This is a genomic window from Rhodococcus sp. O3 (assembly GCF_048897285.1).
Lineage (GTDB): Bacteria > Actinomycetota > Actinomycetes > Mycobacteriales > Mycobacteriaceae > Rhodococcus.
The window spans coordinates 1-57,671 of the sequence record NZ_JBMBTE010000005.1 but is presented as its reverse complement, the minus strand read 5'-3'; the positions used below and the strand labels follow the sequence as shown (position 1 = coordinate 57,671).

The 57,671-nt window shown below is 68.4% G+C and carries 52 protein-coding genes and 1 tRNA gene (1 of these 53 running past the window's edge); 30 read left to right on the top strand and 23 right to left on the bottom strand.

The features are described 5' to 3' along the window. From ACN675_RS03265 to ACN675_RS03255, 3 genes are all read left to right on the top strand, one after another. On the top strand, positions 1-1,293 hold the 3' portion of the coding sequence (locus ACN675_RS03265; protein WP_420749487.1) for an Rv1355c family protein. It extends 837 nt beyond the left edge of the window; 1,293 of the gene's 2,130 nt are visible here — the last part of the coding sequence; its start codon lies off the left edge, out of view; its stop codon occupies positions 1,291-1,293. 102 nt (positions 1,294-1,395) lie between these two features. Then, entirely contained in the window at positions 1,396-3,282 is a 1,887-nt protein-coding gene (locus ACN675_RS03260) for an EAL domain-containing protein (protein ID WP_420749486.1), read from the top strand. Positions 3,283-3,474: 192 nt separating this feature from the next. Next, complete coding sequence (locus ACN675_RS03255; protein ID WP_420749485.1) at positions 3,475-5,013, top strand: sugar transferase; 1,539 nt, start codon at positions 3,475-3,477, stop codon at positions 5,011-5,013. 88 nt (positions 5,014-5,101) lie between these two features. Here ACN675_RS03255 and efeB read toward each other — a convergent pair whose 3' ends face one another. From efeB to efeU, 3 genes are read right to left on the bottom strand one after another with little or no spacing between them, the layout of a single operon-like run. Then, on the bottom strand, positions 5,102-6,376 hold the full coding sequence (efeB, locus tag ACN675_RS03250; protein WP_420749484.1) for an iron uptake transporter deferrochelatase/peroxidase subunit: 1,275 nt from the start codon (positions 6,374-6,376) through the stop codon (positions 5,102-5,104). Continuing rightward, positions 6,373-7,509, bottom strand: a complete 1,137-nt coding sequence (gene efeO / locus ACN675_RS03245; RefSeq protein ID WP_420749483.1) for an iron uptake system protein EfeO — start codon at positions 7,507-7,509, stop codon at positions 6,373-6,375. The genes efeB and efeO overlap by 4 nt, the downstream gene beginning before the upstream one ends. A gap of 44 nt (positions 7,510-7,553) precedes the next feature. After that, complete coding sequence (gene efeU, locus ACN675_RS03240) at positions 7,554-8,438, bottom strand: iron uptake transporter permease EfeU (RefSeq protein ID WP_420749482.1); 885 nt, start codon at positions 8,436-8,438, stop codon at positions 7,554-7,556. A gap of 119 nt (positions 8,439-8,557) precedes the next feature. Here efeU and ACN675_RS03235 point away from each other — a divergent pair, with 119 nt between their 5' ends. The 7 genes from ACN675_RS03235 to ACN675_RS03205 all read left to right on the top strand — a co-directional run bounded on the left by ACN675_RS03235 (position 8,558) and on the right by ACN675_RS03205 (position 13,244). Continuing rightward, on the top strand, positions 8,558-9,358 hold the full coding sequence (locus ACN675_RS03235) for a lytic transglycosylase domain-containing protein (protein ID WP_420749481.1): 801 nt from the start codon (positions 8,558-8,560) through the stop codon (positions 9,356-9,358). Between the two features lie 154 nt (positions 9,359-9,512). Beyond that, positions 9,513-10,799, top strand: a complete 1,287-nt coding sequence (gene eno / locus ACN675_RS03230; protein ID WP_420749480.1) for a phosphopyruvate hydratase — start codon at positions 9,513-9,515, stop codon at positions 10,797-10,799. 10 nt (positions 10,800-10,809) lie between these two features. Next, positions 10,810-11,514 carry an FtsB family cell division protein gene (locus ACN675_RS03225; RefSeq protein WP_420749479.1) on the top strand — a complete coding sequence of 235 codons (705 nt, stop codon included), beginning with the start codon at positions 10,810-10,812 and terminating at the stop codon, positions 11,512-11,514. Continuing rightward, a complete protein-coding gene (locus ACN675_RS03220) occupies positions 11,511-12,038 on the top strand; it encodes a DUF501 domain-containing protein (protein WP_197255424.1) in 528 nt (175 codons plus the stop codon). The genes ACN675_RS03225 and ACN675_RS03220 overlap by 4 nt, the downstream gene beginning before the upstream one ends. After that, positions 12,035-12,982, top strand: coding sequence for an exopolyphosphatase (locus ACN675_RS03215; RefSeq protein WP_420749478.1), 948 nt, complete (start codon positions 12,035-12,037; stop codon positions 12,980-12,982). Before ACN675_RS03220 ends, ACN675_RS03215 begins: the two co-directional genes overlap by 4 nt. 17 nt (positions 12,983-12,999) lie before the next feature. Then, positions 13,000-13,128 (top strand): hypothetical protein, encoded by a 129-nt coding sequence (locus tag ACN675_RS03210; RefSeq protein ID WP_420749477.1) that lies wholly within the window; start codon positions 13,000-13,002, stop codon positions 13,126-13,128. A 42-nt stretch (positions 13,129-13,170) separates the two neighbouring features. Next, positions 13,171-13,244: transfer RNA gene (locus ACN675_RS03205), tRNA-Leu, on the top strand. A 169-nt stretch (positions 13,245-13,413) separates the two neighbouring features. On the opposite strand, the gene ACN675_RS03200 is transcribed toward ACN675_RS03205, so the two are convergent. From ACN675_RS03200 to ACN675_RS03180, 5 genes are all read right to left on the bottom strand, one after another. After that, the gene (locus ACN675_RS03200; protein WP_420749476.1) at positions 13,414-13,773 is read right to left on the bottom strand and encodes a hypothetical protein; all 360 of its coding nucleotides are present in this window, start codon (positions 13,771-13,773) and stop codon (positions 13,414-13,416) included. Positions 13,774-13,784: 11 nt separating this feature from the next. Further along, entirely contained in the window at positions 13,785-14,552 is a 768-nt protein-coding gene (locus tag ACN675_RS03195) for an FHA domain-containing protein (protein WP_420749475.1), read from the bottom strand. Positions 14,553-14,640: 88 nt separating this feature from the next. Next, on the bottom strand, positions 14,641-15,384 hold the full coding sequence (locus ACN675_RS03190; protein ID WP_420749474.1) for an FHA domain-containing protein: 744 nt from the start codon (positions 15,382-15,384) through the stop codon (positions 14,641-14,643). Positions 15,385-15,497: 113 nt separating this feature from the next. Continuing rightward, positions 15,498-15,677: a hypothetical protein gene (locus ACN675_RS03185; RefSeq protein ID WP_420749473.1), complete on the bottom strand. Its 180-nt coding sequence runs from the start codon at positions 15,675-15,677 to the stop codon at positions 15,498-15,500. A 409-nt stretch (positions 15,678-16,086) separates the two neighbouring features. Then, a complete protein-coding gene (locus ACN675_RS03180) occupies positions 16,087-16,224 on the bottom strand; it encodes a hypothetical protein (protein WP_197251635.1) in 138 nt (45 codons plus the stop codon). A gap of 258 nt (positions 16,225-16,482) precedes the next feature. Between ACN675_RS03180 and ACN675_RS03175 the strand changes: the two genes are divergently transcribed. Both ACN675_RS03175 and ACN675_RS03170 read left to right on the top strand, forming a co-directional pair. Then, positions 16,483-17,943: a SulP family inorganic anion transporter gene (locus ACN675_RS03175; RefSeq protein WP_420749472.1), complete on the top strand. Its 1,461-nt coding sequence runs from the start codon at positions 16,483-16,485 to the stop codon at positions 17,941-17,943. A gap of 93 nt (positions 17,944-18,036) precedes the next feature. After that, positions 18,037-19,440: a DUF4389 domain-containing protein gene (locus ACN675_RS03170; RefSeq protein WP_420749471.1), complete on the top strand. Its 1,404-nt coding sequence runs from the start codon at positions 18,037-18,039 to the stop codon at positions 19,438-19,440. Here the strand turns inward: ACN675_RS03170 and ACN675_RS03165 are convergent. From ACN675_RS03165 to ACN675_RS03155, 3 genes are all read right to left on the bottom strand, one after another. Then, complete coding sequence (locus tag ACN675_RS03165) at positions 19,430-19,627, bottom strand: CsbD family protein (RefSeq protein ID WP_197251633.1); 198 nt, start codon at positions 19,625-19,627, stop codon at positions 19,430-19,432. The genes ACN675_RS03170 and ACN675_RS03165 overlap by 11 nt on opposite strands. A 153-nt stretch (positions 19,628-19,780) precedes the next feature. After that, positions 19,781-20,800 (bottom strand): magnesium transporter CorA family protein, encoded by a 1,020-nt coding sequence (locus tag ACN675_RS03160; RefSeq protein ID WP_420749470.1) that lies wholly within the window; start codon positions 20,798-20,800, stop codon positions 19,781-19,783. 32 nt (positions 20,801-20,832) lie between these two features. Further along, positions 20,833-24,465 (bottom strand): protein kinase domain-containing protein, encoded by a 3,633-nt coding sequence (locus ACN675_RS03155; RefSeq protein WP_420749469.1) that lies wholly within the window; start codon positions 24,463-24,465, stop codon positions 20,833-20,835. 141 nt (positions 24,466-24,606) lie between these two features. On the opposite strand from ACN675_RS03155, the gene ACN675_RS03150 reads away from it, so the two are divergent. From ACN675_RS03150 to ACN675_RS03125, 6 genes are all read left to right on the top strand, one after another. Continuing rightward, entirely contained in the window at positions 24,607-24,981 is a 375-nt protein-coding gene (locus ACN675_RS03150) for a hypothetical protein (RefSeq protein WP_420749468.1), read from the top strand. After that, a complete protein-coding gene (locus ACN675_RS03145) occupies positions 24,975-26,108 on the top strand; it encodes a class I SAM-dependent methyltransferase (protein WP_420749467.1) in 1,134 nt (377 codons plus the stop codon). Before ACN675_RS03150 ends, ACN675_RS03145 begins: the two co-directional genes overlap by 7 nt. A gap of 107 nt (positions 26,109-26,215) precedes the next feature. Further along, positions 26,216-27,067: a Bax inhibitor-1/YccA family membrane protein gene (locus ACN675_RS03140; RefSeq protein ID WP_420749466.1), complete on the top strand. Its 852-nt coding sequence runs from the start codon at positions 26,216-26,218 to the stop codon at positions 27,065-27,067. Between the two features lie 150 nt (positions 27,068-27,217). Next, positions 27,218-28,603, top strand: a complete 1,386-nt coding sequence (locus ACN675_RS03135; RefSeq protein ID WP_420749465.1) for a cystathionine beta-synthase — start codon at positions 27,218-27,220, stop codon at positions 28,601-28,603. A gap of 102 nt (positions 28,604-28,705) precedes the next feature. Continuing rightward, on the top strand, positions 28,706-29,857 hold the full coding sequence (locus tag ACN675_RS03130; RefSeq protein WP_420749464.1) for a cystathionine gamma-synthase: 1,152 nt from the start codon (positions 28,706-28,708) through the stop codon (positions 29,855-29,857). 64 nt (positions 29,858-29,921) lie between these two features. Next, positions 29,922-31,808, top strand: a complete 1,887-nt coding sequence (locus ACN675_RS03125; protein WP_420749463.1) for an SEC-C domain-containing protein — start codon at positions 29,922-29,924, stop codon at positions 31,806-31,808. 20 nt (positions 31,809-31,828) lie between these two features. On the opposite strand, the gene ACN675_RS03120 is transcribed toward ACN675_RS03125, so the two are convergent. Genes ACN675_RS03120 through ACN675_RS03110 form a run of 3 tightly spaced genes read right to left on the bottom strand, consistent with a single transcriptional unit; the run spans position 31,829 to position 35,714 of the window. After that, on the bottom strand, positions 31,829-32,431 hold the full coding sequence (locus tag ACN675_RS03120) for a DUF305 domain-containing protein (protein WP_420749462.1): 603 nt from the start codon (positions 32,429-32,431) through the stop codon (positions 31,829-31,831). Further along, entirely contained in the window at positions 32,428-33,960 is a 1,533-nt protein-coding gene (locus ACN675_RS03115; RefSeq protein WP_420749461.1) for an LVIVD repeat-containing protein, read from the bottom strand. The genes ACN675_RS03120 and ACN675_RS03115 overlap by 4 nt, the downstream gene beginning before the upstream one ends. Beyond that, positions 33,957-35,714, bottom strand: a complete 1,758-nt coding sequence (locus ACN675_RS03110) for an alpha/beta fold hydrolase (protein ID WP_420749460.1) — start codon at positions 35,712-35,714, stop codon at positions 33,957-33,959. Before ACN675_RS03110 ends, ACN675_RS03115 begins: the two co-directional genes overlap by 4 nt. A gap of 44 nt (positions 35,715-35,758) precedes the next feature. Between ACN675_RS03110 and ACN675_RS03105 the strand changes: the two genes are divergently transcribed. Further along, a complete protein-coding gene (locus tag ACN675_RS03105; RefSeq protein WP_420749459.1) occupies positions 35,759-36,397 on the top strand; it encodes a TetR/AcrR family transcriptional regulator in 639 nt (212 codons plus the stop codon). Between the two features lie 214 nt (positions 36,398-36,611). Then, positions 36,612-37,970 carry an NlpC/P60 family protein gene (locus tag ACN675_RS03100; RefSeq protein ID WP_420749458.1) on the top strand — a complete coding sequence of 453 codons (1,359 nt, stop codon included), beginning with the start codon at positions 36,612-36,614 and terminating at the stop codon, positions 37,968-37,970. 86 nt (positions 37,971-38,056) lie between these two features. On the opposite strand, the gene greA is transcribed toward ACN675_RS03100, so the two are convergent. Further along, positions 38,057-38,551: a transcription elongation factor GreA gene (greA, locus tag ACN675_RS03095; RefSeq protein ID WP_197257236.1), complete on the bottom strand. Its 495-nt coding sequence runs from the start codon at positions 38,549-38,551 to the stop codon at positions 38,057-38,059. A 220-nt stretch (positions 38,552-38,771) separates the two neighbouring features. Further along, positions 38,772-39,206 carry a DUF4307 domain-containing protein gene (locus ACN675_RS03090; protein ID WP_420749457.1) on the bottom strand — a complete coding sequence of 145 codons (435 nt, stop codon included), beginning with the start codon at positions 39,204-39,206 and terminating at the stop codon, positions 38,772-38,774. Between the two features lie 151 nt (positions 39,207-39,357). On the opposite strand from ACN675_RS03090, the gene mca reads away from it, so the two are divergent. Genes mca through ACN675_RS03075 form a run of 3 tightly spaced genes read left to right on the top strand, consistent with a single transcriptional unit; the run spans position 39,358 to position 42,577 of the window. Then, positions 39,358-40,236 (top strand): mycothiol conjugate amidase Mca, encoded by an 879-nt coding sequence (gene mca / locus ACN675_RS03085; RefSeq protein ID WP_420749456.1) that lies wholly within the window; start codon positions 39,358-39,360, stop codon positions 40,234-40,236. Further along, positions 40,233-40,532, top strand: a complete 300-nt coding sequence (locus ACN675_RS03080; RefSeq protein ID WP_420749455.1) for a hypothetical protein — start codon at positions 40,233-40,235, stop codon at positions 40,530-40,532. The genes mca and ACN675_RS03080 overlap by 4 nt, the downstream gene beginning before the upstream one ends. Positions 40,533-40,582: 50 nt before the next feature. Beyond that, complete coding sequence (locus tag ACN675_RS03075) at positions 40,583-42,577, top strand: thioredoxin domain-containing protein (RefSeq protein WP_420749454.1); 1,995 nt, start codon at positions 40,583-40,585, stop codon at positions 42,575-42,577. Between the two features lie 4 nt (positions 42,578-42,581). Here the strand turns inward: ACN675_RS03075 and ACN675_RS03070 are convergent, their stop codons facing one another. Further along, a complete protein-coding gene (locus tag ACN675_RS03070) occupies positions 42,582-43,244 on the bottom strand; it encodes a TetR/AcrR family transcriptional regulator (RefSeq protein ID WP_420749453.1) in 663 nt (220 codons plus the stop codon). Between the two features lie 189 nt (positions 43,245-43,433). On the opposite strand from ACN675_RS03070, the gene ACN675_RS03065 reads away from it, so the two are divergent. Next, a complete protein-coding gene (locus ACN675_RS03065) occupies positions 43,434-45,518 on the top strand; it encodes an ABC transporter permease (protein WP_420749452.1) in 2,085 nt (694 codons plus the stop codon). Positions 45,519-45,595: 77 nt separating this feature from the next. On the opposite strand, the gene trhA is transcribed toward ACN675_RS03065, so the two are convergent. Next, on the bottom strand, positions 45,596-46,264 hold the full coding sequence (trhA, locus tag ACN675_RS03060; RefSeq protein WP_420749451.1) for a PAQR family membrane homeostasis protein TrhA: 669 nt from the start codon (positions 46,262-46,264) through the stop codon (positions 45,596-45,598). A gap of 159 nt (positions 46,265-46,423) precedes the next feature. On the opposite strand from trhA, the gene ACN675_RS03055 reads away from it, so the two are divergent. Then, the gene (locus tag ACN675_RS03055) at positions 46,424-47,191 is read left to right on the top strand and encodes an isoprenyl transferase (protein WP_420749450.1); all 768 of its coding nucleotides are present in this window, start codon (positions 46,424-46,426) and stop codon (positions 47,189-47,191) included. Positions 47,192-47,267: 76 nt separating this feature from the next. Here the strand turns inward: ACN675_RS03055 and coaA are convergent, their stop codons facing one another. Beyond that, the gene (gene coaA, locus ACN675_RS03050; protein WP_197257217.1) at positions 47,268-48,200 is read right to left on the bottom strand and encodes a type I pantothenate kinase; all 933 of its coding nucleotides are present in this window, start codon (positions 48,198-48,200) and stop codon (positions 47,268-47,270) included. Between the two features lie 175 nt (positions 48,201-48,375). On the opposite strand from coaA, the gene ACN675_RS03045 reads away from it, so the two are divergent. The 3 genes from ACN675_RS03045 to ACN675_RS03035 all read left to right on the top strand — a co-directional run bounded on the left by ACN675_RS03045 (position 48,376) and on the right by ACN675_RS03035 (position 52,568). After that, a complete protein-coding gene (locus ACN675_RS03045; protein WP_420749449.1) occupies positions 48,376-49,566 on the top strand; it encodes a DUF885 domain-containing protein in 1,191 nt (396 codons plus the stop codon). Positions 49,567-49,660: 94 nt separating this feature from the next. Continuing rightward, positions 49,661-50,956, top strand: a complete 1,296-nt coding sequence (gene glyA / locus ACN675_RS03040) for a serine hydroxymethyltransferase (RefSeq protein WP_420749448.1) — start codon at positions 49,661-49,663, stop codon at positions 50,954-50,956. A 247-nt stretch (positions 50,957-51,203) separates the two neighbouring features. Beyond that, on the top strand, positions 51,204-52,568 hold the full coding sequence (locus ACN675_RS03035; RefSeq protein ID WP_420749447.1) for a PhoH family protein: 1,365 nt from the start codon (positions 51,204-51,206) through the stop codon (positions 52,566-52,568). Between the two features lie 75 nt (positions 52,569-52,643). Here ACN675_RS03035 and ACN675_RS03030 read toward each other — a convergent pair whose 3' ends face one another. From ACN675_RS03030 to ACN675_RS03020, 3 genes are read right to left on the bottom strand one after another with little or no spacing between them, the layout of a single operon-like run. Continuing rightward, on the bottom strand, positions 52,644-53,042 hold the full coding sequence (locus ACN675_RS03030) for a carboxymuconolactone decarboxylase family protein (protein ID WP_197257209.1): 399 nt from the start codon (positions 53,040-53,042) through the stop codon (positions 52,644-52,646). Between the two features lie 50 nt (positions 53,043-53,092). Next, positions 53,093-53,521 carry a limonene-1,2-epoxide hydrolase family protein gene (locus ACN675_RS03025; protein ID WP_420749446.1) on the bottom strand — a complete coding sequence of 143 codons (429 nt, stop codon included), beginning with the start codon at positions 53,519-53,521 and terminating at the stop codon, positions 53,093-53,095. Beyond that, positions 53,518-55,122 carry a serine hydrolase gene (locus ACN675_RS03020; RefSeq protein WP_420749445.1) on the bottom strand — a complete coding sequence of 535 codons (1,605 nt, stop codon included), beginning with the start codon at positions 55,120-55,122 and terminating at the stop codon, positions 53,518-53,520. The genes ACN675_RS03025 and ACN675_RS03020 overlap by 4 nt, the downstream gene beginning before the upstream one ends. A gap of 196 nt (positions 55,123-55,318) precedes the next feature. Here ACN675_RS03020 and ACN675_RS03015 point away from each other — a divergent pair, with 196 nt between their 5' ends. Together ACN675_RS03015 and ACN675_RS03010 are read left to right on the top strand one after the other, a co-directional pair. Next, positions 55,319-55,930, top strand: coding sequence for an LGFP repeat-containing protein (locus tag ACN675_RS03015; RefSeq protein ID WP_420749444.1), 612 nt, complete (start codon positions 55,319-55,321; stop codon positions 55,928-55,930). 56 nt (positions 55,931-55,986) lie between these two features. Further along, positions 55,987-56,178 carry a hypothetical protein gene (locus ACN675_RS03010; RefSeq protein WP_420749443.1) on the top strand — a complete coding sequence of 64 codons (192 nt, stop codon included), beginning with the start codon at positions 55,987-55,989 and terminating at the stop codon, positions 56,176-56,178. 24 nt (positions 56,179-56,202) lie between these two features. Here ACN675_RS03010 and ACN675_RS03005 read toward each other — a convergent pair whose 3' ends face one another. Beyond that, on the bottom strand, positions 56,203-57,612 hold the full coding sequence (locus tag ACN675_RS03005; protein WP_420749442.1) for a class II fumarate hydratase: 1,410 nt from the start codon (positions 57,610-57,612) through the stop codon (positions 56,203-56,205). Positions 57,613-57,671: the final 59 nt, after the last annotated feature.

The following is a 57,671-nucleotide window of genomic DNA, read 5'->3' as shown; positions in this document are numbered from 1 at the left end:
TCACGGATGGGTGCCTCGCTCCTCGAGATCGATCGGTCACTGACGACCTGGCCTCAACTGGGCAGTGAGGTGATGCTGGGGGGAGCGGCGGTCGCCGCGGCGGTGCGACGGATCGGTTTGGGTATGTCCCTGAAGTCCGGGCGGTCCGGCGTGGACATCGACGATCTCCTCGACGGGCTCGTTCCTCCGGCCGGCCCGGTGACGGCATCCGATCGGCCCGCCGACCTCGGCGGCCCTCCCGACGACCCGGTCGGTCGGGTGTTGTACGCGGCTTCTCGAGCCCCCTCCGGGGGGAACAGCCAGCCGTGGTCGATCACCGCGGACGACCATTGCCTCACTGTCGCGCTCGCGGCCGATTTCGTTCCCACCGCCATCGACATCCGACGCCGGGGCACGTATGTGGCGCTCGGTGCTGCACTGCAGAACGCCCGCATCGCCGCAGCGGCCCACGGCATTCTCGGACCGGTGCGGTGGGCCGGCGGTGACCCCGGCCGGGTCGGGGAGCCGTTCGCGACGCTGGAATTCGCCGACGGCGCCGACCCCTCGCTGGCCGCCCGGTACGACGCGATGCTCGCCCGTTGCACCAATCGGCGACCGTGTGACGGGACGCCGCTCTCGGAGACCGAAATCGAGGCGTTGCACGCGGCGGCCCGGCAGGAAGGCGGTGACATCCGCGTCGTCGAGGGCGCCGAGGATCTGGCCGCCGTCGCCGAAATCCTCGCCGAATCGGACCGGATCCGGTATCTGACCGAGTCGTTGCGACGCGAGATGGTGGCCGAGCTGCGCTGGCCGGCCTCCGGTGGTCTCGAGAGCGGGATCGATGTCGATGCGCTCGGTCTGGACGACGTCGAGCGCACCATGCTCGAAGTGGCACTGCGAAACGACGTGCTCGATCGGCTGGAGGAGTGGGACCTCGGCCAGGGCCTCGGGCGCATCACCGGTGAGCGCATACTCCACAGTGCTGCGGTGATCGCCGTGACTGCGCCGGGACCGGATCCGGTCGACTACATGCGTGCCGGGATGGTCACCGAAAGCGTGTGGATCTGCGCGCAGGGACTCGGGCTGTCGGTCCAGCCCACGTCGCCGGTCTTCCTCTATGCGGAGGACGATGACGATCTGGTCCGCCTCCGCGCGCCTCGGGTACACGCGATCTACCGGCTGCGTTCGGCGCTCGGCGACGTGCTGGGATCGAAACCGGGGGAGCGCTACGCGATTCTGCTCCGGGTCGGTCACGGAACGCCGGAACCGGTCCGTAGCACTCGACGCTCGGATAGGGTACGAAGATCGTCCTGAATTCTGCGTCGAACGCGGTCGGGGTCGTACGCGGTCGGGCGGGGTCGGGCGCACGAACCCGGTGACGCAGGAATTCGATGACACAGATTTCGGTGGTGGCCGATGGCTGTCGGAAGTGTCGAGAACATCGTTACACGTGTGGCCTCGTTCCTGATGCCGGTGGATGCGGTCACGCACAGGTCCGCGATCGAGCAGGTCTTGCGCACACTCGTCGAGTATTTCGGCGTGGACACCTCGTTCCTCCGGTACAACGACCACGACATCCACGCGACCGTCCTGGTCGCGGAGTGGCCCCCGCGACCGTTCGTCCCGGATCCGGACCCGTTGGGGGTCGTGTATTTCCGCGACGCCGACCCGATCTTCGCGATGACCGAGGACATGAAGGAACCCGCGGTCAGCAGTCCGTCGAAATCCGGCTCGGGTTACGCCGATCGCGTCTTCGCCGGATCCGGGGTGCCCGCGGTCTCCGTCGCCGCGGTCCCGTTGATCTCGGGCACGGTCACGACCGGCACGCTCGGATTCATCAAGGCGGGCGAGCGGGACTGGAGCGAAGAGGAGATCAACACACTCACGATGATCGCGGCGCTGCTCGCGCAGGTTCAGGCGCGGGTGCGGGCCGAACAGGAACTGCGCGACGCGGCGTATCACGACGAACTGACCGGACTGGCCAGTCGTCGGGCACTGCTCGAACATCTCGAGCGGCGACTGCGGCCGGGACAACCGGGACCGGTGGCGGTGCTGTTCCTGGACCTCGATCGGCTCAAACCACTCAACGACTTCCTGGGGCACGCGGCCGTCGATGTGTTCCTCTATCGCACTGCGCAGCGGCTGACCCGGGTGTGCGATCCGGGTGATCTGGTGGCGCGGCTGGGCGGAGACGAGTTCGTCGTCGTTCTCGACGGCCCGGTGTCCCTCGAAGATGCTCAGCAGCGCGCCGACGCACTGCGCTGGGCGGTCGGGATGTCGGTTCAGCTCGGCAGCCAGGTGGTCGGGCGCGGGGGCAGCCTCGGTGTGGCGGTCGGAGAACCGGGCCGCATCACGCCGGTGGCGCTGTTGGGGCGCGTCGACGAGGCGATGCTGATGGCCAAGAGCAAAGGTGGCAACAGTGTCGTCGCATACACCGAGGACATGCGGGGGGCGAGTGAACGCCGCAACCTGATCGAGCTCAGTCTGCGGACGTCCATCGACAGCGAACATCTCACCCTGGAGTACCAGCCGGAAGTCGATCTGGTCGACGGCACGATCGTCGGGGTCGAGGCCTTGGTCCGCTGGAATCATCCGGTGCTCGGGAGACTGCAGCCGACGGAGTTCATCGAGGTGGCGGAGTCGACCAACCTGGCCGGTGAGCTGGGCGCCTGGGTTCTGCACGAGGCGTGCGCACAGCTGGCCCAGTGGAAGAAGGAGATACCCGGACTGAATCTCCGGATGAACGTCAACGTCTCGCCGGTGCAGCTGGTGAGCCTCGATTTCGTCGAGACGGTGGAGAGCACCCTCGAGGAATTCGGTCTCGACAGCTCGTCGTTGGGCATCGAGATCACCGAGTACGTCGTGGTCAGCGACCTGGAACGCTCGCGCATGACGCTGCGTCGGCTCGACCGGCTGGGTGTCCGTTGCGCGATCGACGACTTCGGTACCGGGTACAGCTCGCTTGCTCATCTGAAATCGCTTCCGGTGCAGACACTCAAGATCGACAAGGTGTTCGTGCTGAACCTGCAGCGCAGCAAGAGCGACCGGGTCATCGTCGAATCGATCATGGGCCTGGCGTCGGCGTTCGGTCTGGACGTGGTCGCCGAGGGTCTCGAGTCCGAGGTGGCCGCCGCGGAACTGCTCGCGCTCGGGTGCACTCGCGCGCAGGGTTTTCTGCTGAGCCGGCCCAGGCCTGCCGACGTGATCGGCGAGATGCTCCGACGGGGCCGGATCGATCTGCCGTGGCGGCGTGAGGGGAAGCACGAGTCGATCGGGGCCGAGCGCATCGAGAACCCGCGGTAGCCGCGAGACTTCTGGGCGTGGGGGCGGCTACTCGTACTGGAGTGGCTCGGCGCATCGGTGGGGCGTGGCTCGATTCGAGCGCACGAAGTGGCGTAGGTGAGAACCAGCAGTTCGTTATTGCGCCAAAAACAATCCTCAGGTAGGTTTTGAGGGAACTGGAACCATTCATCCCCGGAATGGGGGTCCTTTTCCATGTACAAGAATGACAGGGGCGCGGGGGCCGGGGTGGGGGAATTTGCATCCCGGATTGCTTTCTCGTTCGAGCCGGTCGGGTCCGCGGTTCGCGGTGTGCTTCCGGGATGCGCTGCCCCGGAACCCGTTTCGCGTCCGCGATGGGAACGCCGATATGCGGTCCTCGCGTGCTGCATCGATCTTCTGTGCGTCCTCGTGGCCGACGCCGTGGTGACGTTCGGCTATCACCACCTGGCGTTCCCGGCCGGCCGTTCGCTCGCTCTCGTCGCGGTCCTGCCGATCGTGGCCATGGTCGCTCTCGCGTCTCAGAGATCTTGGGATGCAAGGGTTCTCGGCTCGGGTGCCGAGGAGTTCCGGCGGGTCGGCCGCGCCTACGCGCTCGCGATCGCGGTACTGGCGGTGGCCGGCTACGCATGGGGTACCGCTGCCGGTCAATCGTGGATCTTCGGCGCCCTGCCGCTGGCCGCGGTCGCGACGGTGTGCGCTCGTCTGGGGCTCCGCCGGTACATCCGGAGCCGGCGCCGGAAGGGGGCGTACGTCTGGTCGGTCCTCGTCGCCGGGGACACAGTGGAAGTCCACGAACTGCTGGCGCGATCGTCCGAGTTCCTGGCTTCGGGATGGGAGATCGACGGCATCTGCCTTCCTGCCGATTCGTTCCGGGGGAAGGCCCCGCTCGCGATCGACGACGTACCCGTCCTGGGTACCGAGGACGACATCGTCGGCATCGTCGCACTCCACGGATTCCAGGCGGTCGCGCTGCTGCCGTCCAGTGATTGGACGCACTCGAAGACCCGGGCGCTGAGCTGGGATCTGGAGCGGACCGGCGCGGACCTCCTCATGGCCCCTGTTCTCATGGACCTGGTCGGTCCACGGCTGCACATGGCGCCCCTCGCCGGCCTTCCCCTCCTGAAGTTCTCCGCACCGCGCTACTCCGGCCCGTCGTGGCTGGTGAAGAATGTCTTCGACCGGGTCTTCGCCCTGCTGATCGTCGCGGTCCTCGCTCCTGTTCTGCTCGCCATCGCCGTCGCGATCCGCGTGACGAGTCCGGGTCCGGCGCTGTTCAAACAGACGCGCGTGGGGCGGGACGGTCGTACCTTCACGATGTACAAGTTCCGCAGCATGGTCGCGGACGCCGAGGATCGCCGGGCCGAGCTCGCCGACCGAGACGTCGGGGCCGGTGTCCTGTTCAAGCTGTACGACGATCCCCGCGTGACGCGGGTGGGCAGGTTCATCCGGAAGTACTCACTGGACGAACTCCCGCAATTGTTCAATGTGGTCACCGGCGACATGTCGCTGGTCGGTCCACGTCCGCCGCTCGAGTCCGAAGTCGCCCGCTACGGCGAGGACGGCATGCGCAGACGCCTGTTCGTCAAGCCGGGGCTCACGGGACTCTGGCAGGTCAGCGGGCGCAGCAACCTGTCGTGGGAGGAATCGGTGCGCGCGGACCTGAGATACGTGGAGACCTGGACGTTCGCGATGGATCTCGCGATCCTGTGGCGCACGATCGGCGCGGTGTTGCGCAGCAACGGCGCCTATTGACCCCTGGTGGGCCGTCCCACCCCTCGGCGGCCCACCTTCCCCGCCTGCGTCGGTGATTCAGGGCGAAATCACCGGCGTAGGCGCATTTTCAGGCCTCGAACAGTTGCTGACCCCAGTACCCGCCTTCGGTGGGGCCGGGTGGACACGCGAAGACAGCGGATCCGACGTGCTGGATGTACTCGTTGAGGGCGTCGGCGCGGGCGAGTGCGAGTTGCATCGGCACGAACTGCTTCTGCGGATCGCGGCAGAACGCGATGAAGAACAGTCCGGCGTCGAGGTGCCCGAGACCGTCGGAACCGTCGGTGAAGTTGTAGCCGCGCCGCAGGATCCGGATTCCGCCGAGGTTCTGTGCCGATGCCAGGCGCACGTGCGAGGTCTCCGGGACGAGCAGCCCGTCGGGCCCCTTCGATTCGAGGTCGAGTTCGTCGAACTCGTTCTTCCGGCCGAGCGGGGCTCCCTCGCGCTTGTCGCGGCCGATCACCGCTTCCTGTTCCTTGAGGATCGCGCGGTCCCATTGCTCGATGAGCATGCGGATGCGCCGGGCGACCAGATAGCTTCCGCCGGCGAGCCAGGCCTGGTCGTCGGCGGCGTCGACCCACACCGACTCCGCGAGTGCGGCCGGATCCTCGGCCTTGAGGTTGTTGGTTCCGTCCTTGAACCCGAACAGGTTCCGCGGCGTCACCTGGGAGGTGGACGTCGAGGATGTGCGGCCGAACCCGAGTTGGGACCACCGCACCGACGCAGTGCCGAACGCGACGCGCGCGAGGTTGCGGATCGCGTGCACGGCCACCTGGGGGTCGTTCGCGCAGGCCTGGATCGCGATGTCGCCGCCGGACCGCGCCGGATCGAGATTGTCGGCGGGGAAGTGCGGAAGGTCCTGCAGTGCGGCCGGCCTGAGATCGGCGAGTCCGAACCGGTCGTCGAACAGCGACGGGCCGAAACCGATCGTGAGGGTCAGTTGCGACGCGTCCAGGTCCAGCGCCTCACCGGTGTCGCTCGGCGGGTGGTACGCGCCGTCACCGGTCGCGCCGTCCTCGGTGGCCTCGAGCCCGGCGGTCATCCGCTCGGCCATCGCGGTCCACGTCTTCAGCAGATCGATCAGCTCGTCGCGGTCGCGGGTGGTGACGTCGAACGTCACGAAGTGCATGCGGTCCTGGGCGGGGGTGACGATGCCCGCCTGGTGCTCGCCGTGGAACGGCACGACACCGCCGGTGTCGGGGCCGGGGTCCGGTGCGGTGGCCCGGCCGACCACCGCACCGGCACCGGCGAGTACCGCTCCGGCACCGACGGCGCCGAACAGCCGTCGCCGGGAGATTCCGGACGAGTGCTGCGGATCGGATTCGGTGGTCGGCCGGTCGGTCATGCGCCCGACGCCTCCGCGACGACACCCTGCACCTTGCTGACCTCGGCGGACAGCGCGTCGATCAGGCGGGACAGTTCCTGGCGCTGCGGCTCGGTGACGGTGTCGTAGGAGACGAACGCATCGCCCTGGCGGTACTGCGCGAGTGCCGCGTCGAGATCCGCGAAGCGGGCGTCGATGGCCTGGCCGAGTTCGGGATCCTGCTCGTCGAGGATCGGGCGCAGCGCGGCGACCGCGGCCTGCGAGCCGTCGACGTTGGCCTGGAAGTCGTACAGGTCGGTGTGGGAGAAGATGTCCTCCTCACCGGTGATCTTGGAGGTGGACACCTCGTCGAGCAGGCCCTGCGCGTCACCGGCGATGCGGGTCGGGTCGACGGTGTAGTCCTCGGCGTTCACCAGATCCGACAGTTCCTGGATGTCCACGACGAGCTGGTCGGCGATGGCGTTGGTGTCGGGCTTCAGGCCGTCGACCCACAGGTCCTTCTCGAGCCGGTGGAAGCCGGTCCACTCCTGGCCCGGTTCCAGGTCGGCTTCGCGCAGGTCGAGGCGCGGGTCGAGATCGCCGAAGCTCTCGGCCTCCGGCTCGATGCGCTCGTAGTAGGTGCGCGAGAGCGGGAACAGGCGTTTGGCCTCGTCGACGTTGCCGGCCTTGACGGCGGCGACGAACTCGCCGACGGTCGTGACCAGTGCCTCGGTCTGGCTGCGGATGTAACGGCGGTAGCCGTCGGCGGCCTCGGCGAGCTTGCCGTTGGCGTCGGCCGCGGCCTTGGACTCGCCGGTGACGGTGAACGCCTGCCGGATGCCCTCGCCGACCATCCCCGGGCGGCAGGACAGTTCGTAGTCGCCCGGCTCGGGGATGTTGACGATGAGCTGGCGGGTCAGGCCGGGACCGATGTTCTCGACCTCGCCGAGGGCACGGTCACCGTTGTCGAACACGTAGAACTCGGTGACCTTGGTTCCGTTGTTGGTCACCGCGAACGTGTTGTGCCCGGTGGTGCCCTCCGTGACGGTGACTTCGCACGTCGAGTCGGTGGCGGTGACCGCGACGGCCTCGCCGTCCGCCGACGACTTCTCGGTGCAGCCCGCGAGCGCGAGGGGCAGAACGGCGGCCGCCAGGGCATAGGTGGTACGACGCATCGGGTCGGTGCCTTTCGGAAGGAGATGGTGCACGAACGGAAGATTCAGACGGTGGCGGTTTCGTCGGCCGCAGGGGCCGGCTGGGGGGAGGCGGTCGGGCGCAGGAACAGGAACAGGACGACCACCAGGTAGACCAGCCAGGCGACGAACTGCAGAACCGTCGGGTCGGGACGCACGTTGAGGATGCCGCCGAGGACGGTGCCGTACCAGCTGCCGGCGTCGTAGTGGGCCGAGACGTCGAAGGCGAGACTGTTGGCGCCGGGCAGCACGCCACCGGTCTGCAGGGCGCGGATCCCGTAGGCGAGGATGCCGGCGGCCACGACGACGAGGAATGCCCCGGTGTACTCGAAGAACTTGGCCATGTCGATGCGGACGGCCCCGAGATACATCAGGACGGTGAGGACGGCGGCCAGGGCGATGCCGAGCAGCAGGCCGACCAGCGGCCACACGCTGCCGGCGGTGTTCTCGGCGTAGCCGACCATCAGCAGTGCGGTCTCCAATCCTTCGCGGCCGACTGCGAAGAAGGCCAGGGTCAGCACCGCGGACGGACCGACGATCAGCGCTTTCTCCATCCCGGCTTTCAGGTCGCCGGAGATCGAGCGGGCCGCCTTGCGCATCCACAGCACCATCGCGGTGACGATGACGACGGCGACGAGGGAGGCGAGGCCGGCGGCGATCTCCGCGGCCAGGCCGTCGAGGGTGGACGTGCCGAAATGGATGATGAGGAAGGTCGCGACGACCATCGCGACCGCGATGCCGACCCCGAGCCACACCCATTTCAATGCGTCGCGCCGCTCGGCCTTGACCAGGAACGCGACGAGGATCATCACGACGATGCCGGCTTCGAGTCCTTCCCGGAGTCCGATGAGGCCGGAGCCGGCGAGCTGCGTGGCGATGGACGGGGCGCCGGCGGCGGCAAGCACGGACATGTGAACTCCAGCGCGTTAGGTGAGGCGAACCTCTATTCTTGGTGCGGAACGAAACATACACCGCCCGAAAATGAATCGGGCAGGGCCTTTCGCCCCTTTACCTGGGCTTTAATGACTGTGTGGAAGATGGGGATGTGCAGCCCACCGCCACGAATTCACCGTTCCCGCGGCCCGTGCGACGTCGTTCGCCGTGGCCGCGACTGTTGTTCGGTGTGCTCGCGGCCGTGGTCGCCCTGGCCGTCGCCGTCTCGATCCTGACGCCGAGCGAACCCCCGATCCCGATCCCGGACGGTGTGCCACCGGGCCCGGGCTCACCGGTGCCGGCCATCGACGTGGACGGGCCGGGCCGAACTGCCGCGCAGTTGCGCGACTGGGCCGAACCGCAGGCCGAGGCGCTGGGCATCCCCGTCGTCGCCCTGGAGGCATACGGCCACGCGGCTGTCGTGCTGGCCCGCAGTCGCCCGGACTGCGGACTCGCGTGGACCACGCTCGCCGGGATCGGCAGCGTCGAGAGCAGGCACGGCCGGCACGGGGGCGCCCGCGCCGACGACAATGCCGCTGTGTCGCCGCCGATCCGCGGGATTCCCCTCGACGGTGGGCCGGGTCTCGCGGAGATCCGCGACACCGACGGCGGCCGGCTCGACGGCGACTCCGTCCTGGACCGGGCGATGGGCCCGATGCAGTTCATTCCCGAGACGTGGGTTCGGTGGGGTACCGACGCGAACGGCGACGGTATCGCGGACCCCGACAATCTCGACGACGCGGCGCTGAGCGCGGGACTGTACCTGTGCGACCGCGGCGGCGACCTCACGACAGCGGAAGGCTGGACGGCCGCGCTGTTCGCCTACAACCGTTCGACCGACTACATGGCTCTGGTTCGCGACCGCGCCGCCGCCTACAGCGTCGGGGTCCGACCGTGACCGGTCCGGTCGATTTGTACCGACCGGAGTCCGGTCGGTCCGGGTTCGGTCGCTGCTCCGGGGCGAGTGGTGCCTCGTGCCCAGGTGAGGACCGTTAGGCTGTCCCCAGCGTGCAGACCCCGCAGCGTGAAGTCCATCGAAGGAGAATCAGCCAGTGGCCATCATTGAGCAGGTAGGAGCCCGCGAAATCCTCGACTCCCGGGGCAACCCCACGGTCGAGGTCGAGGTGCTGCTCGACGACGGAAGTTTCGCTCGCGCTGCGGTGCCGTCCGGTGCGTCCACCGGTGAGCACGAGGCGGTCGAGCTGCGCGACGGCGGCGACCGCTACCTGGGCAAGGGTGTCGAGCAGGCCGTCGAGGCGGTCCTCGGTGAGATCGCGCCGGCCATCATCGGCCTCGACGCCACCGAACAGCGCACCGTCGACCAGGCGCTGCTCGACACCGACGGCACCCCCGACAAGGGCCGGCTCGGCGCGAACGCGCTGCTCGGCGCGTCGCTCGCGGTCGCCAAGGCCGGTGCGGAGTCGTCCGGTCTGGAGCTGTTCCGCTACGTCGGCGGCCCGAACGCCCACATCCTGCCGGTGCCGATGATGAACATCCTCAACGGTGGCGCCCACGCCGACACCGGCGTCGACGTGCAGGAGTTCATGGTCGCGCCGATCGGCGCCCCCACCTTCAAGGAGTCCCTGCGCTGGGGCGCCGAGGTGTACCACTCGCTCAAGTCGGTCCTCAAGAGCAAGGGCCTGGCCACCGGTCTCGGTGACGAGGGTGGCTTCGCCCCGGACGTCGCCGGCACCAAGGAAGCGCTCGACCTCATCAGCGAGGCGATCGCCAAGACCGGCCTGAAGCTCGGTTCGGATGTCGCGCTCGCACTCGACGTCGCTGCCACCGAGTTCTACACCGAGGGCACCGGCTACAAGTTCGAGGGCAAGGTCCGCACCGCCGACGAGCTCGCCGACTTCTACAACGATCTGCTCTCGGCCTACCCGCTCGTCTCCGTGGAGGATCCGCTCAGCGAGGACGACTGGGAGGGCTGGATCGCGCTGACCGACAAGATCGGCAACAAGCTGCAGCTCGTCGGCGACGACCTGTTCGTCACCAACCCGGAGCGTCTCGAGGAGGGCATCGTCAAGGGTGCCGCCAACGCGCTGCTGGTGAAGGTGAACCAGATCGGCACGCTCACCGAGACCCTCGACGCCGTCGATCTCGCGCACCGCAACGGCTACAAGACGATGATGAGCCACCGCTCCGGCGAGACCGAGGACACCACCATCGCCGACCTGGCCGTCGCCGTCGGCAGCGGCCAGATCAAGACCGGTGCCCCGGCCCGCTCCGAGCGCGTCGCGAAGTACAACCAGCTGCTGCGTATCGAGGAGTCCCTCGGCGACGCCGCCCGCTACGCGGGTGAGCTGGCGTTCCCGCGCTTCAACCCCGAGGCGTGACCGGAGCGGTATGAGTCAACGCGGTAGATCCCGGCCCGGCGCCCGGCGCGCCCGTTCCGAGGGTGCGGTGGGTTCGCGGCGGCCCAGCCGATCCCGTCCGTCGGGATCTACCACGTCGCCCGATCCGGTGGCCGAGTCGGCGGGTGCGCGTCCGGCAGGACGCGAAGATCCCGTCACCTCGGCGCCGGGTCGCAGCCGGGGTTCCGCCAACCGGGCCCGGCCCACCCGCGTCGGTGCACCCCGCGAGGTCCGCAAGGCCCGCACCGAACGCACCTTCCTGGGTCTGTCCACCGGCCGCGCCGTCGTGCTCGCGCTCGTCGTGTGCGGCCTGGCCCTGACCCTCGCGATGCCGCTGCGCACGTACGTCGGCCAGCGCGCCGAAGCGGACCGGGTCGAAGCCGAACGCGTCGCGCTCGAGCAGGAGATCGCCGCGCTGCGAGAGCAGAAGGCGCACATCGAGGATCCCGCCTGGATCCGGGCGCAGGCCCGGGAACGGCTGCGATTCGTGATGCCCGGCGACACTCCCTACCAGGTGCAGCTTCCCGGCGACGGCCGCCGGGTCGACGAGGAGAAGATCCAGGAACGACCCTCGACCGGCGCGTGGTACAGCGACCTGTGGCGATCGGTGTCCGAACCGCCGCCCGAACCCGAGCCCGAACCGGTGCCGCGGCAGATGCCCGTGGCACCCCCAGAAGCAGGAGAACCGACCGGGTGACCGATCCCGTCGCACAGTCCGACCTCGACGCCGTCGCCGCCCAGCTCGGGCGCACCCCGCGCGGCGTCCTCGCCATCGCCTACCGCTGCCCGGACGGCGCACCCGGGGTGGTCAAGACCGCACCGAAGCTGCCCGACGGTACGCCCTTTCCCACGCTCTACTACCTCACCGATCCGCGTCTGACCGCGGAGGCGAGCCGGCAGGAGTCGGCCGGGGTGATGCGGGAGATGACCGAGCGTCTCGGCACCGATCCCGAGCTCGCCGCCGCCTACCGTCGCGCCCACGAGGCGTATCTCGCGGAACGCGACGCGATCGAATCGCTCGGCACCGACTTCACCGGCGGCGGCATGCCGGACCGCGTCAAGTGCCTGCACGTGCTCATCGCGCATTCCCTCGCGAAGGGGCCGGGGGTCAACCCGTTCGGGGACGAGGCGGTCGCCCTCGCGGCCGACGCGGGTCTGCGGGGCACCGCGATTCCCGCGGACTGGCCCACCTACGCCGAACTGCGCGGGGAGTCGGAATGAGCCGTGTCGCCGCGATCGACTGCGGGACCAACTCGATCCGCCTGCTGATCGCCGACATCGGACCCGACGGTCGCCTGACCGACGTGACCCGGTTGATGCGGGTCGTGCGGCTCGGCCAGGGCGTCGACGCCACCGGAATGCTCGCTCCCGAAGCCATCGAACGCACCCGCGTCGCGCTCGCCGAGTACGCCGATCTGATCCGGGAAACGGGAGCGACCGCCGTGCGGATGGTCGCCACGTCCGCGACCCGCGACGCCGGCAATCGGGAGGACTTCTTCTCGATGACCCGCGAGGTGCTCGGCGCGGTCATTCCCGGCGCCGAGGCCGAGGTGATCTCCGGTGACGAGGAGGCCCGGCTGTCCTTCACCGGCGCGGTCGGCGAACTCGATTCTGCGCGTGGACCTTTCGTCGTCGTCGATCTCGGTGGCGGCTCCACCGAGATCGTGCTCGGCGACGCCGACGGCGTGCACGCCGCGTACTCCACCGACATCGGGTGCGTGCGGCTCACCGAGCGGTGCCTGCACGACGATCCGCCCACGGCGGAGCAGATCACCGAGGCCCGCGCCGTCGCGCGGGAGAAGATCGGTGAAGCGCTCCTGCACGTACCGGTCGAACAGGCCCACACGTGGGTCGGCGTCGCCGGCACGATGACCACGCTGTCGGCGATCGCGCACGGTCTCGACGAGTACGACCCCGAGAAGGTGCACCTGTCGACCGTCGGATTCGACCGGCTCCGCGAGGTGTGCACCACGCTGCTCGGGCAGACCCACGACGAGCGCGCCGCCTACGGTCCGATGCACCCGGGCCGGGTCGACGTGATCGGTGGGGGAGCGATCGTCACGACGGTCCTCGCCGACGAGTTCGGAGCCCGCGCCGGGATCACCGAGTTGGTCGTCAGCGAGCACGACATCCTCGACGGGATCGCAATGTCGGTGGTGCGATAGCGGAGCGCGAACGGGCGGTGCCGGTCCGCGACATTCGTGGACGCCCACGATTCTCCGGCGAGATCGTCGCCCTCGACCGGATCGGACATCCCGAGGCCGTCGCCGAATCGGTACGCGCGCTCGAAGTCGCCGAGCTCGCCGGTTAGGGTGTGAGGCGGTGCCGCGACCGGCCGACCGGTCGCGGAAGCGCCCCCATAGCCCAATTGGCAGAGGCAGCGGACTTAAAATCCGCCGAGTGTCGGTTCGAGTCCGACTGGGGGCACCGCGCCTGTTCGGTTCGGTGGCTCTCGGCGAGTTCCCGAGGACTCGTTCTGCGTCAGAATCGTCGACACGTTTTCGTGAGGGAATCGGTGTGCGGGGCTTGATCGTTGGTCGGTGCGCACGTGGTACCCCCGCAGCGACATTTTCGGTCGTCGCCGAAGGACTCCTGCTCAGAGTCCGAGGACCCGCAGAACGGGAGATCCCAGCGCGCCCAGCCATCGGGCGAGTGCGACCAGCGGGCCGTGAACGGCGGAACCCGCCGCTGCGACCGCGGTGACCGTCTGCGCGATTCGCGTCAGCCGGGCGGCGATACGCTCACGGTTCGGCGTGTGCTGCTTCAGTTCCCGCTCGACGTTGTCGGCTTCGCGTGCGGTCTCCGTGAGTCCCAGTTCGCGCAGGGCGCGGGCCAGCTCGCCGGCAGACGCGAGCGCCTCCGCGGTGGTGAACGAAACATGTTGCCCACCATGGATCGTCTGATCTCCCGCGACGTTGTTGATCGCTCCCTGCTGTGAGCCGATGTTGAAAACCATGATGTGTCCCTTCATCTCGATGCGGATGCGTTCCACGGATAGCGGGGGTCGGTGTCGACTCGCCGTACACGAGCGGCTGCGACGATCCACAGGATCAACCCGACGACGAGCACGAATTGACCGATGAACGCGATCATGAAGAAGATCAGCCCGGCCGGGCCGAAACCGGTGTCCGGACCGAAGATCGGGAAACTCTCCGGTTCGATGCCCGTCTCGAACGCGGTGCTCAGGCTTCCGAGGGCGTCGACGAGGAAGTAGGCGTATCCCAGCGCCCCGACGAGCACCATCGTGAGCCCGATCCAGAACACGTACCGCGCCCGCGTCCTCGACGCAGCGACCTCGCGCAGGAAGCTCTCGCGCTGCTGGACGTAGCTGTTGTATTGGTTGTGGCCGACGTTGTTGATGTGGCCGGCCTGCTGGCTCCCCACGTCGAACCTCACCGGCGGTGGGTGCCGAGTATCGATCCCGGGGAGCAGCGCCGTCACGTCCGCCGGAGCGAGTCGTGCCTCGACACAACCGAATGTGACCGACTCGCCCCTGTGCAGCTCGCGGATCCCGCGAATCCGCTCGCCGTCGATCCAGGTACCGTTCGACGAGCCGACGTCCTCGACGAACACTCGACCGCCGAGACAGTCGATCACGGCGTGCCGTGCGCTGAGATGCCGATCGTCGATCTGCAGATCGGCGTGCGCGCTGCGCCCGAGGACCTGCTTCCCCGGCCGGAGGCGCAGGACGGTCCCGGCGAGAGGGGGCGGTCCGAGGATGGTCATCGAAAGCATGTCCGTGTCCATGACAGAAGCCTTGCAACGGCACGTCCGGAGCACACGAGTACACGGCTACCCGAATTTTCGGGTAGCGCATCGTCTCTCATCGCGCGGCGTGCGAATTCCAGGGATAACGCGGGTCGGTGTCCACCCGCCGCACGTGCGCGGCCGCGATGATCCACAGGAACGCCCCGAGAATCAGCACGAAGTGGCCGACGAACCCGATCATGAAGAAGATCGTTCCGACCGGCCCCAGACCGGTGTGCGGTCCGAACGCGGGGAATTCGTCCGTCGCGGCGGCTGCCATCGACGAGGCGGCCGGCTCGTCCGTTCCGTTGGCGAGGAACCAGGTGCACCCGGATGCTCCGACGAGCACCATCACGAACCCGACCCAGAATACGAACCGGGCCCACGCCCTCGCCGTTCTGACCTCGTGCAGGAAGCTCTCCCGCTGCTGGAGGTAACCGTCGTCCGGGTTCCCGTCGTCGTCGGAACCGCCCGGTGGTGGCCGTGGATTCGCGCGGATCGGGGGGAGTGCGTCGTCGATCTGCTCGAGCCGGACCTCGACACGGCCGAACGTGACGATTTCGCCGTCGTGCACTTCGCGAGCCCCGCGGAGACGTTCGCCGCCGACCCAGGTGCCGTGGGAGGACCCCAGATCCTCGACGACGACCCGGCCGCCGAAGCGGTCGATCGCGGCATGACGTGCGCTGACCCGATGATCGTCGATCTTCAGATCGGCACACGCGTCGCACCCGAGGACCTGGCGTCCCGGTCCTATCTGCAGGACGGTCCCGGACAGCGCCGGCGGTCCGACGATGGTCATCGACAAGGGTTCCGTGTCCATGCCGGAAGCCTGGCAGCGGTGGGACCGGAAAACACGAGTAGGCGACTACCCGAATCCGCGTGCCCGCCGGCGGCCCCGGCGGGTATCGACCCGAGGATCGGTCAAGGCCGGTGTCAGGTCGGCTCGGAGCCGCCGAGCTGCTGCCACCGACCGTCCACCTGCTCCTCGAGAGACCACGGTCCCAGCTCGGACCGGGGATGGGTGGACGCCCACGCGTGAGCCTCGTCGGCCGTGCGGAACGGCTGTTCGTCGATGACCCCGCCGTGTTCGTCGACGATTCGGAAGTGCTTCATGTGAACCCCCGCGTTCGAGACGTTGTGGTTCGACGCTACTCGCCCTGCTCGTCGACGGTGCCGGTGATGGCGCGCGTCGGCACTCACCGGGCGAGGCAGGCCTGTCTCCGGACGACAGCTCCGGTTGGGGGCGTGTCGATTTGGCGCGCTCGGTGACCGTGGCGGGCGAGCATGACGAGTGCGTCCTCGGTCGGGCGCAGTGACACGCCGAGGATCACCCCGGTCCGGGCCGCTCCGCGGGGGACGGAACCTTCGGAACGGCCTTCGCCCTCATCGTGATCGCCGGACAGCACGCAACATCACGGCAACATGGGAACCGGTGATGCAATCGACCGGTAACAACGTGGAACCGGTGCTGTGGGAGAACATTTCGCCCGCACCGGTACGCGGCGGAGGTCCTGAACAGGCCTCAGGGGCGCGAAGAGAACAACCCGTCATAGTTCGGGGCGCTCTGCGGCTGCGGCTGCGTGATCTCGGGCAGCTGTTCGTCGTCCGGGTTGCTCGGCTGCAGGAACAGCGGACCGGTGAATTCGGTGTCGTTGCTCATAGCGTCCTTCTTTCGGGTACGGCTCGGTACAACAGGCGATCACGGGGTGGAGAAAGGTCCGTGACCGGGGTGGAGACGTGCCAGGTGGTTCTTCGGATGGTCGCGTGCTGCTCGGCTGGTGATTGTGGACCATGGGAGCGCCGCCGACCTCGAACACTCGATGCGAGCTGTCCGATGTGTCCACACTACACGTTGCGGCGATTCACGCCAGACCGACACGAGACGGGCAGGTCGAGCTGCCGCGCCTAGACTTCCCCGGTGCAAACTGTGCTCGAAACCCTCCGCTCGCCCCGGCGCCTCACCACGGAGATCCTCGCCGGTCTCGTGACCTCCCTTGCCCTGATCCCTGAGGTCGTGTCGTTCGCGGTGATCGCCGGTGTCGATCCGAAGGTCGCGCTGTACACCTCGTGCATCATGGCGATGACGATCGCGTTCGTCGGTGGCCGGCCTGCGATGGTGTCGGCCGCGGCCGGTGCTACCGCCCTGGTGATCGCCCCGCTCGTCGCCTCGCACGGACTCGACTACCTCATCGCCGCGGTGTGGCTCGCCGGTGCGGTACAGATCCTGCTGGCCGTCGCCGGTGTCGCGAAACTCATGCGGTTCATTCCGCGGTCGGTGATGATCGGCTTCGTCAACGCCCTGGCGATTCTCATCTTCACCGCGCAGCTCCGGCACCTGTTCGACGTTCCGTGGGCGGTGTATCCGCTGGTCGCGGCCGGCATCGCGATGATCGTGTTCATCCCCAAGCTCACCACCGCCGTGCCCGCAGCGCTGATCGCGATCGTCGTGCTCACCGGCGTCGTGGTGCTGTTCGGCCTGGACGTGCCCGACGTCGCCGATCAGGGCGACCTGCCCAGCGGCTTCCCGACGTGGATGATCCCCGATGTGCCGCTGACCATGGAGACGTTGCGGATCATCGCGCCCTACGCGGTCGGGCTCGCGCTCGTCGGACTCATGGAATCGTTGATGACCGCCAAACTCGTCGACGACCTGACCGACAGCCACTCCGACAAGACCCGCGAGGCGTGGGGGCAGGGCGTCGCGAACTGGGCCGGTGCACTGTTCGGCGGTATGGGTGGCTGCGCGATGATCGGCCAGACGATGATCAACGTCAAGGAAGGTCGCGCACGGACGCGCATCTCGACGTTCCTCGCCGGGCTGTTCCTGCTGGTGCTGTGCGTCACCATCGGTGAGATCGTCGGCGCCATTCCGATGGCCGCGCTCGTCGCGGTGATGCTGGTGATCGCCGTGACAACCCTCGACTGGCACAGCATCTCGCCGCGCACCCTGAAACTGATGCCGCGCAGCGAGACCCTCGTCATGGTGGTGACCGTCGTGGTGACGCTGCTCACCGACAATCTCGCGATCGGGGTGGTCTCGGGTGTGCTGACGGCAATGGTCGCGTTCGCGCGACGCGTCGCGCACATGACCCGGATCCACACGACCGACGCGGACGGTGTCCGCACCTATCGCGTCACCGGCGAGCTGTTCTGGGCGTCGAGCAACGACCTCGTCTATCAATTCGACTACGCGAACGACCCCGATCGCGTCGTGATCGACCTCGCCGACGCGGAGGTGTGGGATGCCTCGACGGTCGCGACCTTCGATTCGGTGCTGCACAAGTACGCGGAGAGGGGCAAGAGCGCCGAGATCGTGGGGTTGGACGGCGCGAGTCTGCATCGCCTCGAACAACTGTCGGGCAAGCTCGACGTGTCCTGACGGGCCGGCGAGGCGCCGTCGCACTCTTGTTCGGCACATTCGCCGAGCGCTAGGGTTGACGGGCCTGCGAGTCCGTCGAACCGGAGGTCGATCATGAAGGTCGGCAGAGTGATCATGCTCGTGGTGGGCGTCCTGATGTCGATGCTCGGCCTGGCGTTGCTCACCGCCACCGCGTTCCTCGGCTGGGCGTACGCATTCCAGCGCGACAACGGGTACTTCACGACGCCGACGGAGCAGTACAGTACCGACACCGCGGCCCTGGTCTCCGAGGACATCGATCTGGTCGTCGACGAGAACATGCCTGCGGGGTTCGGGCCGGAGGATCTCGGCCGGATCATGCTGCGCGGCACTGCGGCCGAGCCGGACCGGGAGGTGTTCCTCGGCATCGCGCGGCGGGACGACGTCGACGGCTACCTGGCCGGCGTCGCACACACCGAACTCGACGACCTCGACTTCTTCCCGTTCCAACCGGGATACCGGCAGATCCCCGGCGCCGGACAGCCCGCCCCGCCGGGGGAGCAGACGTTCTGGTCCGCGTCGGCCTCGGGACCCGGCACACAGGAACTGCAGTGGGAGTTCCAGGAAGGAAACTGGACGATCGTCGTGATGAACGCGGACGCCTCTCCCGGCGTCCGTGTGGATCTCACTGCAGGAGTGAACCTTCCGATTCTGGGGCCGCTGACACTGTGGTGCATGATCGGCGCACTCGTGCTGCTGGTCATCGGTGTGCCCCTGCTCGTGCTGGGCGCCGTCGGCATCGGGAGACACCTGCCGCCGCCGGTACATGCGCCGCATCCCGCGGTGGCTGTCGTGGGTCCGTATCCGGTGACGGTGCGCGGCGACCTCGACGCGCCGTCGCGGTGGCTGTGGCTCGTGAAGTGGCTGTTGGCGATCCCGCACTTCGTCGTGTTGTTCTTCCTCTCGATCGCGCACTTCGTCATCACGGTGATCGCGGGCTTCGCGATCCTGTTCACCGCCCGGTACCCGCGCCCCCTGTTCGACTTCAACGTCGGTGTGATGCGCTGGTGGTGGCGCGTGTCGTTCTACACCTATTCCGCCCTGGGCACCGATCGGTATCCGCCGTTCACCTTGCACCGCACGGACTATCCGGCCGACTTCGACGTCGACTACCCCGAGCGGCTCTCACGCGGCCTCGTGCTGGTCAAGTGGTGGCTGCTCGCCATCCCGCACTACCTGATCCTCACCGTGCTGGTCACGGGCTCGTCGACATGGGTGGTGAGCGGCGATCTGGACAGCCCGGCCCTGTATTACGCCGGGTCGCTGCTGGGGATCCTGGTGCTGATCGCCGCGATCGCGCTGTTGTTCACCGGCCGCTACCCGGAAGGCCTGTTCGATCTCGTGGTGGGGATCAACCGGTGGGCGTATCGAGTGTGGGCATACGCGGCTCTGATGCGCGACGAATACCCGCCGTTCCGGCTCGACCAGGGGCCGCGCGATCGCGCGGCCCCCGAGCCGGAACGTCCGGTTACTTCTTGAACGAGTCCTTCACGTCCTCGACGGCGTCGGTCACCTTGTCGCCGGCCTTCTTCAGCCCGCTCGCCGCCTGGTCGTTCTTGCCTTCGTCTTCGAGACGGCGATCACCGGTCGCCTTGCCGGTGTGTTCCTTCGCCTTGCCCCCGAGCTCCTCCGCCTTGTGCTTCGCCTTGTCGATGAAGTCGGCCACGAGTCCTCCTCGGATTGTGTGATCACGGGATTGTGATCGCTCGGGTAGGAGTTACCCCGGTCGTCGGGAGTGAAACGTCGGGGCGCTCCGCGCCCCGTGTGCCCTTCTGGCGGCGGAAACCGCCACAAAGGCACACGGGCGCCGACAGCGCGCTTACAGCCACCCGCGGCGCTTGAACACCACGTACAGGAGCCCGGCGGATACGACGATCACGGTTGCGCTGGTCGCGACCCCGCTCGAGCCGCCGAACCCGGGAAACGGGATGTTCTGGCCGTACCAACCGGTGACCGCGGTCGGGACCGCGATGATCGCCGCCCATCCGGTGAGCTTCTTCATCACCGTGTTCAGCCGGGCATCCTGTAGAGACAGATTCGTCTCGAACACCGTCGTCACCATGTCGCGCAGCGATTCCGTCCACTCCGTCGCCCGCACCACGTGGTCGTAGAGATCCGTGTACCAGCTGTCGAGCTCGACCGAATTACCGTGCTCGGCACGGTGTCTCATGATCAGCGCGACGACCTCGCGCATCGGCAGCGCCACGCGGCGCAGTTCGACCAGTTCCTTGCGGACCCGGTAGGTACGACGCTGGATCGTCTTGGTTTGCGCGTGATCGCCGAACAGTCCGTCCTCGAGGCCCTCGATCGCGTCGTCGAGCAGCTCGATGGTCTCGAACTGACCGTCGACGATCAGGTCCAGCAGTCCGTGCAGCAGCGCCGCGGTGCCGTGGACCATCAGATCCATGTTGTCGTCCCAGCGGCGCAACAGCTCCTCGAGGTCGAAGGCGTCGCCGCGCCACACCGTGACGATGCCGCGTGGCAACACGAACGCCGAGACGCGGCTCGTCCGCAGCCGCGAGGCCAGGTCGTCGCCCGTGTCGGTGCTGCCGGTGTCGAGCCTGGTCGCGTAGACCGTGAGGAACGTGTGCGTCGCATACCGGGTAGCCTTGGTGCGTTCACCGTGCGCGAGGGAATCCTCGACGGCGTGGGGGTCGAGGCCGAGTTCCTCGGCGAGTGCGAGCAGCCGCTCGTGGTCGGGTTCCCACAGGTCGACCCACACCAGCGCAGAGTCGTCCGCGAGGTGGTCGGAGACATCGGCCAGCGGAAAATTCTCGTCGACGAGCTGTCCGCCGCGCCACAACCGCGTGCGGACCCCGTCGGTGTCTGCGGAGCTCACAGCTCGCAGTGTGCCCGAACCGGAAGCCGAACTCACGACGCCGCGTCGGGACCGTTCGCGACGTCCGCGTCGGTGCTCTTCGCGACGCCCGCGTCGGTGCTCTTCGCGACGCCCGCGTCGGTGCTCTTCGCGACGCCCGCGTCGGTGGACTCGATACCCGCGAGACGCACCACCTCGTCGACGAATGCCTCGTCGACGGTGGGCCAGTCGGACGGCCACCGATTCTCGTGCAGCCGCTTGTGCAGAAGCTCCAGCACGGCGATCGTGTTCGTGCCTCCGTCGAGGAGATAGCGCAGCATGCCGCGTTCACCGCAGATGTGGACCACCTCGGCGAGCCACTTCTCCGCCTCCTCGGTGCGTCCCGCGGCGTGGTGACAGCATGCGACCAGACGGGTGGTGATCAGTTCCGCGCGGGGCCGGTTCTGCGCGTGCACCCGCCGGTGCCACCGATGCGCCCACTCGCAGGCGCGTTCCAGCGACTCGGGATCGCCGCGGTCCCAGAGCAATCGGATGGCGGTGGAGTCCTCGATCTGGGCGGTCGTCTCCACGACGCCGTTGGGAAAGACGGTGTCGTCGTACAGCATCGGGCGATCGGGTGGAGCGGATATCGGCAGTCCCATGCGCACCCGTTCGTTCTCGATCCGCGCGCGTAGCCGCGGCAGATCGGGATCGGTTGCGGCACGTGCGCCTTCGTCGAGCAAAGCGATCGCCGCGGCCCGATCCCCGCGCACGTCCTTGAGCCGGGCTGCGGTGACGAACCGCGCGGTCATGAACTCGGGGGTGCCGCCCTCGACCCCCAGGTGCCGGCTCTCGTCGAGCAGTTCCTCCGCCTCCGCGATCCTGTTCTGTTCGTACAGCAACTCCCCGAGCATCGAGGCAATCAGCCGAGCCGAGTGGGAGTGCAGTCCGCTGTCGCGTCGCGCGGTGCGCAACGCCGCACGGAATATGCTTTCGGCCGCGGCGAGATCGAGTTGCTCGCTCGCGGCGATACCGGCCAGGCACCGTCCGTAGACCGCGGCGAATGTGCCCTTCGTCAGCTTGTGGTAGCGTTCGGCCTCTTCCTGCCGCCGCCGGGCCCCAGCGAAATCGAACCGGAACAGGTCGCTGTACGTGCCGAAATCGACTGCGGCCGAAGGGACCCACGGGGGCAGTGCATCCGCCTTCTCCATGCACTCACGGATCAGTTCCTCGATTCGATCCGGCCGGTCCGACTGCATCTCGATCGAGGCTTCGAGCACATCCGCCTCGATTCGGAACAGTTCGATCTCCGACGCAGGTAGGTCGCTGTGGGCCAGAGCTTCCCGCGTGGCGTCGAGCGCGCGTTTCGCCTGCGAGAGTCGTTGCAGCGGTACGTTGCCCCATCCCAGATTCAACTGCAGCCGAGGGCTTTTCGCCACGGCCTGCGGTGGTAGCTTGTCGAGCAGTGCGAGCAGCGTCGTCAGGTGCGAGCGCTCGGCGAGGTACAGGCCGTCCTCGGTGACCAGGTCCACGGCCAGCTGCTCGTCGTCGGCGTCGAATGCGTGATCGACCGCCTCGCTCAGCATGTGGTGCCGCGCGAACCATCGCGCGGCCGTGCGGTGCAGATCCGAGACGCGGTCCGGATGGTCGCGTTCGAGACGGCGCCGCAGGAAGTCCAGGAACAGGTGGTGGTAGCCGAACCAGATCCGTTCGTCGTCGAGGTGGCGCAGGAACAGGTCACGATCCTCGGCCTCCTCGAGCATCGCCTGCCCGCGTTTCGTGCCGGCGAGGACGGAGGCGAGGCTGCCGTTGATCCGTTCGGGGATCGAGGTGGCCAGCAGGAATTCGTACATCTCCGGTTCGAGGGCGGACAGGACGTTGTCGGCGAGGAACTCGCCGATCGCGTGGTGCCGGCCGGACAGGTGCTCGATGAGAGCGGACGGATCGTCGCTGTCACGCAGGGACAACGACGCCAGCTGCAGTGCCGCGGCCCAGCCGTCGGTGGTGCGGGTGAGGTCGTCGACGTCCTCGTGGTCGAGGTGCAGACCGCTCACGTCCCGCAGGAACGAATCGGACTCGGTGACATCGAAACGCAGGTGGTCGGAGTCGATCTCGACGAGTTCGTCGCGGACCCGCATCCGGCTCAGGGGAAGTCCGGACCTGCTTCGGCTGGTCACCACGATCTGCAGGTGGTGGCACCCTCGGTCGAGGAGAAAATCCAAGGCCGCAATGGTTTCCGGTGACTCCACCCGGTGCCAGTCGTCGATGACCAGAGCCGTGCGCATGTCCTGCCGGTGCAACTCGTCGATGAGCGCGCTGAAGACATACCGTTCGGCCTCGTCGTCCGCGTGGCTTTCGAGGATCTCCGACAACAGCTGGGCCAGGGCCGGCCGCACCTGGCGCAGCGCCTCGATGACGTGGGTGAGGAACCACACGACATTGTTGTCGTCGTGGTCGACGGCCAGCCACGCCACCGGTACCCCCTCGCCGGTGAGCACTTCACGCCACTGCGCCGCCAACGTCGATTTCCCGAATCCGGCAGGGGCGTGGATGGCCGTGAGCCTGCGGCGCTGCCCGGCTCGCAGCAGATCGATCAGCCGGGTGCGTGGCACGAGCTGCCGGGTGGTCGAGGGAGGACGGAATCGGGTCGCCGGCGCCGTCGACGGGGTTGTCACCCCCGACGTCCCGTACCGATGCGACCCGGTGGTGGGCATCGCTCCGGTGGGAATTCCGCCGGTCCGGTGCGTGGCGGACCCGAGCGGAGGACGGTCGGCCTGGTCGGGGTGGGTCGGCAACGCCATCTCGTCGACATCGAGCGCGTGCGCCTCCTCGACCTGCCGCAGGATGTCGCCGAACGCGAACGCCGTCTGGGGCCGGTCGGCCGGATCGGTGGCCATGCCCTGCTCGATCGCCGCGCACACGTCGTCGGGGATGCCCTCGCCGCGCAGGTCCGGGATCGGCTCGGTGGTGATGCGCACGAACTGCGCCACCACCCGTTCGCCCTTGCGGCGCTCGAACGCGGCGTGCCCGGTCAGCGCGCAGAACAGCGTCGCGGCAAGCGAATACACGTCGGAGGCCGCGGCCGGCGGTTTGCCCTCGAGGATCTCCGGTGCGGTGAACGCCGGGGACCCGGTGATCTCGCGCGACGTGGTGCGGAACCCGCCTGCGACCCGGGCGATCCCGAAGTCGGTGAGCTGGGGCTCGCCGTACTCGGTGATGAGGATGTTCGCGGGTTTGACGTCGCGATGCAGGATGCCCGACCGGTGAGCGGTTTCCAGGGCGCCGGCGAGCTTGACGCCGATGTGCAGCACATCCCGCCACGTCAACGGCCCGTGGCGGCGGATGCGGGCTTCGAGCGAGTCGTGGGGGTGGTAGTGCATCGCCAGGTAGGGCTGGCCACCCGGCGTCGAGCCGGCCTGTAGCACCGTCACGATGTGCGGATGTCCCGAGAGACGGCCCATCGCGCGCTGCTCGCGGAGGAAGCGTTCGAGATTCTCCGGTTCGAGTGTGGAAGCGAGGACCTTCACTGCGACCGTGCGGTCGAGGTCCTCCTGGCGGCAGCGGTAGACGACCCCGAAACCTCCGCGTCCGATCTCCTGCGGGTCCGTGAACCCGACTGCCTCCAGATCGCGCGCGGTAGCGTCCTCGTCGTCGGTGACGTCGAGGAACGGTGCTCGTTGCGTCTCGAGCGGATTCTGTTCGACCATCGCTGCAACCGCCTCGTCGCCCGGTTTCTCCAGGATAGTCGGGTCGGGTACCGCCCGGCGCTGATCGATCCTGCGGATTCGTTTACCGTGTTGCCGCCGGGACTACCGGAAAACGACACTGCGACCAGAAGTGGGACATAGATGAAGAAGACTCTCGCGGCGCTGTTGGGTGCAGGTGCAGTCCTGCTTGCGGCGGCGTGCGGATCCTCCGACGAAGGATCCGCCTCGGCCGGCGACACCACCACGGCCACCACCAAGACCAGCGCGGCGGCCGCCGCCGGCGATTCCGGTGCCACCGGTTCCACCGGGGTCGAGCTCGGCCAGAGCTACGACGAGATCTGCACCGCGATGCTGCCGTACTTCGAGCAGCTCGAAGGCTGGGGACAGGACCGCGCGGAGGCCGCCAAGGCCGTCGCCGACGCCCAGCAGATGCTGCCGGGCTGGGAGGGTCTCTCCGAGGACCAGAAGGCCGACACGCTCCGCGCCATCGAGAACGCCGGCAAGGGCGAGTGCTGATCGACTGCCAGGAGTTGTTCGCCAGGTTGCGGCGCTTTCCCGACGTGGAGGCGCCGAACCTGGTAGCCGTGGATGCCGCCGACCGGCTGCTCCTCGACGAAGCCGGCGCCGCGCTCGCTGCGGCGCCGGCGGGCACCGTCGTGGTCGTCGACGACCAGTACGGTGCTCTCACGCTCGGTGCCGCCGTGCGATACGGCAGCACCGGCATCCGTGTCCATCAGGATTCGGTAGTGGGGGAGCGGGCACTGGCCGCCAATGCGGACCGCGAAGGCCTCACCGACCGCTATACCCGACACGACCTCGACGCTGCCCTGGTGACCGGCGCGCGGGTGGTGCTGCTGCGGCTGCCGCGGTCGCTGAGCGCGCTCGCCGAGATCGCCGAGACGATCGCCCGTCACGCCGACCCCGAGGTCGTCGTCTTCGCCGGTGGTCGCGACAAGCACATCTCCCTGGCCATGAACGACGTGCTGGGACGTTCCTTCGCCGACGTGCAGGCCTCCCGCGGGCGGCAGAAGTCGCGGGTGCTCACCGCCCGCACCCCGATCCCGGGCCCGTCCACATATCCGGTGACCGACACCCTCTCCGACATCGATCTGGCGGTCGTCGCGCACGGTGCCGCGTTCGCCGGTCCGCGCCTCGACATCGGCACCCGGTTCCTGCTGGAGTTCCTGCCGCGCATGCGTCCGGACGCGGCGGTGGCCGTCGACCTGGGCTGCGGGACCGGGATCCTCGCGGTGTCCCTGGCCCGGCAGAACCCGGACCTGCGGGTCGTCGCGACCGACCAGTCCGCGGCGGCGATCGCGTCGGCCGCCGCAACCGCCGCCGCGAACGGCGTGGCCGACCGGGTGGAGGTGCTGCGCGACGACGCCGCCTCGACGCTGCCCGACGACTCCGTCGACCTGGTGGTGTGCAATCCGCCCTTCCACGTCGGCGCCGCGGTGCACACCGGTGCCGCCGAGAAGATGTTCGACGCGGCCGCCCGGATCCTGCGTGACGGCGGCGAACTGTGGACGGTGTACAACTCGCATCTCAACTACCGGGGAACCCTGCGGCGGGTCGTCGGACGGACCGACGTGGCGGGACGAAACCGCAAGTTCACGGTGACCAGGTCCGTGCGAACCCGGTAGAGTCCGGTTCGTCCGATCTCGAGTGTGCCAGGACGGAGTGTGCGGGAACTCCCGCGACCCGCAGCACGTTGAACGGACAGAACCGACCATGAGAAGGGATGTGCACGGTGCGCACCACCAGTAACCCGGTGTTCCGCAACCTGCCCAAGCAAGAGGGCGGCGGATACGCCACGTTCGGCTCTGCGACGGCGGGCGCCGCGCAGGTCACCCAGCAATTCGGTCAGCCGGAGTACACGCAGCAGGATCCGTGGGCCCGCCCCGCGACCACCCGCGCGATGACCATCGACGACGTCGTGACCAAGACGGGCATCACCCTCGGTGTGCTGACGGTCTCGGCGCTGGTCTCGTACTTCCTGGTCAACTCCAATGTGGACCTGGCCGCGCCGTTCGTCATCGGCGGCGGCCTGATCGGCCTGGTGCTGGTCCTCGTCGCGACCTTCGGCCGCAAGATGGACAACCCGGCGATCGTCCTCGCCTACGCCGTCGCCGAGGGCTTCTTCCTCGGGGCGCTGTCGTTCATGTTCACCGACATCACGTTCGGTGGAGCAGGCGGATCGACCCTCATCGCGCAGGCCGTTCTCGGTACGTTCGGTGTCTTCTTCGGCATGCTCGTCGTGTACCGGACGGGCGCGATCCGCGTCACCCCGCGTCTGACCCGCATGATCGTGGGCGCGCTGATCGGTGTGCTGGTCCTGGCCCTGGGCAACCTCGTCGCCGGCTTCTTCATCGAGGGCGGCCTGGGCCTGCGTGACGGCGGCGCTCTCGCCATCGTCTTCAGCCTCGTCTGCATCGGCATCGCCGCGTTCAGCTTCCTGCTGGACTTCGACGCCGCCGACCAGCTGATCCGCGCGCAGGCGCCGGAGAAGGCCGCGTGGGGCGTCGCGTTCGGTCTCACCGTCACCCTGGTGTGGCTGTACGTCGAGATCCTGCGACTGCTGAGCTACTTCCAGAGCGAATAGTCACCGCCCTGAACTCGCCTGCCCGTGCGTGTTTTCGGTAGTTCCCACTACCGAAAACACGCACGGGCAGCGGTGTTTCTGTCGTGTTTCCGCCCGGCCGGCGAGACGGCCGCCGGGCCGGACCACATAGTGAAATGAGAACATGGAGCCATGCGCATCGCGGAAACCGTCGTCGACCTGATCGGGAACACCCCCCTCGTCAAGCTCAACTCGGTCGTCAAGCCGGGCTCGGCGCTCGTCGCGGCGAAAGTGGAATACCTCAACCCCGGCGGCAGCTCGAAGGACCGCATCGCGGTCAAGATGATCGACGCCGCCGAGGCGTCCGGCGCACTGAAGCCGGGCGGCACCATCGTCGAGCCGACCTCCGGGAACACCGGCATCGGCCTGGCCCTGGTCGCGCAGCAGCGCGGCTACAAGTGCGTGTTCGTCTGCCCCGACAAGGTGAGCGAGGACAAGCGCAACACCCTCAAGGCGTACGGCGCCGAGGTCGTCGTGTGCCCGACCGCGGTTCCGCCGGAACACCCGGACAGCTACTACAGCGTCTCCGACCGTCTCGCCCGTGAACTGCCCGGCGGCTGGAAGCCCGACCAGTACTCCAACCCCGGCGGCCCGGAAAGCCACTACGAAACCACCGGCCCGGAGATCTGGCGCGACACCGACGGCAAGGTCACGCACTTCGTCGCGGGTGTCGGTACCGGCGGCACCATCACCGGCACCGGCCGCTACCTCAAGGAGGTGTCCGGAGGGAAGGTCAAGGTCATCGGCGCCGACCCCGAGGGCTCGGTGTACTCCGGTGGCACCGGTCGCCCCTACCTCGTCGAAGGCGTCGGCGAGGACTTCTGGCCCAGCGCATACGACCCGTCGATCCCCGACGAGATCATCGCCGTCTCCGACGCCGACTCGTTCGAGATGACCCGGCGGCTCGCCCGCGAGGAAGGCCTGCTCGTCGGCGGTTCGTGCGGCATGGCGGTCGTCGCAGCCCTGAAGGTCGCCGAGCGTGAGGGCCCGGACGCAGTCGTCGTGGTGCTGCTTCCGGACGGTGGCCGCGGCTACCTGTCGAAGATCTTCAACGACAAGTGGATGGCGTCCTACGGCTTCCTGCGTTCGCCGCTCGACGGAAAGCCCGACGATTCCACCGTCGGCGACGTGCTGCGCGCCAAGTCCGGCGACCTGCCCGACCTGGTGCACACCCACCCGTCGGAGACCGTGCGCGACGCCATCGAGATCCTCCGCGAATACGGGGTCTCCCAGATGCCGGTCGTCGGCGCGGAACCGCCCATCACCGCCGGTGAGGTCGCCGGGTCCGTCAGCGAACGGGAACTGCTCAGCGCCGTGTTCGAAGGTCGCGCGAAGCTCGCCGACTCGGTCGCCGAGCACATGAGCCCGGCCCTGCCGCTGATCGGTGTCGGCGAGTCGATCGGTGCCGCGACCAAGGCGTTCGGTGACACCGATGCGCTCATGGTCATCGACGACGGCAAGCCCGTCGGCGTCATCACCCGCCACGACCTGCTCGGTTTCATCAGCGCGGGTTCCTGACGAACGAACACTGCAGTCCGGTGACGTCTTCGACGTCGCGGTCCGGTGATGTCTTCGACGTCACCGGACCGCGGTGTCTCCGATGTCGATAGGCTGGACCGCATGAGTGAGCAGCACAGCCACGGATTCTCCACCCGAGCCGTCCACGCCGGATACGATCCCGACCCGCAGACCGGCGCGGTCAATGTGCCGATCTACGCGAGTTCCACGTTCGCGCAGGACGGCGTCGGCAACATGCGCAACGGATTCGAGTACGCCCGGACCGGCAACCCGACGCGGCGACCGCTCGAAGCGAACCTCGCCGCACTCGAAAACGGAACCTACGGACGGGCGTTCGGTTCCGGCATGGCCGCCACCGACTGCGTCCTGCGGTCGGTGCTGCGCCCGGGCGACCACCTGGTCATCCCCAACGACGCGTACGGCGGCACCTTCCGTCTCATCGACAAGGTCTTCACCCAGTGGGGCATCGAGTACACGCCGGTCGCGGTCAACGACGTCGACGAGGTGCGCGCGGCGATCCGTCCCGAAACCAAGCTGGTGTGGCTCGAGACGCCGACGAATCCGCTGCTCAACATCGGCGACATCGCCGCGATCGCCGAGGTCGCGCATGCCGGTGACGCAAAGCTGGTGGTGGACAACACTTTTGCCTCTCCGTACCTGCAGCAGCCGCTGACGCTCGGCGCCGACATCGCGCTGCACTCGACGACGAAGTACATCGGCGGCCACTCCGATGTGGTCGGCGGCGCGCTGGTGACGAACGACGAGGAACTCGACCACAAGTTCGGCTTCCTGCAGAACGGCGCCGGTGCCGTGCCCGGACCGTTCGACGCGTACCTGACGCTGCGCGGCATCAAGACGCTCGCGCTGCGCATGGAGCGCCACAGCGACAACGCCGAGCAGATCGTCGACCTGCTCTCCGGCCACAAGGCCGTGAGCCATGTGCTCTACCCGGGGCTCGAATCCCATCCCGCACACGCGGTCGCCGCCAAGCAGATGCGCAGGTTCGGTGGCATGATCTCGGTGCGCCTGGCCGGCGGCCGGGAGGCTGCGCTGGACTTCTGCAAGCGCACCGAGATCTTCACGCTCGCCGAATCCCTCGGCGGCGTCGAATCGCTCATCGAACACCCGGGTGCGATGACGCACGCGTCGACCGCCGGTTCGGCGCTCGAGGTGCCGGACGACCTGGTTCGCCTGTCGGTGGGCATCGAGGACGCCGCCGACCTGCTCGCGGACATCGAGCAGGCGCTGGGATAGACGACACGGTCCGCCGGTCGGTTGCGTCCTGCGAGCGGCCGGCGGACCCGTACGATCGACAGTTGTGAGCACAGACCTCGACGCCCTCACCGACGCCGCACTCGATGTGCTCCGTCGGCGCGGACCGCTGACCGACGACGACCTCGCCGCGCACCTCGCCGACGAGGGATTCGGCGACGCCGACGAACTGGGGTACGCGGTCGTCGACCTCGACCATCCGTACCTCGACCTGCTTCCGGACGGGCGCAACGTCGCCGTCGACACGCTGCTCGAGGGGCGAGTGTTCACCCATCGGCTCTCGGCCGCGGAGATCGCGGCGGACGCGGCCGGAGCCGATGAGTTCGGCCTGGTGACGAGAGCGGTGTGGGGCAACCCGGACGAGGACCGCCTGGAGTGCGTCTTCAACGACCCGGAAGACGAAAGCCTCGTCGAGCGGGGTGTCGGCGACGGTGACATTCCGGACGAGGACATCCTGCTGCTCCCGCAGGGATCGTTCGCGGGGTGGTCGGCCGGTGACGTGGTGGCGTTCACCGTGACGGACGGGCGCGTGCGGTGGCGCCGCGCCGACGGCGACCTCGCCGCCGGGCCCGACCTTTCGACCGGTATCGGCGCCGACACCGAGTTCCCGGTTCTGCTCGACGATGTGTTGCTGAGTCTCGTAGCGACCGATCCGGCCGCATTCGCCGAACCGGCCGTTCCGTTGAACGAGTGGATCGATGCCGCCGGTTTCGACCGATATCAGGACGTCATCGCGCCGCGCGGTTTCGACTTCGCCGAATACATGCGCGAACAGAGGCTCGCCGCCTATACCGAGGAGCTCGACCTCGACCGGGAAGCCGTTCCGGACGTCCTGATGTTCGTCGGGCTCGTCGAGTCGATCGAGGACGGTGACGAGCTCGACCCGCAGTTCGTCGAGCACGGCGCGGGGCTGTACCGGAATCTCGCCGATCCGTACGTCGCCGCAGTGGCCTTGGGTCAGGTCATCGAACACGAACTTGCGCCGACGTCACTCGCGCAGGCGGCAGAAGTGTTGCTGTCCTTCGGATCTCGCGAACTTGCCGCGCCCGCGCACTGGTTCGCCGGGCGGGCCGCCGAATACGACGGACGGATGCGGGATGCCGAGCGCCACTACGAGCAGTCGGCCGGAGCCGATGTCGAGTTCGTACCGAGCCTGATCGACCTCGCCCACTTCGCCTCCGATCGCGGGGACGCGGTGCGCGGCCTCACCCTCCTCGACCGGATCGAAGGCGGCGACGAGGAGCCCCTGTACGAACTGCTGCAGTTCTTCCGGCCCGTCGACCGGCCCGACCTCGGCCGCAACGACCGTTGCTGGTGCGGTTCCGGACGCAAGTACAAGGTGTGCCACCTCGGCAAGGCCGATCACCCGCTCACCGAGCGCGCCGCATGGCTGTATCAGAAGGCCGCGATGCACACCGACCTCCCGCGATGGTCCGTTGTGCAGTTCGCGCTCGCCGAGAATCGTGTTGCCGACCTCGACGAATTCGACGAGGAGTACGCCGATGCCTTGAACGAGGCGCTCGCCGATCCACTGATCACCGATCTGGTGCTGTTCGAGTGCGGGGCGTTCGCCGAGTTCGTCGAGCAGCGCGGTTACCTGCTTCCCGAGGACGAACTGGACCTGGCCAGGCAGTGGCTGGAGGCGAAGCGCTCACTGTACGAGGTCGAGCGGGTGCAGCCGGGTGTGTCGGTGACCGCGCGGGATCTGCTCACCGGCGAAACCGTCGAGATCAGCGACCGTGTCGCGAGCCGGCAGGTCGGCGCAGGGGAACTGTTGCTGACCCGCCTCGTGTCCGTCGGCGACGCATGGCGGATCGTCGGCGAGATCCAGCGGATCGCCGAGGAGCAGCGGGCCGCGATGCTCGAAGTCCTCGACGACCCGGACCTCGACCCCGCCGAGCTGGTCGACCCCTTCTCGGGCGAGACCGACTGACACAGGTCCACCGGCACAGGTCACGGATACGGCAGGACGGCCGCTCCCCGCGCGTCCAGCGCCACGGTCATCAGCGAAATCTCCTGATGCTGTTCGCCGACGAGCGCGGTCGCACGGGTACGCACGGCCGGCACCGCGGTCGCGTGCGCCGCATCCGCCGCCATGTCGATCCCGCCCTGATGATGGCGAATCATCAACTGCAGGAACAGGATTTCGCGCTCCGTGCCGGTCGCGTCGTGCAGGCGGGTCAGTTCCTCGTTCGTCGCGACGCCCGGCATGCCGAGATGGTCGTGCCCGGTCGGCTGGACGGGTGCACCCGCGAGTTCCAGCCAGCCGGTGAGGATTCCGATCTCCTGCCACTGCGACGTACGGATCTGCGTGGCGAGCGCGCGCACGTCCGGTGCGACGTCCCGGCCGAGCATGTCGGCCATGGTGATCGCCTGTTGATGATGCACCGACATGGCCTGCGCGAACGCGATGTCGCCGTCGGTGAGCGCCACCGTCGCGGTCGCGGTGCCGGGATCGGTGTCGCCGCCGGACGTGAACCGTCCGACCACGACACCGAGCGTCAGGCACAGTACGGCCACAGCGAGTACCAGCGTGGTGCGACGCGTCGTGCTCATCGCGGCGGATACACCGCCGGATCCAGTTGCAGCGCCATGAACCCGTTGTCCATGCACGTCACATACAGCTTGTCGCCGTGGAATTCCGGTGGCGAGAGACACCAGTCGGCGGACAGGTCACCACCGACGAGCCGGCTGCGCTCGTTGACGATCCCGTCGGTTCCGGTCTCGCCCTGCAGGATGGCGCGGGCGACGGCGAGAGTGCCGATGATCGGCGGGGCCGCGATCGATCCGAGCGTCGCGTGCAGCGAATTCGGCAACTGCAGGTTCTTCCCGGTCTGCGCGGGCGGGTTGAAGTACGCGATCTCCCGGAACCGGTCCGGGTCCGTCACGTCGAACACCCGGATGCCGGACTGGATCCAGCCGCACGCCATCGCGCGCGGGTCGTCGGGGCGGTCGACGGTGCAGTAGTGCGCGTCGTAACCGAAGGCACCGTTCGCGGCGCTGCTCGACGCCCAGCGGTTCTGGTTCTCCGGCAGGTTGATCGCGAGCTTCGCGCTGGTGCGCCAGCGCGGGGTGGCCGGCTCGGTGATGTCGAACAGTTTCACGCCGCCGGAGCCGCCCTCGTCGACGGTGAAGATGTGCGGCACACCGTCGTACGTGACGTACACGCTGTGCTGGCTGAGCAGGCCGTCGGTCCAGAACTTCGAACCCAGATGCGGCAGCGGATGGCCGATCACGGTGCGCGGCGGACGATTCTGCACCGCCGAGACGTCGAGGATCGTCATCCCGGCCAGATTCGACAGGAACATGGTGTTCCCGTCCGGCGTGAATCCCATGCCGTGTGCGGCGACGCCGGTGAGGCCGCCCCACACGACCATCGGCTGCGTGGGATCGGTGAGATCGACGGCGCTGACCCAGCCGGGAGCGATCCCGGAGGCCCAGTAGGTGTTGCCGTCGGGGGAGAAGGCGCCCTCGTGGGTGGTGATGGGCACCGGCATGTTCGGCAGCGAACCGGTGGTCGTGTTCAGCAACCGCGGGTGCGCGCAGTCCTCGGAGATGTCGTACACCGAGATGTAGCCGGCGCTTTCGATCAATCCGACGCCGGTGCCGACGAGCAGACCGCGCCCCTCGTGCACCTTCAGCGATTCCCAGGTACCGCCGACCATCGCCGGTTCCGTGAGCACCGCCGTGCGCACCGGACGCGCCGGGTCGCTGACGTCGAGAACCTGCACACCGGCGTCCTCGCCGAGGAGATTGGTGGGGAAGGTCGACGCGATATACGCGCAATCGCCGTAGGTGGGGCTGATCGGACCGGCACCCTGGCCCTGGTACTGCCCGATCAGGTCGATGTTGCAGTTGTATCCGCCGGTACTGCGGCCGGAGGTGCGGTCCGCGAGCGGGACCTCACCCTGGATCCCGGTCTCCACCAGATCGCCCGGCCGGCAGGACGCCGGGTCGACCGCGGTGGGCCACACGCCGGTGACTTCGTCGAATCCCGACGGCGGTTCCGCCGAGGCGACGGCGGAACCGGCGAGGAGGACGGTGGCAGTGACGAACGTGGTCGCCGCCCTGGTCGCGCGCCTCATCGCGTGGCCTCCAGCAGGTCGCGCAGTACCGCGGTGACCTCGTCGGGGCGTTCGAGCGGCCCGCAGTGCCCCGAGTCGAGTTCGTGCAGGCCCAGTGGGTGCTGCAGCCGCGCGACGATCGCCTGCGCCCGCGCCGGCGGGGCGATCCGGTCGTGACGTCCCGAGATCACCACTGCCGGAACCGGAACGTGCGCCGGGTCGACGTCGGTCACCATGTTCACCAGCAGTGCGCCGTAGCCGCCGCGTCCACGCGCGGAGGTCGCGGCGAGGATCGCGTCGACCTCGCGGGCGACCGACGGGTCCGCGCCGGCACCGACCGCGACGCGGGCGAGCAGTTGCCGGCGCAGCGGCAGGCGACGCGGCAGCGGGAGACTTGCCGCGGGTGCCACCGACTGCGCCAACCGGCGACGCAGCGCGAGAGTGCGTTCGGGGCCGCGGAGGAACCGCACGTGGTCGAGGATGTCGCCGGGCGTGGTGTTCACCAGCGCGACCGCCGACACGCGGGACGCCGCGTCTGTCGCATGCTTCTGCGCCCAGCTCATCACCGCGATGCCGCCCATCGAATGCCCCGCGACGACGGCCTGCCGGCCCTCCGGGACGGTCGCGGCAAGCACCGCCTGCAGATCGTCGGCGAGATGGTCGAGTTCGTAGTTGCCGGCGCGCGGAGCGTCGCTGCGGCCGTGCCCGCGATGGTCGAAGGCGACGACCCGGAACTCGCTGCTCAGGTCGCGAATCTGGTTGCGCCAGAACAGTGTCGAGCACATGATGCCGTGTGCCAGCACGATGGTCGGGGCGTCGTCCGGTCCGTGGATCTCGGCATGCAGGCGGGTGCCGTCGGCGCTGCGCACGTCGACGACCCGGGCCTGCGGATCCGAGTGCGTGCGGCGTTCCGCGCGGCGCAGGGCCCGGCGCGCCTGCGGCACCATCCGGACGGCCCGGGGCAGTCGCGGCAGCACGGTGCGCGACGTCGCGGCGAGCGCGGTGAAGGCGAGCTCGTGGCTCCGGGTCCAGCGCACGCCGAACATCTCGCGCAGATCCGGTGGCAGCAGACCGCCGGTGATCAGGGTGAGTACCCGTCCGGCGATCGGACGTGAGGTGTAGTTCCAGAGGAACTTGTTGCCCACCAGCGGGATTGGGGGAGGCTGCGGCGATCCGACGACCGCGAGGACACGGTCGGTGATGTCCGAGCGTTCCAGCCGCGTCGCCGACATCTCCTCGAACCACGCGCAAAAGGACGCCCAGTCGGCGGGCATGTCCTGCTCCCGGACGCCGTACAGCCGGCCCACCCGACGCATCTCCAGATAGAACTGCTCGACCTCGCCGGGCCGCCAGCCGCGCCCGAGGAGTTTCTGCTGGGTGTACACACCGTGCACCAGGCTCGCGTGAACCCAGTGGAACGCTTCGGGATTCAGTGAACTCCAACGTGATCCGTCGGAGTTCGTGCCCTTGATCGAGCGATGCAGATCCCGGAGGCGGCGTGCCGTGGCGAGCGCCTCCTCCTGTCCGTATACGACGCCCATGATCATGTCGAGGGTGCGCTCGGCGCGCCCGTACGGGTCGGATTCGAAGACCGAGAATTCGCGAACGCCCGTCGCGACGATCGGATGCGCCACGTCGATCAGCAGCCGCCGCGAGGCGCCGAGTACGAACGTCAGGTCGCCGAACACCGACCAGGCGACGGAGTCCGGACCCAGCGGGGGCGGATCGAGGGGCGTGGTCTCGGCATCGGGGCGTGTCTCCACCGCGTTCGTCATGAGATCATTGGTAGCAGAATCGTCTCAGGTGCGATAGTGGACGGATGACCCGTCCCGGTGCGCCGCTACCCAGTCTTTTCGGTCGCGCGATCGAGCGGGTGTCGTCGGCACCGGAGGCGGACGACGGGGTGTTCGACGCCGCGCTCGCCGTACTCGCCGAGCGCGGCACCCGGGCCGCGACGATGGACGACGTGGCCGCGCGCTCGGGCGTCAGCCGCGCGACGCTCTTCCGCCGCTTCGGCGGGAAGGATGCGCTGTTCGAGGCGGCGCTGGCGCGTGCGCTGCGCGGGTTCCTCGAAGAGATCGGCACGGCCTTCCTCACGGTCACCGATCCGGTGGAACGCATCGAGACGGCCTTCGTCGCGTGCCTGCGCTTTCGCCGTCGGTTCATCGCGGGGAACTCGGATCCGGCGCACGGTGCCACCCTGGTGGCGATGCTCTCGACCGGTGATCCCTCGCCCCTCGAACTCGGCCGGCGGTTCATCGCTGCTCGCATCGTGGCCGGTCAGGCGGAGGGTGTCCTGCCTGCGGCGGACGCGGACATCCAGGCCGACGCGATCATCCGCCTGACGCTCAGCTATCTCGTGCTGCCCAGTGCCCTCTACGACCTCGACGACATCGAGGTCGCCCGCTCCGTGGCCCGCGAGGCGATCGCGCCGCTGATCACCGGCATTCCCGGCTGAGCGCCACGGCACTTCGCGGCCGGTCGCCCCTGTTCGGGGCGAGATTTCTGTAACCTCTGGTACCGGGATTGTACCGGGGGTGGTCGAACATCAGCCGACTTATTGAAACACGTTCCTACATATATGTGATATGAACGTGGTGAAACGGCACCGGTGATCGACATCACAACGTACGGTGAAGTCGTTCCGAATATGGATGGTGGGGAGTTCGCGTATGTCAGTCGACGCGTCGGCCGTGATCGTTGCAGTGGCTACGGCCGCAAGCGCCCTGGTACAGGGGGCCGACATTCCGGCGGAGATCAAGGACCAGGTCTCACAGGTCATCGAATCGTTCGAGGCGTCCGCGCCCGGCGTCGACAAGCAGGTATCGGACATGGTTGCGACGCTGCCCGAAGCAGTTCGGCCGGCGGCGCAACAGGCGGTCGTGGACGCTACCAACTCCGTGGCGGCCGCGATCGAACCGCATCTTCCGCCCGAGGCGGCCGCGGCCCTCGTGACACCCCCGGAAAGCGCGGGGCCCCCGCCCGGTCTGGCTCCCGCCGCTCCCGCGCCGCGACCGAATCCCTTCTCGGTGACACCGCCACCCGCGGTCGCGACCGGGCCGGTTGCGCAGGCTCCGGCCGGAGTCACCGTCGGTGGCATCACGCTGCCGTCGATCCCGGCGATCCTGCCCGGAACGAGCCTGGCCCCGATCGGGGCCGTCGCGGTCTTCGCGCCGTGGCTCAAGAAGGCCGGGTCGCTGTGTGAGGGGATCACCGCGCCCGTACTGGCCGCCCTGTACTCGGCCGAGAACGGCTTCCGCTACGGGCCCACCGCGCCGGTGTCGTCGACCGGCGCGAAAGGCCCGGGCCAGTTCATGCCGGGCACGTGGGACGCGTACGGCAAGGACGCGGACGGCGACGGGATCGCCGACGTCCTCGGCATCGCCGATCCGGTGATGGCATCCGGTGCGCTGCTCTGCGACAACTACAAGCTGATCGACGACTGGAAGAAGCGCGGCCTGGTGCAGGGCGACACCCTGGACCTGACACTGGCCGCGTACAACGCCGGTATCGGCGCGGTCCGTCGCTCGGGCGGCATGCCGTCGGGTTCACCCGACTACGAGAACCAGACCAAGCCCTACGTAGCGAAGATCCGCGCGACCGAAGCGGCGTTCTCCCGGTTGCTGTCGCCGTTCCTGGGCCTGGGCCTGCCCGGCATCACCGATACCGGCAACAAGGTCGTCGACCTCGCATTCCGCTTCCTGGGCCTGCCCTACGTGTGGGGCGGCGGCAACATCAACGGTCCGTCCAGTGGCGGCTTCGACTGCTCTGGGCTCACGTCCTACGCCGTCTACGCCGCGACCGGGATCGTGCTGCCGCGCACCTCGGAAACTCAATGGCACGTCGGCACGGAGATCCCGCTGGATCAAGCCCGGCCCGGCGACCTGCTGTTCGGCAACTGGCAGGCCGGGGGACCGGGACATGTCGCCATCTACATCGGCGGCGGCCAGATGGTGCACGCGCCCACGACCGGTGACGTCGTCCGGGTCGGCGCGGTCTTCCCCGACATGAAGGCCCGCAGGATCTTCTGAGTCCGGACGCGAGAAGGCCCCGACCGCACGGTCGGGGCCTTTCTCGGGCGTTCGACAGGACCGGCCGTGGATACACGGCCGTCCGATCAGCCGTGGTACGGCTCCGCGCTGACGAGGGTCACCTTCATGGTGCCTCCGTTGGGCAGGACGTACTCACGCGTCTCGCCGACCTTCGCCTCGAGCAGCGCGCCGCCGAGCGGGGAATTGGGCGAGTAGATCTCGATCTCGTTGCTGCGCGCACCCTCTTCACGGGTCGCGATCAGGAACGTCTCCTTGTCGCTCTCGTCTCCGTCGTAGTACACCGTGACAACCGATCCGGGCAGCGCGACACCGGACCGGGTGGGCGCAACGCCGACCTTCGCGGCACTGAGCAGCTCCTGGAGCTGGCGAATCCGGGCCTCCTGCTGGCCCTGTTCCTCGCGGGCGGCGTGGTAGCCGCCGTTCTCCTTGAGATCGCCTTCTTCGCGGCGCTCGTTGATCTCGGCCGCGATGATGGGACGATTCGCGATGAGCTGGTCGAGTTCTGCCTTGAGTCGGTCGTACGACTCCTGTGTCAGCCAGGTGCCCTGGGTCTCGGTCATCCTCGATCACTTCCTTCGGGTTGGAGCCCCCGGCTCCGTCGACAGGCCGCGCACATGCAGCGACCACGACAGCATGGGCTCCTGATCGTTACCCCCACTGGGTGTGGTGAACGGAGCCGTACTGCCTACTATGCAGCAATACACGGCCCCAAAGGGTGGAACCGTGTATCCGACCATTCTAGCACCAAGGCAGGTCCGGGGACGGAAAGCCGCTGTTCGGTCAGGGCGTGTGCAGATATTCGGGAACGACGAAGCTGCATCCGTACATCTCGCCTGTACCGGGGCGCTGCGAGGTCTTCACCGTGGAATTCAGGACCACCGTTCCGCTGTCGGACGGCGGGACCAGCACCTCGCGACGACCGGTCTCCTGGCCGTCCTTCGACCGGGCCCGGACCACGCAGACCGCCTCCTGCGACGGGTCCCGGCGGGTCACCGTGAACTGGAGATCGACGGTCGAATCGTCGATGACCTCGAAGGTGATGATCTCCGAATCGATCTCCGACCGGCCGAACTGCAGGTACACCACGAACGCCAGGGCCGCACCGACGGCGACACTGAGGGCACCGAGAAGCCACTTGCGGGTGCGCCGGGGCGAACCGCCGGCCGTCGGGTAGCGGTCGGCCGGGTATCTGTCGTTCGCGGTGGTGTTGCTCATCACTTTGCTTTCGTGCCCGCTGCGCGGGCCCGGGGCCACGGCTGACGGAGGACTGGTCAGGTGGAACTATAGGGGAAGGACCGACGTGCCCCGCCTGCGGTGCCGGGCGCGCGGTCGGACAGAGCACACAACGGTGAGGTGGAGGAAACACGTGAGCGGACTACGGCTCATGGCCGTGCATGCCCATCCCGATGACGAGTCGAGCAAGGGTGCCGCCACAACGGCCCGCTACGCGGCCGAGGGGAACGAGGTCCTGGTCGTCACCCTGACCGGTGGCGAACGCGGCGACATCCTCAACCCGGCCATGGACGTCCCGGGCATCCGCGAGCGCATGGAAGAGGTGCGCCGCGAGGAAATGGCAGAGGCCGCCCGGATCCTCGGGGTGCAGCACCGCTGGCTCGGTTTCGTCGACTCCGGCCTGCCCGAGGGCGACCCCAAGCCGCCGCTGCCCGAAGGCTGCTTCGCGCTCGTTCCGCTCGAAGAACCCACCCGCAAGCTCGTCCAGGCCATCCGCGAGTTCCGCCCGCACGTCATGACCACCTACGACGAGAACGGCGGCTACCCGCACCCCGACCACATCCGCTGCCACGAGGTGTCGATGGCCGCCTACGAGGCGGCCGCCGATCCCGACTACCACCCCGAGGACGGCGAGCCGTGGAAGGTTCGCAAGCTGTACTACTCGCACGGCTTCATCCGCCGGCGCATCGAGTTGTTCCGCGACGAGTACGAACGGCGCGGTGAACGCTTCCCGATGGAGGAGTGGCTCAACCGCTGGCGCACCGAACAAGGTGACATCATGGCGCGCGTGACCACCCAGATCACTTGCGGCGACTACTTCCCGCAGCGGGACGACGCGCTGCGCGCGCACGCGACGCAGATCGACCCCAACGGATCGTTCTTCGCGATTCCCCTGGACATTCAGCAGAAGGTGTGGCCGACCGAGGAATTCGAGTTGGCCAAGACCCGCGTGCACACGGTGATCCCCGAGTCGGATCTGTTCGCGGGCATCGAGGACGGACGAGTGCGATGACGATCGGCATGCTGGCAGCGGATGTTCTGGCGCAGGACCCCGCGGGCCCCGAGTTCGGCAAGGCGTCCCCGGTCGGGTTGGCGCTGATCGTCGTCCTGCTCGTCGCAACGGCACTGCTCATCCGGAACATGAACAAGCGGATCGGGAAGCTGCCCGAGACGTTCCAGCCCGAGCATCCCGAGCCCGATCAGGCCGCCGACGAGGGCACCGACCGGGGCGCGGCCACCGCGCCGGGCACGGAGAAGACCACGTCGGAGGTCGAGGGCACCGAAAAGAAGGGGTCCGAGAGCAAATAGCTCTCGCTTGTCACGAGCCCGACGCCGCTCGGCGTGGCAGGCTCGGAACCATGGCCAACCGCCTCCGCCACAGCACCTCGCCCTACCTGCAGCAGCACGCCGACAACCCGGTGCACTGGCAGGAGTGGACCGACGCGGCTCTCGCCGAGGCGCGGGAGCGCGACGTGCCGATCCTGCTGTCCATCGGCTACGCGGCATGCCACTGGTGTCACGTGATGGCGCACGAGTCGTTCGAGGACGAGGCGACCGCGGCCGTCATGAACGAGAACTTCGTGTGCATCAAGGTCGATCGGGAGGAACGACCCGACCTGGACGCGGTGTACATGAACGCCACCGTCGCCACGACCGGACACGGTGGCTGGCCGATGACGTGCTTCCTCACCGCCGACGGTGCCCCGTTCTACTGCGGCACCTACTACCCGAACGTCGCACGCGGTGGCATGCCGTCGTTCACCGAACTGCTCCACGCCATCACCCACACCTGGCGGACCCGCCGCGACGACGTGGCCGGCGCGGCCCGTGCGGTGGTCGCGGAACTGCAGCGCAGCAGCAGTGGGCTGCCGGAGGGTGCCCGACCCGTCGACGCCGCGCTGCTCGACGTGGTCGCCGGCACCGTCGCAGCCGACGAGGATCGTACCCACGGCGGGTTCGGGGGCGCTCCGAAGTTCCCGCCGTCGGCGCTGCTCGAAGGGCTGCTGCGCAGCTACGAACGCAGCGGAACGGCGGAGACGCTCGCGGTCGTCGAACGCACGGCCGACGCGATGGCACGCGGCGGCATCCACGACCGGCTCGCCGGGGGTTTCGCCCGGTACAGCGTCGACGCGGCCTGGGTGGTGCCGCACTTCGAGAAGATGCTCTACGACAACGCGCTGCTGCTGCGGGTGTACGCCCACCTCGCACGTATCACCGGGCGGGACGCGTCGCGGCGCGTCGCCGAGGGCATCGCGGGGTTCCTGCTGCGGGACCTGGGCACCGGCGAAGGCTGCTTCGCCTCCGCGCTGGACGCCGACACCGCAGGCGTCGAAGGCCTCACCTACGTGTGGACGCCGGCGCAACTGATCGAGGTCCTCGGCCCGGACGACGGCGCGTGGGCCGCGCGGCTCTACGAGGTCACCGAGGCCGGCACGTTCGAGGACGGCATGTCGGTGCTGCAGTTGCCGTCCGACCCAGACGATGCCGCACGCGCCGAGCGGGTACGCGCGCGGCTGCTCGAGGCCCGGCAGTCCCGGCCGCAACCGGGACGCGACGACAAGGCCGTCACGGCCTGGAACGCATTCGCCGTCACCGCACTCGCCGAGGCCGGCGCCGCATTCGGGCGCGCGGACTGGATCGACGCCGCCGCGACCTGCGCGCGTCGCCTCTTGGAGACGCATGTCGTCGACGGCCGGCTGCGGCGCGCGTCGCTCGGCGGTGTCGTCGGTGCACCCGTCGGCGTGCTCGAGGACCACGGGGCCCTGGTCACCGCGCTGCTCGCGTTGTACCAGGCGACCGGCGACCCGTCGTGGATCGCACCGGCACGCGACCTGGCCGACATCGCGCTCGAGCATTTCGCCGACCCAAACCGGCCGGGCAGCTGGTTCGACACCGCCGACGACGCGGAGACGCTCGTCGCGCGGCCCCGCGACCCGATCGACGGCGCCACCCCGTCGGGTGCGGCGCTCGTGACCGAGGCGCTGCTGACGCTGTCCGCGGTCGTGGAGGACGGTGGTCGCTACCGGGAGGCCGCCGACGAGGCGCTCACCACCGCCACGTTGCTGCTCGAACGGGCACCCCGATCGGCCGGGCACTGGCTCACGGTCGCCGAGGCCGCGGTGCGCGGTCCGATCCAGGTGGCCGTCGTCGGTGGGGGAGACCTGCTCGACGTCGCGCGGCGGACAGCTCCGGGCGGATCGCTCGTGGTGGGCGGTGAACCGGAGTCGTCGCCGTTGTTCGCGGATCGGTCGCTCGTCGACGGAGCGCCGGCGGCCTACGTGTGCCGCGGTTTTGTGTGCGACCGGCCGGTGACCTCGGCGTCGGATCTGGCGGAGGCGCTGGCCGCCGGGTGACCGGTCACGCCCACGCAGATGCGTCGCGGTAGCCGAGGAAGTCGCCTGCGCTGGTGACCGGGGCTTCGAGCATGCCCGCGCACGCGTCGATGAGGAAGTTGGCGAACCCGGTCCAGTCCGGGTCCACGTCCTCTCGCTCGAGGCGGTCCTCGTAGTCGGCGCACGCATCGACGACCAACCGGCCCAGCAGCCACGAACGTCCGGTGTACACCGACTCCGGGAGCTCGGACACGTGTGCCCGGACCCGCTGGACGAGATCCTCCACGATCGGGTCCGCGATGGTGTTCGCAGCGACGGTCTCGACCATCGACGGCACGGTCCTGAGCTGCTGGAGGAACCGGGCCCGCCAGCTCGGGACGGGCATCGACGCGAGCTGATCTGTGAAGGGAATGATGAAGCAGATCAACAGGTCCCGCAATCCGGGCTCGGGTCCCAGCTGTGCGACGAGCTCTCTGCGCCGAGCTCCGGCGTCCTCGGAGTAGCGCAGGAGCGTGGCGCGCACGAGTTCGTCCCGGCTACCGAAGTGGTAGCTCACGGCGGAGTGGTTCGCGTTGCCCGCGTGTTCGGCGATGCGCCGGTTCGACACCGCGTCGACTCCGAAGGTGGCGAACAGTTCCTCTGCCGAATCGAGCAGTGCTCGTCGTGCTTGGTCGCCGTAACTGCCCACGATTGGTCCCGTCTCTTTCTCTCGCTCGGGTGACAGTGTGCCCCGAGGCCGGGTGGGACGAAGGTCACCAGGGCCCGGCTTGGCCACTTTAAGACACTCGGCGTAACTTTTTAAGTCAATCAGCGTATTTCCCGGATCGGCCCAGGCCGTGGAGACGACCGGGTCGCCAGGGCATCGAGGAGTTCCGCATTGACCGACACCATCGCGCTCGAGAAGAACAGCCCACCGGGCGGCGAACCCACCGAGGCCGAACTCGCCCGCGCCCGTAAGGAACACATCGGGCGCTACGTCGCGATCTTCGTGATGCCGTTTCTGATGGTCGGGATGATGATCACCGGGTACCTGTACGCGATGCACGCGCCGGCACCGCACGACATGCCGATCGCCGTCGCCGGTCCCACCCAGCAGGTCTACGACTTCGCACGTGCACTCGAGGACGCGGATCCGGACGCCGTCGACGTCCGGATCGTCGCCGACGACGCGGCGGCGCGCGACCTCGTGCTGGCCCGCGAGGTCTCGGGTGCGGTCTCGCTGTCCGACGCGGGCACCGCGACCGTTTACACCGCGGGCGCGGCGGGGGCGTCGCAGTCGTCGCTGGTCACCGGGCTGCTGGCCCCGCAGGCCCTCGGTCAGGGCCTCGATCTCACCGCCGAGGACCTCGCTCCGCTGCCGGACAACGACATGGCCGGCCTGGGCGTCATGTTCATGGCGCAGGCACTGATGCTCGCGGGCTACATGCCGCTGAGCATCATGCTGTCCAACTCTCCCGAGCTGTTACGGTTCCGTCGCATCGTGCCGTTGCTCGCCGGGTGGTCCGTCCTGATCGGCACCCTCGTGTGGCTCGTCGCCGGGCCGATCCTCGGCGTGATCCAGGGCCACACCGCGACCGTGCTGGGAATCTGCTGGCTCTCCATCTTCGCCGTGGGCTCGGTGCAGTTGTTCCTGACCCGGATCATCGGACCGATGGCGGTCCTGGCGGGCATGCTCTTCGTCATGGTTCTCGGCGTCCCCGCCTCGAACCTGGGCATGTCGGTGTACTCGTTGCCGTCGATCTACTCACGTCTGCACGGCTTCCTGCCCACCGCGGCCGCAGGGGAGTCCCTGAGGTCGGTCCTGTACTTCGGCGGGGAAGGACTCGGAGGCCATCTCCTGGTCCTGGTCCTCGGTGCCGTGCTCGCGCTGGCCGCGACCCTCGGTGTCGACGCCCTGAAGCGTCGCCGCAACCCCGATGCGGGTGACCCCGAGATCACGATGCCCTCGCTCACCAACGGGCCGCGTCCCGGAAGCGATCGCGTCCGCTACCTCACCCTGGCGTTCTTCCCCTTCGCGATGGTCGTGCTGATGCTCTCGATCATGCTCGGCGCGATGTACCAGCCGACGCCGCGCGAGATGCCCGTGACCGTGGTCGCCGGGACGACCGAGCAGGCCGGCCAGGTGGTTGCCGGTCTCGAGCAGAACATGGCGGGTCTGTTCGATCTGCGCACCTCCGACTCGCTCGACGAAGCGCGCGCCGAGGTTCAGGACCGCACGATCGTGGCGGCCTTCGTCCTGCCGTCCGCCGCGGCGCCCACCGCGACCCTGATCACCAACGAGGCCGCCGGCATGAGTCAGCGGCAGGTTGTGCAGCGGGTCTTCGACCAGGTCGCCGGCGGCATACAGGTGCCCCTCACTGTGGAGAACGTCGCCCCTCTGCCGGACTCCGACACGATGGGCACGGTCACGCTCTACGTCGCGATGGGCTGGATCATGTCCGGTTTCATGGTGGTCGTCGTGGCCGGCGGCGCGCAGCCCGCTGCGATGGTGCTGCGGCGCATGCTGCCCATCGCCGCGGGGTGGGCGCTGTTCATGCCGGCTGTGCTGTGGGTGATCGCCGACCCGATCACCGGAGCCGTCGACGGGCACTTCCTGCCGCTGTACGGGGTGGGGATCGTCGCGACGTTCACGACCTCGATGTTCACCTTGGCGCTGCACCGCCTGTTCGGTCTGCTCGCCGTCATCCCCGCGGTCGGGATCCTGATGTTCGTCGGCGTGCCGGCCTCGAACGGGGCCATGTCGATGTACATGACGCCGCAGATCTTCAAGTTCCTGCACGGCGTGCTGCCGATGCCGGCGGCGGTGGAGTCGGTCCGCTCGATCCTGTATTTCGGAGGCGACGCCGTCGGGTCGCACCTGGTCACCTTCGTGATCTGGGGCCTGGTGTCGTTGCTGTGCGTCGTGGCGATCGATGCCGTCCGGGCGCGGAAGCAGCCCGCCGGGCAGGCGATCGACGCCTGAACCGCTCCGAACTCCGAAGCACACCCCGGGCGTATCTCGCCGGCCGGGGTTTCTTCGTTCAGGCGACCACGGCCGGTTCAGGCGAACACGACGAGCCAGACTGCGACCGCATGGCACAGGGCCGCGAGCACGGTTGCGGCGTGGAAGAACTCGTGGTGCCCGAACGTGTGCGGCCACGGATTCGGCCACTTCGTCGCGTACAGCACCGCGCCGACGCTGTAGAGGATGCCGCCGATCAGCAGGAGCAGCATCGGGACCAGCCCGGCCGTGTCGACCACCGTGCCGGCGACCGGGACGATCGCCCAGCCGAGCAGCAGATACAGGGGCACGCCGACCCAGCGAGGTGCGGTCGGCCACAGCATCTTCAGCGCCACACCCGCCACCGCGCCCGACCACACCACGATCAGGAGGGTGCGGCCGGTGTCCGGCGGGAGCGCGAGGGTCGCGAACGGCGTGTAACTGCCGGCGATGAACAGGAAGATCATCGAGTGGTCGGCGCGCTTCATCCACATGCGGGCACGGGGATCGTGCCAGTGCACCCGGTGATAGAGGGCGCTGACGCCGAACACCCCGCACACCGTGAGGCTGTAGATCGCGGTCGCGATGCCCGCGGGTGGTTCGGCGATCGTCGCGGCCAGCGTGACGAGCACGACGCCCGCGATCACCGAGACGGCGAACGCCCACAGATGGATCCATCCCCGCATCCGCGGCTTGACCGGCAGTTCGTCGATCCCGAACACCGCCATGGGCCCGACCCCCTTCGTACTGCTCGGTAACCTACGCAACCGTAGGTTCTGGTTGGAATGTCACGTTACCCCTGTGTCGCCCGCGACGCGTGTGGGTGTGACCACCATCGCGACCGGAGGGTCCGGTGGGCGTAGTGTGACCCCCGTGGTGATGTCGGGGTGAATGCGCGCGGGGTGTTGTATCAGCTGTACGAACGGCGTCTGCTGCGCCAACTCGAAGGTGCTCAGCACCCGCGGCACGTCGCCGTCATGTGTGACGGCAACCGTCGCTGGGCCCGGGAGAACGGTTTCACCGACGTCAGTCACGGCCACCGCGCCGGCGCCCGCAAGATCGCCGAACTGCTGCACTGGTGCGACGCGGCGGGCATCGAGACCGCGACGATCTACCTGCTGTCCACCGAGAATCTGCGCCGCGAACCCGAAGAACTCGACGTCCTGCTCGAGATCATCACCGACGTCGTGGAGGAGATCTCCGGACCGGATCAGAACTGGAGCGTCAAGATCGTCGGCACGCTGGAGTTGCTGCCCGAGGAGCAGGCCCGCCGGCTCAGCGAAGCCGCCTGCCGCACCGAAGGACGCACCGGCACCCACGTCAACGTCGCCGTCGGCTACGGCGGGCGACAGGAGATCGTCGACGCCGTCCAGTCGCTGCTGCGGGAGAAGCAGGCCGCCGGACTGTCCGGTGAGGAACTGATCGAGTCCGTCACCGTCGACGCCGTCGACGGGCACCTCTACACCTCCGGCCAGCCCGACCCCGACCTCGTCATCCGGACGTCGGGGGAGCAGCGGTTGTCCGGGTTCCTGTTGTGGCAGAGCGCGTACTCGGAGATCTGGTTCACCGAGGCCTACTGGCCGGAGTTCCGTCGCGTCGACTTCCTGCGCGCCCTACGCGATTTCGCTGCCCGGCACCGCCGTTTCGGGGCGTAGCACCGGGTAGCCGCCCCCGTGCCCGTGCGCGTTTCCGGTAGCAGCCGCTGCCGGAAACGCGCACGAGGGGCGAGGGTCAGAGCTTGCGCAGCCGCAGCCGGTTGATGGCGTGGTCGGCGTCCTTGCGCAGCACGAGCGTCGCGCGCGGACGGGTCGGCAGGATGTTCTCGACCAGGTTCGGCAGGTTGATCGAGTGCCAGATCTCCTTGGCCGCGTTCACCGCATCGCGATCGGACAGGTTCGCGTAGTGGTGGAAGTGCGCGTCCGGATTCGCGAACGACGTCTTGCGCAGCGCGAGAAACCGTTCCACGTACCACTTTTCGATGTCCTCGATGCGGGCGTCGACGTAGATCGAGAAGTCGAACAGGTCCGAGACCATCAGGCGCGGACCGGTCTGCAGGACGTTGAGGCCCTCGATGATGAGGATGTCCGGCTGCCGAACCACGTGGTACTGACCGGGAATCACGTCGTACGAGATGTGCGAGTACACCGGCGCCGCGACCTCCGCGGCACCCGACTTGACCTCCGTCACGAAACGCAGCAGCTTCCGGCGGTCGTAGCTTTCGGGAAAACCCTTGCGATGCATGATGTTCCGACGGATCAGCTCTTTGGTCGGATACAGGAATCCGTCGGTGGTGACCAGATCGACACGGGGATGGTGATCCCAGCGCGCGAGCAGTGCCTGCAGCACACGCGCGGTGGTGGACTTGCCGACGGCGACCGAGCCGGCGACCCCGATCACGAACGGCACCTGTTGGTCCGGGTGCTTTTCCCCGAGGAACGTCGCGGTCGCGGCGAACAACCGCTGCCGGGCCGCGACCTGGAGGTGGATCAATCGCGACAGCGGCAGGTACACCTCGGCGACCTCCGCGAGATCGATCTGCTCGCCGAGGCCGCGCAGGCCGATGAGTTCGTCCTCGGTGAGCACCAGCGGCGTTGCCTTGCGCAGCGTCCGCCACTGCTTGCGGTCGAACTCGACGTACGGGCTCGGCTCGCTCAGACGTGCCATCGACACGATCCTTCCGTGGCTAGCGAACCGGCAGTGCAACCCGGGTGCGGCTTGCGACGAAGGAAGTCCATGCACCGAATTGTGCGCGCTGCCACAGGGGCGTGTCCGCCCGGGGTCCCGCATCGGAGTGTCCGGCCACGTCGCGACGCCGCGCGAACGACTAGTGTTCGGAAGCATGGGATCGGACGGTTTCGTGCGTGAATATCTGCTGCTCGGGCTCGCTTTCGACCGGCTCGAGGAGGGCTTCGTCGACGCGTACACCGGCGACGCATCGCTGCGCCGCCAGGTGGAGAACGCGCCGAAACCGGATCCTCGTGACCTATCCCACACCGCGAACCGGCTCCGCGCGGAACTGGCGAGCGCCGGACTGTCCGACGAACGCACCCGGTTCCTCGACGTGCACCTGCGTGCCATGGAGTGCTCGGCGCGCAAATTCGCAGGTGAGGACATCGCTTTCGTCGACGAGGTCGAGGCGTACTTCGACGTGCGCATCGCACCCGGCAACGAGGACGACTACCGCGACGCGCATCGTCGCCTCGACGCGCTGCTCCCCGGATCAGGACCGCTCGCCGAACGCCTGCAGGCCCACCGCAAGAGCGAGATCGTGCCCGCCGACCGGCTCGCCGAATGCGTCGAGGCGTTCTCCAGCGCACTGCGCGACAAGGTCCGGGCCGTGTACCCGCTGCCCGAGACCGAGCAGATCGAATACGAGGTGGTCGGCGACAAACCGTGGTCGGGTTTCAACTACTACCTGGGTGACTACCGCTCCCGCGTGGCGATCAACTCCGATCTCGAGCAGCACATGTCGCACCTGCCGCGCCTGATCGCGCACGAGGCGTACCCGGGGCACCACACCGAGCACTGCCGCAAGGAAGCCGGTCTGGTCGCCGGCGGGCAGGCCGAGCAGACGCTGTTCCTGGTGAACACGCCGCAGTGCCTCATGGCGGAGGGCCTGGCCGACCTCGCGCTCGAGGCGATCGTCGGCCCGGGATGGGGCCGGTGGGCTCAGGAGATCTACGCCGACCTCGGCCTGCGTTTCGACGGCGAACTCGCGGAGCAGCTGCACGACGCGTCCGCGGGCCTTCTGTCGGTGCGTCAGGATGCCGCGCTGCTGCTGCACGACCGCGGTCGCAGCCACGACGACGTCGCCGCGTTCCTGCAGCGCTGGTCGCTGTCGACCCCGGAACGGGCACGGCAGTCGCTGCGGTTCCTCTCCTCGCCGCTGTGGCGCGCGTACATCAGCACGTACGTGGAGGGGTACCGGCTGCTCGGCGGTTGGCTAGAACAGGTTCCGGCCGGTGCCGAGCGTGCCGAACGGTTCCGCCGGCTGCTCGACGAACCGCTGGTGCCGAGTTCGCTGCGGTGACCTCGATCACGGCGGGGTCCCGGGTTCCTGGTTTCGGGATGCGCTTCGTAGACTGGAGGTCGTATCCTGCCGCCCCCAGCTTGGAGAATCCTCGATGACCACCGTGCCTGGCACCGACGTCAACACTGCCTCGCTCGCCGATCTCGACCCGGAAGTCGCGCAGGCGATGGCGGGTGAGTTGTCCCGTCAGCGCGACACCCTCGAGATGATCGCGTCGGAGAACTTCGTTCCGCGCGCCGTGCTGCAGGCGCAGGGCAGCGTGCTGACCAACAAGTACGCCGAGGGCTACCCGGGTCGCCGCTACTACGGCGGCTGCGAGAACGTCGACATCGTCGAGGACCTCGCGCGCAACCGCGCCAAGGAACTGTTCGGTGCCGATTTCGCGAACGTGCAGCCGCACTCCGGCGCCCAGGCGAACGCCGCGGTGCTCATGGCGCTGATGACGCCGGGCGAGAAGCTCCTCGGCCTCGACCTCGCGCACGGTGGCCACCTCACCCACGGCATGAAGCTGAACTTCTCCGGCAAGCTGTACGACGTCGCGTCCTACGGGGTCAGCAAGGAAGACCACCGCATCGACATGGACGAGGTCCGCGACATCGCGCTGCGGGAGAAGCCGAAGGTCATCGTCGCCGGCTGGTCGGCGTACCCGCGTCACGAGGACTTCGCCACGTTCCGGTCGATCGCGGACGAGGTCGGCGCCTACTTGTGGGTCGACATGGCCCACTTCGCCGGTCTGGTCGCTGCCGGCCTGCACCCGTCGCCGGTGCCCTACGCCGACGTCGTGTCCACCACCGTGCACAAGACCCTCGGCGGACCCCGCTCGGGTCTGATCCTGGCCAAGCAGGAGTGGGCGAAGAAGATCAACTCGGCGGTGTTCCCGGGCCAGCAGGGCGGACCGCTCATGCACGCGATCGCCGCGAAGGCCGTCGCCCTGAAGATCGCCGCGGGCGAGGAGTTCAAGGATCGTCAGCGGCGCACGCTCTCGGGCGCGAAGATCCTCGCCGAGCGCCTGTCCCAGGCGGACGTCGCCGACAAGGGCATCTCGGTGCTCACCGGTGGCACCGACGTGCACCTGGTGTTGGTGGACCTGCGCAACTCGGAGCTCGACGGCCAGCAGGGTGAGGACGCGCTGCACGAGGTCGGCATCACCGTCAACCGCAACGCCGTGCCGTTCGACCCGCGTCCGCCGATGGTCACCTCCGGCCTGCGCATCGGCACCCCGGCGCTCGCGACCCGCGGATTCGGCGACGAGCAGTTCACCGAGGTCGCCGAGATCATCGCGCAGACCCTGATCGGTGGCGCCGACGTCGACGCGCTGCGCGCCCGCGTGAGCAAGCTGGCTCAGGATGTGCCGCTGTACCAGGGCCTGGAGGACTGGACGCTCATCTGATCACCCGCCCGCGTTAACACGTTCTTCACCGACACGCCCCGCGCTCATCGAGCGTTCGGGGCGTGTCGGCGTTAGCGTCGACGTTGTAGCCGACACAGTTGCCGGCTACACGGGAGGTCCTGGTCGTGGCTGAGGCAATCAGTGCGAGGGGCCGGCACCCGGCCCTCGTGTCCGTAGCGGACACCCGGGACGACCGGCCCACCGAGAAAGACACTTGCGTGGTGCCGCGCAGGTCTAGGAGCCTCACGTGACCGCAACACGCTCCGTCCCCGCTCGCACCGGCGATCGCTCCGCGAAGTCCGCTGCGAAGAAGTCCTCGGTCCGCACGTACGTGCTGGACACTTCGGTGTTGCTCTCCGATCCGTGGGCGGTGACCCGCTTCGCAGAACACGAGGTGGTGCTCCCCCTGGTCGTGATCGGGGAACTCGAGGGCAAAAGGCACCATCACGAACTGGGCTGGTTCGCACGCGAATCGCTTCGGCTGCTCGACGATCTGCGCCTCGAGCACGGTCGTCTCGACCAGCCGATCCCGATCGGTGACGCCGGCGGCACTCTGCACGTGGAGCTGAACCACACCGATCCGTCGGTGCTGCCCGCCGGGTTCCGCACCGACGACAACGATTCCCGGATCCTGGCATGTGCGCTCAATCTCGCCGCCGGCGGCCGGGACGTGGTGCTGGTCAGCAAGGACATCCCGTTGCGGGTGAAGGCGGGCGCCGCGGGTCTGCCCGCCGACGAGTACCACGCGCAGGACGTGGTGATCTCCGGCTGGACGGGCATGACCGAACTCGATGTCGACCGGTCCGTGATCGACACTCTGTTCTCCGAGGGAGTCATCGACCTCGACGAGGCACGGGACCTTCCGTGCCACACGGGAATTCGGATGCTCGGTGGGGCGTCGAGCGCGTTGGGCCGGGTGACTCCGGACAAGCGGGTGCAGCTCGTGCGCGGCGACCGTGAAGCCTTCGGGCTGCACGGGCGTTCCGCGGAACAGCGTGTGGCGCTGGACCTTCTGCTCGACGATTCGGTCGGCATCGTGTCCCTGGGTGGAAAGGCCGGCACCGGTAAATCGGCGCTCGCGCTGACCGCCGGGCTGGAAGCGGTGCTCGAGCGGCGCACTCAGCGCAAGGTCGTGGTGTTCCGCCCGCTCTACGCGGTCGGCGGCCAGGATCTCGGCTACCTGCCGGGCAGCGAGAGCGAGAAGATGGGGCCGTGGGCGCAGGCGGTGTTCGACACCCTCGAGGGACTGGCGAGCCCCGCCGTGATGGACGAAGTGATCAGCCGTGGCATGCTGGAAGTGTTGCCGCTCACGCATATTCGCGGTCGGTCGCTGCACGACTCGTTCGTCATCGTCGACGAAGCGCAGTCCCTCGAACGCAACGTGCTGCTCACGGTGCTCTCACGGCTGGGGTCCGGTTCGCGGGTCGTGCTCACCCACGACGTCGCGCAGCGCGACAACCTGCGGGTGGGTCGGCACGACGGCGTCGCCGCGGTCATCGAGAAGCTCAAGGGGCATCCGCTGTTCGCACACGTGACCCTCACCCGCAGCGAGAGGTCGCCGATCGCCGCGCTGGTCACCGAGATGCTCGAGGAATTCGCCCCCGGAGCCTGACACCCGCTGGGTGACGGGGACATCCATCCGCTCTCACCGGGTGGATGTCCCTGTCGCCCGCGGTTTCGTGGTCGTTCAGGCGGGGCCGAGCTCGGCCTCGAGGACCTCCTGGGTGACGCGCATCGCAGCGAGGGCGGCGGGGGAGCCGCAGTAGGCGGCCGAATGGATGACGGCTTCGGTGATCTCGGTGCGCGTCAGGCCGTTTCGGAGAGCGCCGCGGATGTGGCCGCGCAGCTCGTTCTCGGCGCGAAGGGCGATGAGCATGCCGATGTTGAGCAGGCTGCGGCTGCGGCGATCGAGACCGGGACGGGTCCATACCGCGCCCCACGCGTGCTCGGTCACGAACTCCTGCAAGGCCTCCGAATCCGTGCCACGGGCACGGTCGAACGCGCGCTCGACGAAGTCGTCGCCCATCACCTCCCTGCGGACCTCGAGTCCGGCCTCGAAACCGGGGGTGCGCTCGGCGTCGCTCATCGTACTGCTCCCTGTTCACACCGCCGAACGGTTCGGCGGCGTCGAGAATTCTACGACCGGCGCAGTACCGCCCGGAGGACACCGGTCGCAGTGGCTCCCAGGAAGGTGGCCATGTCGTAGCGGTCGCGCCACACGCGGATCCGCCCGTCGCGCACCTCGAACGTGCCGCACACCCAGAACGGGATCGACACCCGGCCCATCCGCAACACGTCGGTGCGCTCGGTCAGCACCGCGCCGTTCCCGTCGTCGGCGATGTGGTGCATCACCACCTCCAGGCCGACCGAAGGGCGGGACATTCCTTCGAGCACGCGGCTGACCCTCGGGAGGCCGCGCACCGTCGGCAGCCCGGTGTTGTACCAAGCGATTTCGGGATCGAGGAGGGAGACTGCGGTGGCGATGTCGGATGCCGCCAGTGCGTCGAGGAAGTTGCGCACCACCGCGATCGCGGACTGGGAAGTGGTCGTGTCGGATGTGGTCATGATGCTCCCTGTCGTGTGAAGGTTCCCATGCCGTAGGTGTTCCAGTATTCGAACGTCACCGCATCGGGGGTGAACGTCGCGGTCGAGATCGTCCCGTCCGGGGCGTTCTCGCCGGTGACTTCGAACGTGAACACGTCACCGTCCCAGTGGGTCAGCGGATAGGTCTGGCCCACCGGCCCGATCGTGAGCACGAGACTGCCGTCCCGCTGGTCGATGCGTGCCGGTCCGAAGTACGGATTGTCGTAGACCCCGGCGTATTCGTCGAGGGGCTTCGCCGGTGCCGGATCCGTGGGCGGCGCCTGGCCGACCAGCGAACCCTTCGGGTCGGCGTAGGTCGAATATGCCTTCTCGTACAGCCCAGCCCAGTTCTCGCGGATCTCCCCGAACTGCACCAGGTCGACGAATTCGGCATTGAGCGTGTCGGGGACCCCGATCGGCGCGGCGTTGGTGAGCGTGACGATCGCGACGTCGGCCGACGGCACCGCGGTGAACGCCGTGGCAGCGCCGAGTGCGAACGCCCCCGCGTGACCGACCGAGGTCCGTCCCGACGCGAGCGTTCCGACGTTGAACCCGTAGCCGTAGAAGCCGCCGCGGCTGTCCGGGGTCGCGGGTGCACGCGACACCACCTGCGGAGACAGTGCGGGTTGCAGCGCCGACGCCTCGATGACGGTGCGTCCCTCGAACTGTCCGTCGGCGAGCAGCATGGTGAGCCATTTCGCCACGTCGTTCACCGACGAGGAGATCCCGCCCGCCGGCGACTGCTCGTCCGGATCGCGGACCTCCCGCGCGACGTACTCGCCGTCGACCAGCATGTGCCCCGGTGCCCGGTTGTCCCGTGCGGTGAAGTCGTCGAATCGTGAACTGGTCGAGTTCATTCCGAGCGGTTCGTACAGCACTCGCTGCGACAGGTCGGTCCAGTCCGCGCCCGCCGCGTCCGCGACCGCCTGGGCTGCCGTGGTCACACCGAAGTTCGTGTAGTCGTAGGTGATACGGAAAGGCGAGAGGGGAAGCAGCCGCAGCCGTTCGAGAATCTGCGCGCGATCGTAGCCGAGATCCTCGAGGTCGTCGCCCGCGTGATCGGGCAGCCCCGAACGGTGCGCGTACAGGTCCCCGACGGTGACGTGTTCGGTGACATACGGTTCGGCGAGCGCGAACGCCGGAAGATGCTCGATCACGGGATCGTCCCAGCCGACCACACCGGCACCGACCTGCTGGGCGACGACGGTCGCCCCGATCGATTTCGACATCGACGCGAGCTGGAACACCGTGTCGGCATCGACCGGCTCGTCGGAACCGGCCGCGCGGACACCGAAACCCTTCGCATACACGGTTTCCCCGTCGTGCACGACCGCGACCGCCATGCCCGGGATCCCGGTGCGATCCAGCAGTTTCTGTGCGAGGCCGTCGAGCTGCGCGATCGCGTCGTCGATCTGCCCGTCCGGAATGGGAACTCCCGCAACCTGGTCGGGCGCGAGGTCGGCGGTCTCGGCGGGTTGCGACGGGGGTCGGTCGCGATCGCTCGTGTCGATAGTGACGCAGCCGGTCGTCGAGGCCGCGAGAGCGAGCACGACACCGAGCGCGAAGCGAGGGAATGCACGCATGAGCGACCTTTCCGTCGGTCGGATGATAGTCCCGCGCGAGCCTGCCTGTCGGCGAAAGCGTACCCCCGGGTCCGGGAACTGCAACGATTCGGACGAGTCTGTGCGGAATCGCGACGAGGCGCGCGAGGGGATGGCAGCGTGCGAAGGGACGCACGCGTAGTGCACAGCCGTGTAGTTCAGCAGTGAGGAGTCAGCCGTGAAGGGAATCCCACGACGAGTCGCCACCGCCGCCGCCGCGGTCGCCGCCGTCGGACTGGTGGTCGCGGGCTGCAGCGACGAGAACGACACCACCTCCGAGAGCGCCTACCAGAGTGAGACCAGTGCCGCCGAATCCGCGCAGTCCGCTGTGGAGTCGGCGGCGGAGAGCGCCCAGTCCGCGGTCGAGAGCGCTGCCGAGAGCGCCGTGAGCGCCGCCGAGAGTGCCGGGAACGAGATCGCCGGTGACGCGACCACCGTGGTGGCCGGCCCCGACGGTCAGGAATACGAGATCAGCGGCGCTGTCCTCGACAAGTACAACGAGACCGGGGGAGCGGCCGGCCCGCTCGGCCCGCCGACCGGAAGCCAGGAGAGCATCGGCGACGGCAGCATCGGCGAATTCGAAGGTGGCATCATCGCGTGGAGTCCGGACACCGACGCCCACATCGTGTGGGGCGAGATCCGGGTCGCGTGGGAGGCCGCCGGTGGTGCCGCCGGCGACCTCGGTTTCCCCACCAGCGACGAACATCCCATCCCGGGCGGTGTGCAGAGCGATTTCGAGATGGGTCACATCACCTTCATCGACGGCAGGACCGAGGTCGTCGCCAACTAGCGCCGCCGCGTGGGCCGGGACGTTTGGCGTCCCCCGGGTGCGGGAAGCCGACCGTCATGGCTACCTACAGAGTGATCAACCCGGCCGGCGACGTCGTGGACATCCGCGACATCGAGAGCGCGGAGGACGCGCACGCCTGGTTCGTCGACCAGCGAGCCGACAACAGCGAACTCGGCTGGCGGATGGAGGCCCAGCACGAGGACGGCACGTGGCACTTCTTCGACGACACGGAGGGTGCGGCGCAGTGACCCGAGCGCCGCACCCGTCCTCGTCTAGGAGTCGCGCTCGACGTTCGTCATCGCGAGCACGTCGAGGCGCCGGTCCAGTTCCTCCTCGCTGAGGCCGTTGCCGATCAGGCCCCGGTCGACGACGGTCTGCCGGATCGTCTTCTTCTCCTTCAACGCCTGTTTCGCGACCGCTGCGGCCTCCTCGTATCCGATCGCCGAATTCAGGGGCGTCACGATCGACGGCGACGATTCCGCCAGCGTCCGCAGATGTTCGACATTCGCCTCCAGCCCGGTGATGCACCGGTCGGCGAACAGCCGGGACACGTTCGCGAGCAGGCGCATCGATTCGAGCAGGTTCCGCGCCATCACCGGGATGTACACGTTCAGCTCGAACGCGCCGGCCGCGCCGCCCCACGCGACCGTGGCATCGTTCCCCACGACCTGCGCCGCGACCTGCGTGACTGCTTCGGGCAGAACAGGATTGACCTTGCCGGGCATGATGGAGCTGCCCGGCTGCAGGTCGGGCAACCGGATCTCACCGAGCCCGGTCAGCGGACCGGACCCCATCCACCGGATGTCGTTCGCGATCTTCGTCAGCGACACCGCGATCGTGCGCAGCGCACCCGACGCCTCGACGAGCCCGTCACGCGCGGCCTGCGCTTCGAAACTGTCGCGGGCGGGGCGCAACTCTTCGACGCCGGTGGACTTGACGAGTTCGGCGACGACCAGCCCACCGAACCCCTCGGGGGCGTTGAGCCCGGTGCCGACGGCGGTGCCGCCGATCGGCAGCTCTCCGAGTCGCGGCAGGCACGCCTGCACCCGTTCGATCCCGGCTTCGACCTGCCGGGCATAGCCCCCGAACTCCTGCCCGAGCGTCACCGGAACGGCGTCCATCAGATGCGTGCGCCCGGACTTGACGACGGTGCGCCACTCGGTGGCCTTCGCGGTCAGCGCGGCGTGCAGGTGCTCGAGCGCGGGAATCAGGTCGTGCACCGCGGCTTCGGTGGCGGCGACGTGCGTCGAGGTGGGGAAGGTGTCGTTCGACGACTGCGACATGTTGACGTCGTCGTTGGGATGCACCGTCACCCCGTTGCGGGCGGCGATCGACGCGATGACCTCGTTGGCGTTCATGTTCGAGCTGGTGCCCGAGCCGGTCTGGAAGACGTCGATGGGGAACTGGTCGTCGTGCTCGCCGGCCGCGATCTCACCGGCCGCGGCGATGATCGCGTCGGCCTTGTCGGCGTCGAGCAGGCCCAGGTCCTTGTTGACTTGCGCGCACGCCGCCTTGAGCAGGCCGAGCGCCCGGATCTGGGCGCGTTCGAGCCCGCGACCCGAGATGGGGAAGTTCTCCACGGCGCGCTGCGTCTGCGCGCGCCACAGGGCGTCGACCGGAACCCGGACCTCGCCCATCGTGTCGTGTTCGATGCGGAACTGCGGTTCGCTGTTCTCAGTCATGAACCTCAGCTTGCCACCGAGGCGGCTTCGCCGCCGGTGTGTCGAAGTGGCGGTTCCGA

Bases quoted from the DNA above. Each gene is read 5' to 3' on its own strand.
- ACN675_RS03260 (WP_420749486.1), top strand. From the start codon at position 1,396: ATGGCTGTCGGAAGTGTCGAGAACATCGTTACACGTGTGGCCTCGTTC.
- ACN675_RS03255 (WP_420749485.1), top strand. From the start codon at position 3,475: ATGTACAAGAATGACAGGGGCGCGGGGGCCGGGGTGGGGGAATTTGCA.
- efeB (WP_420749484.1), bottom strand. From the start codon at position 6,376: ATGACCGACCGGCCGACCACCGAATCCGATCCGCAGCACTCGTCCGGA.
- efeO (WP_420749483.1), bottom strand. From the start codon at position 7,509: ATGCGTCGTACCACCTATGCCCTGGCGGCCGCCGTTCTGCCCCTCGCG.
- efeU (WP_420749482.1), bottom strand. From the start codon at position 8,438: ATGTCCGTGCTTGCCGCCGCCGGCGCCCCGTCCATCGCCACGCAGCTC.
- ACN675_RS03225 (WP_420749479.1), top strand. From the start codon at position 10,810: ATGAGTCAACGCGGTAGATCCCGGCCCGGCGCCCGGCGCGCCCGTTCC.
- ACN675_RS03215 (WP_420749478.1), top strand. From the start codon at position 12,035: ATGAGCCGTGTCGCCGCGATCGACTGCGGGACCAACTCGATCCGCCTG.
- ACN675_RS03200 (WP_420749476.1), bottom strand. From the start codon at position 13,773: ATGGTTTTCAACATCGGCTCACAGCAGGGAGCGATCAACAACGTCGCG.
- ACN675_RS03195 (WP_420749475.1), bottom strand. From the start codon at position 14,552: ATGCTTTCGATGACCATCCTCGGACCGCCCCCTCTCGCCGGGACCGTC.
- ACN675_RS03190 (WP_420749474.1), bottom strand. From the start codon at position 15,384: ATGGACACGGAACCCTTGTCGATGACCATCGTCGGACCGCCGGCGCTG.
- ACN675_RS03185 (WP_420749473.1), bottom strand. From the start codon at position 15,677: ATGAAGCACTTCCGAATCGTCGACGAACACGGCGGGGTCATCGACGAA.
- ACN675_RS03180 (WP_197251635.1), bottom strand. From the start codon at position 16,224: ATGAGCAACGACACCGAATTCACCGGTCCGCTGTTCCTGCAGCCGAGC.
- ACN675_RS03170 (WP_420749471.1), top strand. From the start codon at position 18,037: ATGAAGGTCGGCAGAGTGATCATGCTCGTGGTGGGCGTCCTGATGTCG.
- ACN675_RS03155 (WP_420749469.1), bottom strand. From the start codon at position 24,465: ATGGTCGAACAGAATCCGCTCGAGACGCAACGAGCACCGTTCCTCGAC.
- ACN675_RS03150 (WP_420749468.1), top strand. From the start codon at position 24,607: ATGAAGAAGACTCTCGCGGCGCTGTTGGGTGCAGGTGCAGTCCTGCTT.
- ACN675_RS03135 (WP_420749465.1), top strand. From the start codon at position 27,218: ATGCGCATCGCGGAAACCGTCGTCGACCTGATCGGGAACACCCCCCTC.
- ACN675_RS03130 (WP_420749464.1), top strand. From the start codon at position 28,706: ATGAGTGAGCAGCACAGCCACGGATTCTCCACCCGAGCCGTCCACGCC.
- ACN675_RS03120 (WP_420749462.1), bottom strand. From the start codon at position 32,431: ATGAGCACGACGCGTCGCACCACGCTGGTACTCGCTGTGGCCGTACTG.
- ACN675_RS03115 (WP_420749461.1), bottom strand. From the start codon at position 33,960: ATGAGGCGCGCGACCAGGGCGGCGACCACGTTCGTCACTGCCACCGTC.
- ACN675_RS03110 (WP_420749460.1), bottom strand. From the start codon at position 35,714: ATGACGAACGCGGTGGAGACACGCCCCGATGCCGAGACCACGCCCCTC.
- ACN675_RS03105 (WP_420749459.1), top strand. From the start codon at position 35,759: ATGACCCGTCCCGGTGCGCCGCTACCCAGTCTTTTCGGTCGCGCGATC.
- ACN675_RS03100 (WP_420749458.1), top strand. From the start codon at position 36,612: ATGTCAGTCGACGCGTCGGCCGTGATCGTTGCAGTGGCTACGGCCGCA.
- greA (WP_197257236.1), bottom strand. From the start codon at position 38,551: ATGACCGAGACCCAGGGCACCTGGCTGACACAGGAGTCGTACGACCGA.
- ACN675_RS03090 (WP_420749457.1), bottom strand. From the start codon at position 39,206: ATGAGCAACACCACCGCGAACGACAGATACCCGGCCGACCGCTACCCG.
- ACN675_RS03080 (WP_420749455.1), top strand. From the start codon at position 40,233: ATGACGATCGGCATGCTGGCAGCGGATGTTCTGGCGCAGGACCCCGCG.
- ACN675_RS03075 (WP_420749454.1), top strand. From the start codon at position 40,583: ATGGCCAACCGCCTCCGCCACAGCACCTCGCCCTACCTGCAGCAGCAC.
- trhA (WP_420749451.1), bottom strand. From the start codon at position 46,264: ATGGCGGTGTTCGGGATCGACGAACTGCCGGTCAAGCCGCGGATGCGG.
- coaA (WP_197257217.1), bottom strand. From the start codon at position 48,200: ATGGCACGTCTGAGCGAGCCGAGCCCGTACGTCGAGTTCGACCGCAAG.
- ACN675_RS03045 (WP_420749449.1), top strand. From the start codon at position 48,376: ATGGGATCGGACGGTTTCGTGCGTGAATATCTGCTGCTCGGGCTCGCT.
- glyA (WP_420749448.1), top strand. From the start codon at position 49,661: ATGACCACCGTGCCTGGCACCGACGTCAACACTGCCTCGCTCGCCGAT.
- ACN675_RS03030 (WP_197257209.1), bottom strand. From the start codon at position 53,042: ATGAGCGACGCCGAGCGCACCCCCGGTTTCGAGGCCGGACTCGAGGTC.
- ACN675_RS03025 (WP_420749446.1), bottom strand. From the start codon at position 53,521: ATGACCACATCCGACACGACCACTTCCCAGTCCGCGATCGCGGTGGTG.
- ACN675_RS03020 (WP_420749445.1), bottom strand. From the start codon at position 55,122: ATGCGTGCATTCCCTCGCTTCGCGCTCGGTGTCGTGCTCGCTCTCGCG.
- ACN675_RS03010 (WP_420749443.1), top strand. From the start codon at position 55,987: ATGGCTACCTACAGAGTGATCAACCCGGCCGGCGACGTCGTGGACATC.
- ACN675_RS03005 (WP_420749442.1), bottom strand. From the start codon at position 57,612: ATGACTGAGAACAGCGAACCGCAGTTCCGCATCGAACACGACACGATG.